Genomic DNA, 53531 nt, shown 5'->3' with positions numbered 1-53531 from the left:
GGCGATTTTGTATGGGACGTTTTCTGTGTGGGCTCTGATGGTTGCGGGCGCTCAGTACAATCTTGCGACTGATCCGGAATACAATAGCTTTGCGGCGGGCATTTCGATTTTGGTCGGCTGGCTTCCCGGATCAATGTATTCGGCACTGTGCGTCTCGATTGTTGCCATCGTATCTGCGATCTTGCGGCGAGACACCGACGAGAGGCATGAGCGATGACTTCATTCCAACTTTCTGGCTGTTGTTTCAGATGATCAATTTGTACTGCAGTCGATCAGTTGGTCGCACCCAGCTCAGGTCGGAATTGCTGTAACGATCGGTTGCAAAAGAGGCAGGCTTTCAGGGTTTGGCGCTCAGAAAAGTTGCTTGTCGTTTCTTGCTGGATGCCCGCGTTGTCTGTATGAAGTTGTTGGCGTCGCCCCCCAAGTTATCAAAAGTCTTTCATCGTGAGGCATCCTACGGTTTGAGTGATCGCAATCTAAATATGTCGCCGTCGACTCCAGCGGCCGTCTTGCGTCGTACTCGCTGGTATCGAATCTTGCGTGCAGCAGGCTTCTACGGCCTTTTCTGCACGATTTGGTACGTGTCAGCCGCCGTTCTGTACTTCGTTGTCTTTGGTGACAATTCCTCGACATTTGGTGCATATCCCATAGTCCCCTCTGCTGTGGTTGCTGCTGGAATTGTGTTCTGGCGACGCAACTGCCCCAGATCACTTGCTGTCATCGCTGTACTGAATGCTCCATTCTGCCTAAACTTCACATACCACACGCTGCGATACGGACTGTGGTGAACATCGCTGAGTTCGATCGACGCAGCGTGGGTAACAGTTTTGTGCACTCGGAGCACGGCTTGCGCGGTTTCACGAACGGAGAGTAGACTTCCGAGCTCGCCCATCGCGGTCGTTTGGCCACCAGCATATTGCCAATACCTGCTACCAGGTTCCGAATAGCCCGAAGCCACCTGCCGCCATCCGGTCGATGCAGAAGAATGGTTCAACCTAGAAACAGAGACGAGGGAGTGTGTGGCATGAAATTCAGGCGTGTCGTTTTGGTTGCGTTGGCGGCTTCAGCGGTTGTGCTGGCGTTCCTGGCAGCATTGACGCTTGGATCTCCTCGTCGCTACTTGTTCACTGCGTCGGTGAAGACCGCCGCGTCGCAATCGTCAGAAGAATCAGGTGCAACCGCGGTTGTCCGGACCACCCCGGAAACAGGCAGGAAGAATGTGATCTACACCGTGACGATCCCAATTCGAGAAAAACGTTCCAAGACAGTCTCGTACACCGTGATGACGGTCGTCCGCGAGAATCGAACAAGAATTGATCCTGTCACTGGTGATGAAATCACTTATACGGTCACCCGCCATGTCCCGGAGCAGCGGGAAAAGACGATTTCGTACGTCGTTACAAACATGGTTGCAACGCAGCGCCAGAAGACGGTGGAATTGCCGGCGGTAGGCTTTGAAGCCACACGTGTTCCGCGGTAATTCTAGGCAGAGCATGCGATGAACGGAGGTCGCCGAACGGTTGTGTAATAAGTTCTGTTTCAGCCGTGTGTAAGCATTCCAGATCGATGAGAGCATTGTTGAGGTGTCAAAGCGTTGGATCGAATCTTCCGGTATCGGTATCCGTTGCGTGGACGCTTGCACTTTTTCTGCTTCTGCCTGCAATCAATCGAATTGGACCTCCGCCAAATGGGTTCGTTTTTCTGGCGATGCAGCTTGCGGTTACGCTCTGTTCGCTAATCGCCGCTTCGGTCCTACTATTTCGCCCGCGGAAACGTTGGCTACTTCTCACGGTCCCGATGGTTGCTTTCCTTGGCGTCGTGACCGCCACGGTATGGACACAATTCCCATAGGTCCTTGGTCTACTGGGCGGTGCTTGTCTAAGGCGGGAAATTGCTATTGATTTCGCATGGAGTGAGTCTTGCAACCGAGATTTTATGAGCCAACTGTTCGCACTCCACCCGATGATTTAGTTTGTTATGTATCTCATGGAGCGTGCAAGGTCGGGCTTCAGCATTCAGTTCTTTTGGACGGGTTCTGATCCTGAATTGCTGACGCGGTTAGGCATTTGCACGCTGATGATCGCGACAGTTGCCATCGCGTTGGAATTCTGTGCTGCAACGGTTGGACCTGTTTCACTCTCCATACGACTTTTCGGGCTCGCGATTGGCTTCTACGGTTTCGCCACGCTCACTTTCCGCTTCTCGCGATTCACTGAAATCGCCTGGTGTGAAGCGGTGTTTTTCTTCGGTCTTCCCGCCTACTTGCTTTGTGTGTGTGGTGCTTTGGTGGGATGCTTTGCGCTGCTGTCCACGGTCTATTTCCTTGTTTTGCCGAGACCGGTTGATTAGCCGTCGGTTGAAACGATGCGATGGTGGGATCCGGTATATTGGTGGCCGAGTCGATCGCAACCGACCGCTTCGGTGGTGCGACTTCGCGTACCATCCGACACGTTGCCCAACGAAATGAACACACTCACAAATCTCATTGTTTTTCTCGCCGTGTTGAATGGCGCGCCTTCGCAGACCGCGTCGCCGGTTCAGCGAACGCTCACGAAGCCGCGTGTTGTCCAGGATGCGAAAGGCTACAATTCGTGGCCGATGATTCAGGCGATCGGAAAGAAGCTTGTCTGCGTCTACAGCCGCGGTTCGCGACACTCGATCGGGGAAGACGCCCGCGCTGTTTACTCGCGAACCTCTGCAGACGGCGGGAAAACGTGGACAGAGGAAACGGTCGTCGCCAACTCGCCGGGCTTTGGCGATGTTGAGGTGGGAAAGGGGCTGGATTCTGAAGGGGCGATGCTGCTTTGGGTGCGGCGGGTCGGAAAGGAGCGTCTGCACGATCTCTACCGTACGTCCGATGGCGTTACCTTTACTCTCGTGGCGACGCCGGATCTTGCCGTCCGCCCCGTGCAAATCACGGACATCTTCACCGTCCCAACCGTGGGTCTCATGGCGTTGTGGTTCGCTGGAGACTATGGAGGCAAGCCGACGAACGCTTGGGGCACGCTAACAAGCAGCGACAACGGCAAAACCTGGAAACAAACTACCGTCGAGTCAGGGTTGCCCAAGACTCAGTGGCCGACCGAGCCCGCCGCGGTTTACCTCGGCGAAGGCAGGATTCTTGCCATCGGCCGTACAGAGGTGGGCACGCCACAATTCCAGATGGTCTCTTCGGATTACGGAGCGACGTGGAAACGCGAACCAACCAATATCGGCGACGCGTTGGCTTCCACGCCTAGCTTGATCCTCGAAAAGGAGACAGGTCTTCTGAGCAATTACTACTACCATCGTGGTGCCGGCGTACTGCGACGACGCGTGGTCGATCCCGAGCAAGTGTTTGACCACCCACAGGATTGGCCGGATTCGGAGCCCATTGCTATGGGAAGCAAGGTTACGTTTGATGCCGGAAACGCCAACGCCACTGTGATCGGAAGCACCCACTACATCAGCTTTTACTCCGGCAAAGCGCCTGACACCGCAGTCCTCGTCTCCGTGGTCCCGGCACCGAGCGCCGGGAAGCAACAGGGATTGGAATAGGCAACTGTGATCAGTCTTCGGTCGTCGACTATCAGTGCCGTAAGCTGGGACATACGTTGGGGGCGATCCCTATTCATCGTCTTTCTTTTGGTCGACCAGTCGCGTTTGTCGATAGTCGGAATCAATGATCACATGGTTCGAAGTGCAAGCTAGATTTCCCAAACAGTCCTGGGATGATGTTCGGTTCAAACTCTATCTCGAAGGCACGAGGTTCCATTCGCGAGTCAACAACTGTTCTTTTGACGTGGGACCTTTCTCGAAACCACCGCTGGTATTCCTTCGACGCAATTCCGCATCCGGCGACGGCAACCACATTCGTGATGCGGAACTCATTGGCGACGTCCGTTCCCTAAACCGAGACGCCGCCAGCGCCAATGCGGTCGTTCAATTTGCCCGGCAATTCAACTGACTTGAATTGGTGGTGCCTTACGTTGTTCCGGAAGATAGCGATGGTATCTACCAAAACGACTAAACGCATGGTCCAGCCTGTTCGATCCGTGCTAACGCACGCACAATCTATTTAGCGCTCGTCGGCGTTGCCGTCGTTTTTTCGTGTCTAGCGTCGATCGCGGTTGCTGAGTCGTTCATGCCAAACAACGTTGCAGGGCGAAAGGGAGTTGTGATTTTTTACCGCACATTTACACCCATGATCGTTGTTTGGTCCTTGCTTGCTTCTTGGGCCTACTTCAGTATGCCACCGTGTTCTCGCAGTGGCGAACTGTCCAGCGACGAAGAAGCAAGCATCGCCAGCGAGAGCAATCGATGAGAGGCGTGTTTCTTCTGGTGTGCAGTCTCTCGCAGCGGAGACTCGGATGGCAATGAGGTCAGTTGGGGAGTTCGTTCACCCGGCAAATAATCTCAGATTTTCCGTTTGCGGCCCTTTGTGCAAGCAGCCCTGTCGAGACGATTCTATGATCGTATCCCGCGTCGAACGCCAACTGCCCGAAAGTCGATTTGCCCATGCCCAGTTCTGACAAAATTCAGATCGAGAATGTGAATTGTCCGGGGCAGACGAAGAACGTTGATGCTGAGAAGTACAACGCAATGAAGAATGTGCTTCTGGCAGTACTTCCCTCGAAAGCACCGGGCATGACTCAGGCGGAGATGCAGAAGGCGATCTTGCCTCATCTTCCGGATGAACTGTGGCCCGGCGGTGCGAAGTCTGGTTGGTGGGCTAAGACCGTACAGCTTGATCTCGAAGCAAAGGGCGTGATCGTCCGAACGGATTCCAAACCGCTAACATGGCATCGGGCATGATATCGCACCGCAATTCGATCTGTTTGTGTTCGGTTGCGACTGTCATCTACCCCCGAGAAGTTACTTTTACTCGGAACAACAACCGGAGTTGCTATGGCTCGTCTATTGATTGCCTGGGTTTCATTGTTTGCGTTGGCACCAACCGCAGGGCTCGCTGATGATTCGGTGCCATCTGGACATTCGACTCTCCACATCGTCTTCATCACGCCTCACTCGCAACAAGGGGTACGTGAATTCGACGGTGGTCAAAGGTCGATGGTGCGCGTTGGCAACGCCATTGTTCCCGCTGCGGATGTCCGCCCGATCCGAATCACGATCGATGGTGGTTTCGTTGGTCACGCAATGGCCGGAGTGTGGGACGTCAAACCGGTGTTTGTTCTGCCGGAAGGAAACCACAAACTGAAGTTCGAGCTCGATGGTTTTGATCCGGTATCGACTGATATCAGAGTGTTGGGGACGAAGTCAAAGCAGTATTTGCTCGTGAAGTTTCCGGCCGAGAGTCCGATATTGAAACAACCCGCTGCATCCGTGGATGCAGCGACGGGACATTCTCTGAACGACTGAATTGAGGCCCCACCGTAAGGACCGTTGTTGCAGAGGTTGTTGTCGTAGCTATGGAGAGTCAGTCATTGGTTTGGCGGGCCAGCGACTCTTGCGGAGGTTGTGTTCGTAGGAAAATGCCGATGCAGCACACGAAGACGGGGAAACCATTGATTGGTCCCCTTGCGAGGACCAGCAACCTGCATTTGCGCGTACGTAGAGCAGCAGTTTGGGGCTTCCGGTCTTCATTTCGATTAGCGACGCGGTGGGGGCTTCATGATCCAGGATGCGAAATGCTGGTCTCTGGAATGATTCAGCGAATGGGGCGCGAAGAAGATAAAGTGCCTACAATGCAACGCAATTCCGGCGTTTGGCTGGACGACAAGCAATTGGTTGCAACATCGGGTACAGACTCCCGCTCTTCCGCGTTATCGCTCGGATACGCACCATCGCTGTGACGGCCGTTCCCAACTAGAGTTCATTCTTCGGCACGCAATGTCCACCCCGAATCCATACTCGGCTCCTTCAGCGTCACTGGTCTCAAGTGAGCGTGATGCGGGAACGCGATGTCCCGTATGCAACGGCGCCCTGAACCGTCTTCGACTTGTTCTTCCGCTTTCTCGATGCCCGACCTGTCATCGGCGTATACGGCTTCGCAACTCCGCGCGTGCAAGTTTGCTGTCAACCCTTACAGCTATAGGCTGCTTTCTCTCATTGCTGCAATTCGAAGTGACGCCTGATACAAACGGATGGGTCTTTGGTATCCATGCATTGGTGTTCGTTTCGCTTGGTACCATTTGGTTCCATCTGTTCGGTGAGCCTGCACTTGCTGGATGGATTGGCAATGCGTCGCGAAAGAAGTTGGCGCAAGAACGCGACCGGTTTCGCGCGGGGCTACCGTGAAGATGCAAGCTTTCGACACACGGGTCGCATGCCGGACGCCGGCACTGGGCAACAGTTGAGAGTCCCGGTATTGGCCTTGGGTGCTTTGTTGCGGGCAAGTTAGGGTTGGTTTTTCGGTGGTTTCAGGATTCTGACGGCATTTGTGACAATGTGCAGTAGTTCGATTCCCAATGAACGTCGCACGGGTTTCAGTTCGTTGCTGCATTTCAACCTTCGCACGCTATTCCTCTTGGTGAACTTGAGTGCGGCCTATTTTTTCTTGGTCAATTGCGCTGGCGAATTTGCCGCCACGCTCTTTGTAGGTCCATTGGTATTGATGATTTCCGTCGTCATTCTCCAGGTCCAGAACATGGTCTACGGATTGCTATTCGGAGGCATGTTCGCAATCGTAGTGGTGATGATTGCTGCCGGCGCATTTGCGCCGGTTTCACCGGGGCAGTTGATGATTGCATCGCTGGTGTATCCACCTGTGAATAGTGCTTTGGGTTTGATCTTTGTCGCCCATCGACAAGTTTGGCGTGGGATGTGATGGGGTGGCTTGTGGACACAAGTGGTCCGACCAGCAAGTCAGGCACTGAGATCAAAGCAGGCACTGAGATCAGCGCACGCAGCTTGCTGTCAGGCGTCGGCGACACGGTACAATGAATTCCTTTCTCGAGCGTCGAGGAGTATGGCATGGACGCGTTTTTGAAAGAGGCAATCCGAGAGGCCGAGCAAGGTGCCCGTGAAGGCGGAATACCGATAGGTTCTGTTCTGGTGATCGACGGAGAGATTGTCGGACGTGGTCGCAATCGCAGGGTGCAAGATGGCAGCGCGATTCGTCACGCGGAGATGGATTGCTTGGAGAATGCGGGGCGGTTGACGGCGGATCAGTATGCCAAAGCGATCCTGTATTCAACGTTGTCGCCATGTGACATGTGCAGTGGCGCGGCTCTGTTGTATAGGATTCCGAAGATCGTGATCGGTGAAAATTTGACGTTTCAGGGGCCGGAGTCGTATGTTCGATCGCGAGGCGTCGATTTGACAATCGTTGATGATCCCGAGTGCGTCCGCATGATGCGTCAGTTCATTGCGAATCGTCCTGCTTTATGGAACGAAGACATCGGCGAAGTTGGTGATGGTTAGCTCATGCGGAGATAAGCCTGAACCTTTCACGCGATGGGAGGTCTTGTGTAGGGGGGGCGATAGATCATCGGTCCGCGTTTTCGCGGTCAAGGCCTTATTTTCTGGCGCAAGCTTTCCAGGTATTCCGCGAAACACCGAGGTCGATATTCGTGATGGGGTTTTGCGATTGGAGTCTGTTGTCGTGTATCGAGAAGGACCGCAAACGCCGCGATTAACGCATCGCGCTTTCGATTTGGGTGATGCAGAAGCCTTTTTTCGGTTGAACAGCGACCCGGAGGTGATGAAGTTCACGGGAGAGCCGTTGTTGTCGTCACTGAAACAGGCCGCTGAGGCGATTGAGTGCTACACGGACTTTGAGCGATATGGGTTTGGCCGCTGGGCTTGTGTGCAAAAGCAAAGTGGAAAGGTGATCGGCTTTTGCGGATTGAAATACTTGCCAGACCTTCACGAAGTGGATGTCGGCTATCGCTTGAAGCCTGAATTTTGGGGACGGGGATTCGCGACAGAAGCTTGCGCCGCGTGCTTGGATTTTGGTTTTCGTATCCTCCAACTGAACCAGATCATTGCGATGGTCATGCCGGCCAACGCATCCTCCATCGGTGTCGTTCGCAAGTGCGGAATGCGTTGCGAGGGAGAGGTGTTTTATGAGGGGATACCAGTGCTGCGGTTTGTGAAAACGAATGCTTCGGTATCAGGTAGCGTTGATCCCGTTTGACTGGGTTCGGTTTCATCGGGGTGACTGTATTGTCGTTTTCGCAGGCTGGTGCGTTTCTTAAGTCATGCTTGTGGCATCAGCTGGATTGATCCCGTAGGGCGTCCGGAAAGTCGCCGGGCGGTTTCGAAGGCATTGTTGCCCGGTGATAAACATCAGCCGCTTCGGGTGGTAGCCGAAAGGCAGCTGTAAGGCGGCAGGTGCAGGCGGCGCCAGTGGTGATCGGTGGATCCGGATCACCGTCGATCGTTCTGGCGAATCCGCTTGCGTTATTCCGAGGTCGACCTGACCGGCGACAGGAAACAAACGCTGGTTTCGATCGAATCATCTGATTGAGCAAGTCTGCGTGAAGAACGAGGGTGTTTGGTACTAAAGATGAGCCGTGGTGGATTGTCGCGGACGAGAGACGCATGAATCGGTGATGCGTTGAAACGATGCGCAAAACATTTGTCGGGCCATCTGGCCAGCGGTAAAACAAGAGATGGGTCGGAGTACTGTCTTGCTTTTCTGGTTGGTGTCGAGTTGCGCGGGCGAGGTGATTTGGCACTACTAAAAACGCGGGTCATTGGATCGGGGATTCGTCACAGCGTCGGTGGTGGTGCGTGTGGGACGCGATCTGGCAAGGGGGTGCGAGGCTTGGCAGGGTGTAACGTCCAATAACGGCTGGTGGGAGGATCGAGTGATGTCATTGAATCTTGAGACGAGGCTTGGCGGATTGGTTTTGCCAAGTCCGGTGATTGTGGGAGCTTGCCCGCTGACGGCGAAGGAAAATGTCCGCTTGGCGATTGAGTCGGCTGGAGCGGGTGCGATTGTCTTGCCGTCGCTGTTCGAGGAACAGGTCGCGTTATGGAATCAACGCAATCGACGTGAGCCGGTTGTGGGGGAACGACCGCTTCGCGAGCGTGCCGCCAAGCACGATTTTGATCTTCAATGGCACGATGCCGAGACGTACTTGTCATTCGTCAACCGTGCGAGTGTTCAGTCCACGATTCCAGTGATCGCCAGTTTGAACGGATCACGAAGTGAAGTCTGGGTCGATTTCGCCAGGGAATTGGAAGACACCGGGGCGCACGCGATCGAACTGAATTTGACAATTGCCGATTTCGATGGCTACGAGAGTGCCGCAGCGATTGAGGATGAAATTTGTCAGTCGGTCGCCGCGATTGATAGCGTCGTCGATATTCCGGTCTTTGCAAAGTTGCCGCCGCTATTCACCAGCGTGGGCCACCTGGCGCGACGAATCCAGTCGGGAGTTCAGGGTGTGGTGTTGTTTGGCCCCGAACCGGACATGGATTTGTGTCTGGATGATTTGCATTTTCAGTGTCGCTGGGGGCTGACGGAGAAAGGGTCGGTGGTGCATTCGTTGCGAAGGCTGACGCAAGTTCATGCGATGTGTCCGTCCATTCCCATGATCGCCAACGGAGGAATTGGATCGACTGAAGATGCGATCAAGGCACTGTTGTCTGGCGCGGACGCCGTGATGGTGACGTCCGCAATTTACCGTGAGGGACCCAGCGTGATCCGGACCATTCTGGATGGGCTGGTCCAGTTCATGAATTCGCATTCGGTGACCGGGATGAGGCAACTGGCGGCGATGCGTCCTGTCCCCGGCGACTGGGAAAAACGCCGGTTGGGATATATCGCGGCTTTAACCACGAAGGTCGAAGCGGAGCCAAAGTCGAAGGATTGCGGACGCGTCAGCGGCGATCGCTGGGGACATGTCGGTACGTTGGGCTCGGCGTAAGACCATTAAATCCTGCTGGCCGAGCGATGCGGGGCGTACACAAGACAGCCCCATCGCACGGTGGTAGTTCTGGGGTGGTGCGGGGTGCAGTGTTTTGCAGCGTCCCGATCCTTCGGGCTGAAATTGCCAGAGTGTCCTCTGGATCGGGAAAGTTCTGTTTTGGTCCCGATAGTTTCGCCGTTGCCGCCCTGTCAGAAAGCCTACCGTCGGCGTCCTGGGTTATTGCCTGACGTGGATTGACCGGGTGAGCCCTACTGTCTGTGGGTGCAGTTGTTTCATGTCCATGGGCGGTCTAAGAATGTCGCACAATCACCGTTGCCGCTATCAAGTTGGCGTATCGGTGAGGCACCACGTTCTGTCCGGTCATTGATCAACCGCAAAGGTTGATCGGTGATCAATTGACAGGCAGCGACCCAGGCGGAAAAGGAGTTGGTCAGTGCGAGTTATTGTTTTGTACGGGACAAGTTCAGAAGGCGAGCTTGCCGTTGCGCGGCACTTTTGTGCGGTGATGCAGCGAAAGGGGACGCCGGTCGACATGGTTGGCTTACGTCACGACATCGCCAACGAAGTGGCGATCAATGCGTATGACGCCGTGGTTTTTGTCGTATCGGATTGGGGCCGGCACGTCGATCCTGTGTTGGAGGAATGCGTTCGGCACTACCGCAGGTGGCTACAAAACGCTCCCCTGGCGGTGGTCGGTGTAGCGGATTGCCGTTGTCATGCTGTCGATGTCCGTGACCAACGCGGACGCTTGGTGGACTATCTGGGGTTTCAGCAATTGTCGACGGAGATGGTTCGAGTGGTGCGGTACGATGCCGGCGAATCGGACGAACGACAGCGATTCCGGTGGTTCCCACGACGACGGGTGACAGTAAAAGAAACGCCTAACGTTTCCGATCCCTGGCAAGTAGGCGAAACGACAGAGCAGGAAACCGAACAGTGCCTGCAAGAGGCTTTCGTCGACGAATTCGTACATCGAGTGGGCAATCATCAACGTCGAATGGCAAAACTGCGGCGACGCGGTGGATGCAAAATCGCATTTTGATTTGTGCGTCCTCGCAGACGAAAGCCGCTTACTTGTCGGCACCGAGGGTCGGCGTGGCGGGATCCACCACTTGGTTGTCATCACCGGGTGGTGGTGGATCCGACGGATCATTGACGAAAGCGGATTGTGTGGACCTGCACAGCCCCAGCAGTTTCTGTGTGGTCTCCAAGATTCGAAGCCAGCGGACTTGTGGTTCGGCGGCCATGTCCTGCAATCGTTCGGATGTCTGGACGATGTCGTCCAGGCTGTGATGCTGGGCCATCGCGATCAGCCGGCTAGCCAGTTGTTGCAATTCACCCAGATTTCGATTGTCGATCGCTTCGGCCAGGTGTTCGATTTGCAGGCCGATTTGGAGCGCGGTCTGGCGAGAGACCGCTTGTCGCGTGTTGCTTGATTCGGGGCAGGATTGCAACGTCGCGATAAAGTGTTCGACCAAAATTGGATCAAACTGTTTCCCGGCACACCGGCGCAGCTCTGCGACCGCTTCGTCGTGGGATCGGCCCTTGCGGTGTGGCCGGTCGGTGACGATCACGTCGTAGGTATCGGCAATCGTCAGCAGACGTGCCGCCAGCGGGATCTTCTTGCCGCTTGGCATGTCCGCGATCAGTGATCGACCGCCGTAGTAGGCCGGATGCGTGCGGACGATTTCGCAAAGTTCGGCGTTATGGAACGTTCCCGAGACGATCTCCACGCCGATGCGATGGTGTTTCGCGATCAAACGCCACTGATCGGGAGTAAGAGGCCCTGGTTTTTGCAGGATGTCATCGGGCAAGGCGATCTTGCCGATGTCGTGCAGCAACGCGGCCATCTCCAAAACATAAGTCGAACGTTGATCCAGCAAGCGTGCGGCTGCGGTCACGCAAAGGTTGGCCACCCGACGGCAATGCGAGGCGGTGGCGGTGTCCCGATAGGCCAACGCGCTGACCAGTCCCATGGCAGCGTGAAAGGGAATTTCTTGGGAAAGTTCCGGCAAGCTGGTGGGGGTGTGACGTGCCTTGAGGCTATCGATGCTCAGTCGATCGATCTCATCATCAAAGACGACGACTTGGTTTCGTCCTTGGCTTTTGGCGGCATACAGGCACTTGTCGGCTTGGTCGATCATCGCTTGCGGCGACGGCGCTTTGAACGTCAGATCGGTCACACCGATGCTGGCGGTCAGACGGAGTTCGGCGGGGTCATCCAGTCGAATGGCTTCGATGCTTTTTCGCGCCGCTTCGGCCTTCTGGCTCGCTTCTTCGAGTGCAATGCCCGGCAATGCAACGCAGAATTCTTCGCCACCGTATCGGCACACCAACCCTTCGTCATCGAAGGCGTCCTTGAGCGTTCTTGAAACGCGACGCAGGACTTCATCGCCGACACTGTGCCCATAGGTGTCATTCACATTTTTGAAGTGGTCATTGTCGAACATCAGGCAAGAAAGATTGCCAGAGCGACCAATGGCGGCATCAAAACTGTGATGCAATTGGGCCATGAAAGACCGACGATTGAAACAGTCGGTCAAAGCATCATGGCTGGCCAATTTCTCCAGTTCGCGATTTCGATCGCTGATTTCTTTTCGATTCGCGCGTAAGACCGCCAGCATGCGTTCCATGTCCGCGCGTTCTTCTTCGACATGCGTCACATCGCGAAACGTGGCCAAGACGCCACGAGATTGATCGCGGGCTGAGCGTACACGGGCGGCGGTCACTGCCATGAAACGCAGTTGTCCGTTTCGCATTTGATACCGTAGCAGTTGTTCGCTGCTGTGGTCGCCAAGTGGTTTGCCGGATTCGTGATGGTCCAGCACACGCATCCATGGAAAATCGTGGATTCCCGCATCATGGCTGCACACCCACCGCAGTCGGCTTGCGCGTTTGCCCAGCAAGCGGCTGGGTTGCTGTTCGATCATCTGAGCGAATGCGTCGTTGGCCAGCACGATACGTTCTTGTTCATCGATCAACAGCAGCCCTTCGGTGAAGGTATTCAGTGCATCGCGAACACGGTTGGGAACGACATCGACCGCTTCGAAACGAGGGGCGACAAAGCCGGTGAAGCATGCAAACGCCAGCCAAGCAAAACCGGCGAATGCCAAGAGAAAGGTCGGAGAAAGCGTTTGGTGTTCGCGATCAATTGGGACCGGGCCCCACTGCGCCAAGACAAGCAACAACGTGGTCGCTAGAGCGACGAAGGCGAGTGCAAGCCGGAGATTTGCGAAATTCAGTTTCATGGTGTTGGTGAACGTGTTCACGCATGTCGGTGAACGGGTTCACGGAAGTGATCGACCAGAGGCGTGTCAGTGCCGCCGAGCAGAAAAGTGAAGCTGATGGGTGGCGAGTTTGTCCGCTACTAAAACTTTCGTCATCCTTGGCAAAGTCTGGTCCATTGGAGCCCCAAAATCATGTTGGGATCCAACGAAGCTGGCGATCGTATCGAATGGATCGAATGATCCGTCTGTAGGGAACGGGGAAGGCCCGAAACAGGCTTGCTGGCAATCGAATGCACTGGAGAGTGACCTACGTTTTACCAGTGAACGTGCGCTCCGGGGTGGAGCGTCGGCATCGAATGGGTGCCTTGGTCCGATCATTCATTGCTAGGTCATTCCGTGTCGATTGTCAGAAACGCTGATCTGCTGTTGGTGCATTCCGATGCTCGGTTGGCGGAAATCACTTGCTTTCGTTTGGAACTGCTGGGGTATGGCATCCGTGTCTGCTGCAGCGGGACGGATGCATTGTCGGAGATTTCCAAGTCCGTTCCTGACTTGATCATCGTCGACACCACTTTGACGGATATGGACGGTTTGGAATGGCTGACGCGACTGCGAGCCGAATACGCGCCGGTCGATTTACCGGCGTTGGTCTTTTCACAAGACCCGTCGCTGGAAACTGTCGAGCGGGCGTTCATGTCCGGTGCACAGGATTATCTGTTGACGCCGTTCGATCCGACGGTGTTGGAACAGAAGGTGGAACGATTGTTGGATTCCAAGTTCAGCAAGAGCCCAGCCCAGTGACTTATCCAGTGAATCGGAAGACACGCACGAAGCCACACGGCGAGAACGCCGAAATGTTGAGGAAATCACGATGAGACGTTTGGGCGACATCCTGATCGAACAGCAGCGTTTGACACAAACGCAGTTGGAAGAGGCTTTCGCAAGCAAGCCCCGCGACATCATGCTGGGCGATTGGTTGGTTCAACGGAAACTGTTGAACACGCAGCAACTGGGCGAAGCGCTGGCCGAACAATTCATGGTCCCGTATCTGGACGTCGATCCGGCTTCGGTCGATCTGCAAGTGGCCCGTTTGTTGCCGGAAGATTTTGCACGCAGCCAGGCCGCCGGAGCGATTTCCGTCGAAGGTCGTGAGATGACTTTGGCGATGGTCGCACCGGACAATATCGAAACCATCGCCGAAGCGGAATTGATGACGGGGTATCGCATTCGACCCGTCGTCGCGCTCGGTGATGCGATCGAGGCATTGATCAGCCGCGTTTATGACGATCGTGCGTTCGCGCGACAAACGATTGTCGACATGAAGTTCGCCGAGTTGGAAGAAGCTCGGCTTTCGGGTGAAGCCAATCTGAACGCGGTGGTGGTGGCCGAACAAGAAGATGCACCCGTGGTGCGTCTGGTCCAGGCGATTCTGGCTGGGGCCGTGACCGCAGGTGCCAGCGATATCCACTTGGAGCCACACAAACCCGAAATGCGGGTGCGTTACCGGGTTGATGGTGAACTGCAGCAAGTGATGACCATTCCCAATCACATTGAAAGTCCGGTGATCAGCCGGATCAAGGTGATGGGTGATATGGACACCACTGAAAATAGACGACCCCAGGACGGACATTTGACCGTCTTTGAAAACGGCAAACGGGTCGGCTTTCGCGTCAGCTGTATCCCCACCGTGGATGGTCAAAAACTGGTGTTGCGATTGCTGGATGAAGGTGGCCAAACCTTTGATCTGGCGGGGATCGGGCTGCCCGATGCCGACTATCAAACACTTAGCCAAATCATCGACAAGCCGCACGGCATGTTGGTGGTGACTGGTCCGACAGGAAGCGGAAAAAGCACCACGCTGTATGCGGTGTTGGAATATCTAAACTGCGAAGATCGCAACATTGTGACGGTGGAAGACCCGGTTGAGTTTCGTATTCCCGGTATCAACCAGGTGCAAAGCGACAATGAGTTTGGAATGGGTTTCGCCAACGCATTGAAGTTCATCATGCGTCAGGACCCCGATGTGATCATGCTGGGAGAAATCCGCGACAGTGAAACGGCAACCACAGCAATCCAGGCGGCGTTGACCGGTCACCTGGTGATCAGCACGTTGCATACCAACGATGCCGTAGGGGCGGTACAGCGGTTGGCCGACCTGGGAGTCGATAACTTTAAAATCGCCGGGTCGTTGTTGGGAAGCGTCGCCCAGCGATTGCTGCGACGCATCTGTGACAACTGCAAGTGTGAGGTGCAAGCAAACGAGAATCTGTTACGGGCCCTTGATCTGGAGGGCACCATCGATCTGACGCGTCCGTTTTATCGTGGAAGAGGATGCAACAAGTGTTTGGGAACCGGGTTCTCCGGGCGACTGCCGATTTTTGAAATCATGCCCGTCAACCCGGAAATCATGTCGGCCGTCGAAGCCGGGGTTCCCCACAGTCGGCTTCGTGAACTGGCGGTTCGCCACGGCATGGTGGAACTGTATCGCGCCGGGTTGCAGCAAGCGATTGCCGGAACCACATCTCTTGAAGAAGTCTATTTCAAGACGGCGGGCGATCGCCGCAGTGAACAACAGGAATCGATGGAAGCGGGACGCCGTGAAACGGACCGGTTGGTCACGGTTTGACGAGCGTCGCAAAGCTTAGGGAATCATCAATGAGTAATTCAGTCTTTGCGGGTACACGCAGGCGGCAAACGGTCGGGTCGAACCGAGGTCGATCCGAAGGCGGTTTGATGGCGTTGCTGCGGAAGCTTCATTCGATCGAAATCGGTGGATCGAAGAAGCCCGGCGTGGATTCCACCAAAATTCGCCCGGCGGCGCTTTCGCAACTGTTGCGTCTGTTGTTGATGCTGCTGCAGAACGGCTTGACCCTGCCCCGTGCATTGCAATCGCTTGCCTCGGATCGATCGGCCCGTCGATACCGTCACGTCTTGGATCGAATGCGGAGGACCATCGAAGCGGGTGGTCGATTGAGCGAAGGCATGGCCTGTTTTCCGAAATCGTTTTCTTCGATGCAGGTTCAGCAGATCCGCATCGGCGAAAACAGCGGATCGCTGGAAACCACGCTGGAACAAGTTTGCGAGCAGCTAGAAAACCGAGTTGCATTGCGGAAGCGAATTGTCAAGAAAGTCAGCTATCCCATTTTGATCACCATCGCCGGGATCGGGCTGACCATTTTTATGTGTACTTTCGTCGTGCCGGAATTTGAAGGCGTCTACAGCACCAGTGGTGTCGATTTGCCTCCGGTGACACGAGTTGTTACGGGTGTCAGTCGTGCATTGATGGCATGGGGCTGGTTGGTTCTTCCGATTGGCGGATTGGCTGGTTTACTGTGGGCGATCGGCCGATCGCGGCCTCGTGTCAGTCGCCAAATGGATCGCACGTTGTTGCGGTTGCCGGTCGTCGGGCCCTGGCTGCGAGACGCCGCGGTGTTGCAGTTTGTCGATGCCACTTCCGCGATGATCCAGTGCGGTTACACCCCAGTCGAATCCGTTGAGATGGCTGCCGCATGCGTTCGCAATCGAGATGTGCGGAGTTCGGTGGAGGAGGTTTGTCGAAGCGTGAATCGCGGCGAAAAGCTGAGCGTCGAATTGTCACGTCACGAAAAGTATTTCCCACCCACCTTGTGCCAGTTGGTGGCCGTCGGTGAACAATCGGGAGAGTTCGGCAAAGCGTTGCGGGGAACGGCAAAGCATTTGAGGGAACGGCTGGAGAGTCGCATTGACGCTTCGGTTGGCCTGCTGGAGCCGACACTGACGATTGGCTTGGCCATCTTGATCGGGGGCATCGTGTTGTCGATCTATACCCCCATGTTCCATATGTTTGAGGTCTTGGAATGATGATGCAACGCAACGGTTTGACACTGATCGAGGTGATTTTTGCGGTGACGTTGTCGGCCGCCGCCGCAGCATTGACGATCAGCTATCTGCGACTGCCCGGCGATTCGGCGAAGGATCGCGCTTGCGAGTTGCGTCGTGAAGTATTGGCCGAGCAAGTGGCCCGGTATCAGGACATCACTGGTGCAACACCTGGTCGCGATCTGCGGGAATTGCAAACCAGTGAGTACGCGGGCAATGTGCTGCCGACGTGTCCTTCGACGGGGATGAGTTACCGGTACATTGGTGGTCAGGTTCAATGCCCGTCCCATCCATGACGCACGGGCCGATGGCTCGTACGAGATGAAAGTCGCAGGGGCCGTGTTGATCCAATCGGATCGACACGGCCTTTTTTTGATGGCGGCTTCACAGTGAGAGACGCATGGTTGATGACGCGTCCCATTCCGATGCGGCGATTCGATATTCTGTGAGCGAAGACTTTTGACCGGTTGATCCCTGCGGGCACTCCGACCCACAAGGTAGCTTGACCGATTGTGGCCGCTCTCCGAACCCTAGTGTTGAATTCGAATGTCAAATCGATTGTTCGTCTGGTCCATCACCTCGGCGCTGGCCGGCTTTTTGTTCGGATTTGACACGGTAGTCATCTCCGGAGCCGAGAAGACGATTCAATCGCTGTGGGAATTGGGTGACGCCCAGCATGGATTGGCGATGAGCATGGCGCTGTGGGGCACCGTCGTTGGATCGCTGGTCGGCGGATGGCCGACCGACCATCTGGGGCGTCGCAAGACTTTGATCTGGATTGGAATCCTGTATTTCGTTTCGGCCGTTTGGTCGGCGTTGGCCAGCGACGTATATTCCTTCATGCTTGCCCGGTTCATCGGCGGCTTGGGGGTTGGGATTTCAACCGTCGCCGCCCCGTTGTTCATTTCGGAGATCGCTCCTCCGGCGCAGCGAGGTCGGCTGGCCGGGATGTTCCAGTTCAACATTGTGTTTGGGATTTTGATCGCCTTCGCTTCCAATGCGATGCTGGGTGGCCTGGGTGATTCGGCCTGGCGATGGATGTTGGGAGTCGAAGCGGTTCCGGCGTTGATTTATTGGGTGATGTGTTTGTCGTTGCCGGAAAGCCCGCGTTGGCTGATCACAAAACGGGCAGACGTGGACGCGGCCAAGTCAGTTTTTCGACAGGCAATGCCTGATTCGGATGAAGCCGCCGTCGATTCGCTGGTCAAAGAAATCCAGAACGCGTCGGTCCCATCGGGATCGAAAGAATCGTTTTGGAATCGGTCCTTGAAGGTGCCCATTGCTTTGGCGTTTTTGGTGGCGTTCTTCAACCAATTGTCGGGGATCAATGCAATCCTGTACTTTTCGCCACGAATCTTTGAACTGACGGGTTTGGCCAAGCAAGCCGCTTTATTGCAGTCAGTGGGGATCGGGATCACCAACCTGATTTTCACCTTTGTGGGACTGTGGCTGATCGATCGATTGGGGCGTCGTACGCTTTTGTTGATCGGGTCGGTGGGTTACATCGTGTCGCTGGGGGCTTGCGCATGGGCGTTCGCTTCGGAGACCTTCCAAATCGTGCCGGCATGTATTTTTGCCTTCATTGCCGCCCATGCGGTCGGTCAGGGAGCCGTCATTTGGGTTCTGATTTCGGAGGTTTTTCCGAATCAGCATCGCGCCGCCGGACAGGCACTGGGCAGCTTCACCCACTGGATCTTTGCCGCCCTGTTGACGTTGTTGTTTCCGACGATGGTCGGGCTATTTCATCCAGCAGTCGTGTTTGGCTTTTTCTGTTTCATGATGGTGTTGCAACTGTTGTGGGTGATCGTTCTGGTGCCCGAGACGAAGGGGGTTCCTTTGGAAGAGATCCAGCGACGATTGGGTGTCAACGAGTCGAGCTAGCGCAGCAAGATTCAGTTCGCACATGGCAGGCCGTTGCGATCACGCCGAAGCGACCGGATATCGATAGCCGACGCCGTAAACGGTTTGGATAATGACCGGCTGTTTCGGGTCGCATTCAACGGCCTTGCGGAGTTGGCTGACCGTTTGATCGACGCTGCGGCTGTTGGGCGTTTTGTCGGTACCCCAACAACGGTGATACAGATCTTTTCGGCTGACGACATCGCCGTTGGCGTCGTAAAGCATGGTCAGAATCAAGATTTCGCGTCGTGTCAGGTCATAGGTTCGTTCACCACGCACGGCTTTCATTTGCGACGGTATGACGCGAAGGTCTGACATTTCAAAGGGCGGGTGCTGTGTGACATCACACTTATCGTGGGACGCCCCCGATGATTCGGGATAGCAGCGTCGCAGTACCGCTTTGACACGGGCAATGACTTCGTGCGAACCAAAGGGCTTGGCGATGTAGTCGTCGGCACCGATTTCAAAGCCGATCACTTTGTCGATTTGTTCTCCCTTTGCCGTGATAAAGATGACTGGCGTGCGCTGGTCATGTTGGCGAACTTGACGGCACAGGTCGAAACCACTCTTGATAGGCATCATGACGTCCAGGCACAGCAGATCAAATGCCTGTTGCTTGATTGCATCGGCTGCGCTCAGCCCGTCGCCAAACGCCGCAACCTGATAGCCTTCGGATTCCAGCAATTCCTGCAATGCGGACCGGGTGTGTCGATCGTCCTCGGCGATCAAAATGCGCGGCGTCATGATTGGCTCCGTTTGAACGTCGGAACATCGGCATTACTTTTCACTTGGTTTCCGTGCCGCAGTGTCAAACGAAAATGCGCACCTTGTCGTTCCGTGACGTAGACCAGATCACCACCGTGTCGGCGTGCGGCGTTTCGAGCAATCGCCAAACCGAGACCCGTGCCGGCGGGGGATTCCAATGAGTCGTCCAAGCGTTGAAAAGGGGCAAACACCTTCCTGATGGATGATCGCGGGATCCCCGGCCCGTCGTCGATGATATCGATGATCGTTTCGCTGGTCGTCTGGGTCGATCGGATTTCTAAACGACCGCCCTGCCCCGCATATTTTTCGACGTTGCTGATCAAGTTGACCAGGACGATGTCCAACAGGTCTTCGTCCAGTTGCACGGCACGCGATGCATTAAGTCGCAGGTCCGTTCGAATTTGTCGATGCTGTAATGAGGGCAGAAAGCTCTCGATCGTGGTACGAATGACTTCATCGGGGACTCGCTCGATCAAACGAAGCTTGTTCTTGCCCGATACCATTTCCAAGACACCGGAAACAATCCGCGATAGGCGGCGACTTTCCTCTTCGATGACGTCCAGCCGTTTGATGGCTGCAGATTCCATGGGGGATTCTTTTGATTTGGCCAAATCACGACGTGCCAGGTCGGTGTACAGGCGAATGTTTGTCAGCGGTGTCCGCAGTTCGTGTGAAACATGACTGGCAAAACTGACTTGTTGTTGTGCGAGTGCCATTTGACGTTGCATGGCGGTCATCAAGTAGATGCCCAGCAGCGACAGGCATGTGACGATCGAAATCAATAATGCCGCAAGCGGTAGCCATGGTGCGGTGGGCCATTGCACTTGGGACGATTCGGGCAAGGCATAGGACAGGCTCCAGGACGACCAGGGTGCCGACATGCGAACGCTTTCCCGAATGGCGTCGTCATCGGGCACTGGGTCACCCCAGCGATAAACGGTTTCGTTATCGCTGTTGTGAAGTGCAAAGGACTCGCCGTTTTTCCCGCTGTCTGGGACCGATTGAATCAAATCGGCCATCCATCGACCACGTTCCAAGACGACCCCTGTGGCGGATTGATCGTCGCGTGGCAGCCATAAGGCCAGTTGCAGTCCGTTGTCGTGATAACAGGTTTGCCAACGTGAATGACGCGGTGGTTGCTTGGCCGTGCTGCGGCCTCCGTTCGCCAACTTTCGTGAAAGTATGGAGGTCAATAACCGATCGTCAGCGGGATGGCTGTCATCATCAGCACCGATCGGCCGACGTCTGGCAAGTTCGCTTAGAACGGCATGCCAGAGAATGTCGTGGGAAGCATCGGTCGCGGGACGTTCGGGATAGATCAAACGTCCGTCACGGTCGACCAACATCGTGGCATGGACCAGTGGCGATTGGCGGCGTAAATCACGCAACGAATCCACATTGCGATCAGCCTGGGACAAGTCGGCGGTCAGTTGAGTTTGGTACAGCCTGGAAAGCGCGATGAAGCGTTGATCCAGTTCATCCAAACGCGACCGCATCAGCCGCTGCAATTGCGCACGTTGTTGTTCATTCTGTCGTGCGACGACTCTTGACCCCAGCCAGCCGATCACGACTAGGGGGACGACCGTCAACAGAAGTAACGCAATGGCATATCGCAGCGGCAAAGTGATAACCCAAATCGTTGGTGCGGCGATCTATTCGCCGTACGTTTGTTGCTGTTCGACGCGATTTTGCATCGCCCGCATTCCCTTTCGAAGCATGCCCCATTTTTTGACGTCAATGATTGATTCCGCTTGCACGGAATTCGATTTTTCGACTTGTGACAATTCTGGCAAAACCACGTCGACCCCGGCGTCGGCGCACTGCAACCGGACGACCGATAGTTCGTCGGCATTTTGCCGCAGCAACTTCTGGGCTTCTTGGACCTGTCCCGCATCGCGAAGTGCGGTCGCGCGGCGGTTGCGTTCGGTGGTCACCTGCAGTGTGCAGTAGGCCAGGATCTCCAGATCACGAGCCTTTTCGATTTCCGCATCTGAATCGCTAAAGCGGACTTCGACGTGGCTGGTCAGCTTGTCCATGGTTTCAGTTTTTAGGTTGCGGTACTTCACGGCCACGTCGGCGACCGGTCGCGTGGTGTCTGCTTCACCCGCGTCGATTTCGGTCTCCAAAATGAAGTATCGTTCTTGCTTGGCATACAGTTGCGCCAGCGGAATGTGAACCGATTGGCCGTCGATGTCACCTTCGCTGCCGATCAAGCGTACGGGACGAACCGACGGATCCAGATCGATATTGATTTCGAATTCGTTGGCCACGACGCTTAGCAACCCATCAAATTCTTGATTGAAGACCGCGACCAAGTCATCGGCCTGTTCGATGAAGGCGTGGTTCCCGCCGCCGACCGATGCCAATGCGACCATCAGGTCTTCGTTGTAGTTCAGCCCCAAACCCAACGTGCTGACGCTGATGCCTTCCTTGATCAGCGAACGCCCCAAGCTTTCGAGGTCTTGGGGGCTCTTGGGGCCGACGTTGGCCAGTCCGTCGGACAGCAGGATGACACGGTTGACTTGGTCATCGGCAAGAAACTTGCGGACTTCGGCGGCCCCTTTGCTGACGCCGGCGAACAGCGCGGTCGATCCGTTCGCTTGGACGCTGCGGATCGCCGCCTTGATGGATTCGCGGTCGCTGGCCTTGGTTGCGGGAACCAGGACTTCGACGTTGGAGTCGTACAGGATCACCGAAACGATGTCTTGATCGCTCAGGCGATTGATTGCGGTGATGGCAGCTTCTTTCGCACGAGCGATCTTTTCACCGCTCATCGATCCGCTGCGATCCAGCACCAGTGCGACGTTGACGGGCGGTCGGTCCTTGTCGCTGGGCATATCAAACCCGGTCAATGCGACGCGTAAGTAATTGATATGTTTTGCTCCCGACTTGATCGTCGGATTGACCAGTCGAACGTCCAATTGGACTTGTTCGGCGTGAAGATTTGAACCGAACAGAAGACCGAATATGAGCCATGATCCGGTGAGAATTCGGCAAGCCGATGTGGCAGGCTTCATTGTCGGATGAATCGATGTGACAGACATGCAATCACCATGCTTTCCTTGGAAGGTCGTTTACCCACCGGATGCGAATCCGGTCCCACATGCATTGAACGACTTTGTCGCGGCCGGAAAGTGGATTTGGTGTCAGGCAATTGTAAAAACAATGTCGGATGTGTCGGCGACGTGGAATGGTCACGCTGCCAGATGGCGAACGATGTCTGCGGGATTGCCGGATTGCTGCAGAATTTCTCGCTGACGAGTCGCCCAACTGGGGCCTGCGGCGATTTCGCGGACGAACCGGAGTTCGGATTCGCAACGCAGGTCTTGTGCAATGCCCATCAGCGAATCGACCAGGCCGGATGCGATGTCGCGGACCGACCGAACTCCGTAATCCGAAGCGTCCACCAGGTGTGCGTCCAGGCCGTGTCGTGCCGCACGCCATTTGTTTTGCCGAACCATCATAGGATGGCAATCAAACTGATAGGTGCCTTCGTCGATTTCATCGTTGAGTGCTTTGACAAGGCATTGCACCAGAGCGGTCAATCCGGCGACGTGATCCAGGCATCCTGGCATGTCGCACATGCGGACTTCCACCGTGCCGAAGTTGTGGTGTGGCCGCACATCCCACCAGATTTCACGAATCGAACGAATGAATCCGGTGTCTTCCATATGATTGACCAGCCAGACATATTCGCTCCAGTTTCGCATCAAGCTTGGCAGGCCCGCGGTGGGCAGACCTTCCATTAGTTTGGAGCGATACGAATGCAGTCCGGTGTCACGGTTTTGCCAATACGGGCTGCTGGCGGATAACGCCAGCAGGGTCGGCAAGTGCTGCATGATTCGGTCGCAGATCATGACCGCTTTGTCGCCCGAATCAACACCGACGTGGACGTGTAAGCCGAATGTGATCAGACGACGCGCCATTTCTTGAAGCATTTCGACCAGACTTTGATAGCGATCCTGGTCGGTGATCCGTTGGTTTTCCCACAAGCTGAACGGATGCGTCCCGCCCCACCAAAGTTTCAAGCCGCACGACTGGGCCGTCGACGCCAAGACATCGGTTTTGTGTCGCAAGTCGACGGTGGCGTCCGATACGGTTTCGCAAACGCCCGTGATGACTTCCACACACGATTGTGCCAATTCATGCTTGAAACAATCGGGTTCACTGGTTTCCAATTTTTTCAAGACATCGCTTGATCGACTTGCCAGGGCGTAGGTTTCGCAATCGACGATCCCGAGTTCCAATTCGACGCCGATGGAATGAGTCTCGTTTCCATTGAACGATAGCTTGGCCATAGGCGATGCCGTTTCGGTAAACGAATGCTTCGGCGGATCCGACGCAGTGGAGTTACCGGACGTCGCCGAGAGACAAGCGGGGTGAGAAGACCTTGGTATTGTAGACGCTATCGCCGATGCGTATTGGCCGGATGGATGAAGCTGCCGCGTTTCGGATGCCCTACCGAGGGCGGAAGTACTGAATGACGGCGGCTGCCATGATCTTTGCGCCGATTGCCAGACAGCGTTCGTCGACGTCGAACTGGGCGGTGTGCAATGGATGGTGCCCGCATGCATCGCCGGCGACTCCCAAGCGGAACATGGCACCGGGGATCTTTTGCAGGTAGTACGAAAAGTCCTCGCTGCCCATGCTGGGTTCAGCGATCGGCGTGGGGGCGTTGGGACCCGCGACCAAGACGGCGGCGTCACTGATCAATTGAATCAGCGATTGATCGTTGATCACCGCGGGCGCGCTGACGCCCAACCGACTGCGGACTTCACAACCGGTTTGTTGCTTGACCGAGCGGCTGACATCGTGCAACGCGTCCAAAGCGACGGATCTTGCTTCGGTGCTAAGCGTGCGAAGCGAGCCGCTGACGTCCGCCTGGTCGGGGATCACGTTGGCACTGTGGCCGGCGTTGATTTGTCCCACCGAGAAGACAACGGTTTGGTCTGCCGAAACGACGCGATGAATGCGTCGAAAGGCTGATTGAACCCATAAGGTGCAAGCGTCGATCGGGTCTTTGCAAAGATGGGGGCGTGCGCCGTGCCCTCCTTTGCCAAGGAAATCGACATGGATCATGTCGCAGGAAGCGGTCAACACGCCCGCCTTCAATCCGATTTCGCCGATCGGTCGCGTCGGGTCCACATGCAGGGCCAAGATCGCATCGACGCCATCGATCGCACCACTGCGGATCATGTGGCTGGCACCTTGGGCGATTTCTTCGGCGGGCTGCAAAACCGCACGCAGCGCGATGGGCCATGGCAATTGATTTCGTTCGGCCATGGCCGTCAAAATTTGCACCGCACCACAGACGACACTTGGATGAACGTCGTGGCCACAGGCATGCATCACGCCTGGGTTGTGGCTGTGATAGTCGACGATTTTTTGGTCGGCGATGGGTAACGCATCGATGTCGCCGCGAAGCGCAATGCGGCGGTCGGGCGTTTTGGCATCGGTCGTTGCCACATCCAAATCTGCAAATAGTCCGCGGTCGTCACCCGCCAGTTGTGGATGCAGACCCAGCTGTTCCAGAAAGCCCGCCAGGAACCGAGTGGTCTTGTGTTCTTGACCGGACAGTTCCGGGTTTCGGTGAAGATGACGGCGCATTTCCACCAAGCCGCTTTGGATCTGGTCGGCGTGTTGTTGAAGATCGACAACCCAGGTGGGCATGGCGGCATGAGGATGGATCGGTTCACCCTGAATCAGTCAAGGAAGTGCCGGTTTGTTGGCGATGCTTCCAGGATACTCCGATGCCGCGATGGGGACGAACGGTGCGACAAACGTCAGCGACGCCACTGTTCGGGCAATTCTTGCGAAACGGATGTCGCGTCCGGGGCGGCGATCAGCGGCGATGCGATGTCCGCCGATGCGGTGACGTCGACCGATGCCGTGGTGGAATCCATGGAAAGCGTTTGCTGTGCCGAAGCAGCGTTTATTTCGGCTTGTCGCTGCGAGATTTGCTTCACCAGTTCGGTGGGCGACTTCAGTGTCGCAGACGTTTTGATGCCCATCCGTTCGGCCTGTTCGATGACATCTTGCTGGTGTTTGTGGGCGACGCTGATTCGTTTTTTCGCGTCGTCACAGGAAGTGATCGTTGAGGCCAACATGCGGCTGATGTCGCGGTTGGCCGGGTCGAACTGGCGACGTGCCGGCGCGGTCGGGTTTGTCCCCGTGCCGGTGGATTGGCTTTGCTGGATCGACGACTGTAGAGCCAGCAATTCGCCGCGAATTTTCTCGATTTCGGTTTCCGCGGCTTCCAGTTCTGCCTGGGAGGTGACGACTTGTTCGAGTTCAAATTCGATGCCGGCCACACTGCTGATTCCGGCCGCCTTCAAAGTTTCCTTCACCCATCCCGGTGCGATCAGCAACAACAGGATCGCGGCGACGACCAAGAGTTCACGTGTGGCGGCAAACAATTCACGCCATTGAGTCCAACGGGTCACCGATTCGCTTGTCATCGCCGTCGTGTTTCCAGTGAGAATCTTGCTTCGTCAGCCCAGCGTCTTGAACGCTTTTCGATGACGGTCGGCTAACAAACCGCACGAGGCGACGTCAAGCCATGTTTTTTCCTTGGTTCCTCGTTCTTCATCGAGGCATTTCACTGCACGACGTCAATGATCACACGGCGATAGGCGACCAGCGGCGGTGTGCCGTCGTCTTCGATTTCCAAGATGATGTGGATGGTCTGTTTACCGCGTGCGTCTTTGGGCACCTGGATCGTGGCGGTTGGACGCTTGTCGTTCTTCAGTTGGACCGTGCCCGGATAGCTGCCCGCCTCGGGATAGACGTACCACCGGATCGACAGTTGGTCGTCATCAGGATCGCGGCTGCCGGAACTGGACAGTTCAATGGTCTGTTCGGGTTTGGCGGCAATTCGAACGACGCGTTTGGATTCGTCGCCGTTAACGACGGCGACAGGGTTGTGATTGACGTCTTCGAATCGACGTGACACACACCGATCCATTCGTGCCGCAAAGTCGTTTTGGAAATGGCGTCGCCAACGCCAGATGGTTGCCGGATCGCTGGTGACCGTGACCCCATCGCTTGTCGATACGGTGTCGCGACTGGTTCGGTTGTTGGTCCAAATCGGACGAGTTTCACCGTAGGTTTGAAACAGTTGATAGCGACCACCCCATCCGCCATAGCTGGGGCTGTAGTGCCAACCCAGTCCGTTGTCGATCAAGCCTAGGAACGACGGTGTGTCGCCTTCCATGATGTACTTGGCTTCGGGATACAGTTCGCCAAGCGGACCATGGTCTTCGATCACGTTTTCAATCAGCCAGGGATTGTCGACCAAGTCAAAGGATTCAAAGGGGCCATTCTTGTAGAAGCGATCACCACTGATTCCCGTCCACGTGGCTTGGTGATACAGCCCGCCGTCTTCGGTGCTGGGACTGACGATATAAAACAAGTCCGCAAATTCGCGTCGCAGCCAGGGGCCCGCGTCGTCTTGGTCGCTGATCGTGTAAACCCTGAGCCGGCGGACCATCTGGTGGAACTGGTTGTATCGCAGTTTGCGTCCTGCATCACGCAGGGCTTGCGCCAACGTGTTCGCGCCGCCCCAAATGCAAACCCATAACGGACGTTGGTCGGGCATCAATGCCGCGTCGATCAATAGTTCCGAACCCGGTGTCGATTTGCCTTCACCGACACCCGCCATGCCGTATTCGGTTTGTCCCGTCGCGGTGACGAGTCGCAATTGATCCGCCGTGGGGTATCCCGCGGCATGAGCCGACAGGTTGTCACGGACTTTCGCATAGGCGTCGATTTGCCGGCGAATCAAATCTTCGCGGGGATCGGATCGCAGCCAAGTGCTGGTGGTCGCCACCAAACCTTCGACGTCGAATTCGTTGCTGTAGACCAGAAAGCGGACCAGCGATTCTTCATCGTCCGGTTCGTTGGAGATGTCCGTCAGCACGAAAACGCGAGGACGCTCGGCCCGGCAAACCGAGGGGCCGACGTGTTGGGGCGTGGCGAAGGCGAAAAGCCCGATAACCAATGGGGTCCAATGCGTCCACCGAAACATGGCTGATTCTCCGGACCGATCCGACCCGAGGTGCTGGCGTCGGTCGTATCAAACGAAAAGCAAGTGATGAAGTCCTGCGGGCCGGCGTCGGCCACACCAGGTGTGTTCATCATTATGGTCCAACGAACGGGCAAGCGCCGGGAAAGAGCGCGGCGTGTTTATCAGGTCGGCGTGGTTATCGGTCGTCGGCGGGTTGTCCCATCGATGACGTTCGGCACGGTCAATCAGGCGTCCTGCGGGGCCGGCGGGGTCCAGTCGGCCAGGCAGCGATCGAGCAATGCAACAGCCGCATCGATGTGCTGGGGCGTCGTCGCTGCCGGTGGAGGCAGGAATCGCAAACGCGTTGGTGCGGAGCCGCAGACGAATCCCAACAGACCCGCCTGGTACATCTGATCCATCAACGATTTGGCTTCGTCAAAGCTGCCGCCGCCGGGGGTGAAAGCGATCATCATGCCTTCGCCGAATGGGCCGCTGATCTTGCCCGGATACTTGTCGGCCAAGCTTTGCAGTTGCCGGGCAAAGTAGTGGTGGCGTTTCATGTTTTCGCCATCTTGCCCGTAACAGCCAGCTTGTTCCAGCGCATCCAACGTCGCAATGCCCGTGGCGATCGACGCGGTGGATCCCGTGAACGTCTGGCTTAGGATCGGGGCGTCCGGTTTAAAGTCGGCCCGATACAAGGTCGCGCAGACTTGCGTGATCTTGCCGACGGTGACGATATCGGCGAACGATTCCAGCTGATAATGTTGGAATGCGAACGGGCAGGATGTTCGGCTGAAGGTTTGGATTTCATCGAAGATGATGGGGATGCCCGCATCACGCAGTGGCTGGCAAAGCGCGGCGAAGAATTCGTGGCTGCCGGGATAGTAGCCACCTTCACCGGCGATCGGTTCGGCCCAAAAGGCGGCGTAACGACCCGGGTGTCGCTTCAACAATCGTTGCAGTTCATCGACGGCCCATCGGGTGCTGCGCTCGGGGTGATCGGGGTCCAGGAACGGCAGGTAGTCCACGTCCAGCGTCAGCGGCAGTCCGCTGCGATAGTTGGGTCGATCGGTGACGGCCGCCAGGGCCAGGGACCGTCCCGCAAAGGCATTATCAAACGCGATGATTCGGTCGGCGGGGCTGCGGTCGTGAAGGGCCAGTTTCAGTGCATTTTCGTTCGCCATTGCACCGCTGGTCGACAGCATGCAGTGGGCCAACGGGGCGCCCGTCGCGCTGGCCAACTGGATCAGTTTTTCGGCCATCACAACGCTGGCGGGGTTCTGTTGCAAATTTCCCTGCATCACAGTGTCTTCGATGGCCGCATCGATGGCGGCGTCGACAATCGTCTCGTGGCTGTGGCCCATCCCGTGGACACCGATTCCCCCGATGAAATCCAGCTTGACGCTGCCGTCGGCTAATTCCACGTAGGGACCGTTGCCCAGCCCCGAGGACAGGTATGGCCAGATTGTCGGACCGCCACGTGGTGCGGCGGCGCGATCCAGCCACGCTTGATAGTCCGCCACCAAGGCATCGTCCGCCGGGCGGACATCGGTCAATTCGCCGGCGTGATCGGCCATCGCTTCAGCGATCAGTTGTTTGGCTTGCGCGATCCGCGGGTCATTCCGCATTCGCATGGCGGCCGTGGCGGTTTGGACGGGGTTGGAGGGCGTGTTCATAGCGTCAGAGCTTGCTTGGATGGTTGCGGCGGTCGACCGCCAATTCTAAATGGTTTGCAGATTCGCCCCAGCCCCAGCGTTCGATCTGGTTGTCACAGCGTGGCGGCTCGATTCTGACAGCGTGGCGGCTTGGGATCCGCTTTCCAGCACCGGCGGACCATTGGGGAATGCGGGGGGAGGCTTCGGTGCAAGGTGGACCCCCATTAACAGTTTCGGGTTCGGGGCCGATGATGCCGCGATGAACTGGATCCTGCTGTCACTGGTGTCCGCGGTTTTGCTGGGTTGTTACGACATCAGCAAAAAGAAAGCGGCTTCGGCCAACGCGGTGCCCGCGGTGTTGTTGATCAGCACGTCCATCGGTGCCGCGTTGTGGTTGCCGCTGGTCGTGTGGTACTTCGTCGATCCCACGTCACAGCCGGTCGCTTGGCTGGCCATTGAACCGCTGGACGTTCGTGGGCATTGGTTGGTGGTGGCCAAAAGTGTTCTGGTGGCTTCGTCATGGACGTTCGCGCTGTTTGCGCTGAAGCATTTGCCACTATCGATCGCTGCACCGATTCGATCGACCAGCCCGCTGTGGACGATTTTGATCGCAACGGTGGTGCTCGGCGAACGGCCGACGACGGTTCAGTGGGCCGGGATTGTGATCGTCTTGTTTTCGTTCTGGATGTTTTCGGTTGTGGGTCGTCGCGAAGGCATCCATTTCATCCGTGATCGGTGGGTCGCCTGCATGATGTTGGCGACGGTGACCGGGGCGGTCAGTTCGATCTATGACAAGTACTTGTTGCAGACCGTGGGCATCCCGGTGGCGACCCTGCAGGCTTGGTTCACGCTTTACTTGGTGCCCGCGATGGTGCCATGTTTTCTGTGGTGGTTTCGGATGGACCGACGCCGGATGCCGCTGCAGTGGCGACGCAGTATTTGCCTGATCAGCCCATTGTTGCTGGCCGCCGACCTGGTCTATTTCAACGCCGTGGCGGATAGCGACGCGTTGATTTCGGTGATTTCCACCTTGCGTCGCTGCAGCGTGGTTGTGGCGTTTATCTATGGAATCGGTGCGTTGAAAGAACGCCAAGTCGCGGCAAAGGCAATGTGCATCGCGGGCATCCTGTTGGGCGTGATTGTCTTGACGTGTTTCGGTTGATCGACTGGATTCCGGGGCAACCGATGTTGGGGACAAGACGCGATTCCGAGGATCGCCGGGGCGGGTGGTCGACGGTATTCACCGGCCATTGACGAGAGTATCCTGGGGAATCGGCCGGGGAACAAAATCTATGAGCGAATTGCTGCTGTATTATCGGCGACCAGAGCCGACGACATGGGTGTACCTGTCGTCGTTTTTGACCATCGGTCTGTACTTTGTCTTTCATCGATTCTGGAGTGTTCGGAATCTGGACATCGTCCTGTTGATCTTGCTGGCGCCGGGATTGTTGATGGTCCACGAAGGTCAGCGACGCGAAATCAAGCAGCGTCAAGCCGCGGTGATCGATACGTCCGGCGGCCAACCGGGGGATCAGCCCGCCGCTGATGGCAGCGAAGCCGAAAATGCGGATCTCGACGACGGTGGTCCCGAGACAGAAATCACGGGATCGGCATCCGTGGAATTGACCGATCCGCGGGCGGAAACCGCCTCTGTGGCCGGCACTGAAATGGCTGCCGACGAGACGACGGTTGATCCATCCGCCACCGAGTCTGGCGATGCCACCGCCACGGCAGCGACGCCCGATGCTTTGGTGGCGACCCAGGCGGAGACGATCGACATCGATCCGACCGACATCGATTCCGTTGCCACCGACGCGACAACGTTTTCCTGGATCACGCTGAAACGCTCGGGTTTCATTTGGTTGTTCGTGATCGAAGCCTGCATTCTGGTGCGATTGTTGTTGGACCCGTTGATGGTTCGGCGTCCCTTGTTGGATCCCAATTTGACCACCGGCGGATTGAACTTTATCGGGATATCGTTGTTCGTCTTCATGATGGCGAACGTCGTCACCAGCACGCCGCAGATTCAACAAGAACAGGGCCCCAAGCTTGGTCCCGGGTATGCGTTGATCAACATGTTGCCCGCGATCCCGACGCGACCTGTCAGCGAATCGGTCGGCGGTGACATGCCCCGGACCATTTCGGAATTAACGCCACGTCAGCAGCGTGTGGCGACCATCGCGAAGGTCTTGGCGATCCTGGCCCAGCTTTCGATCGTGGTGGCCATTGTCATGATCGGCAAACGCCATTTCGGAAACCTTTGTGCGGGGACCGGTTGTGCCCTGCTGTATCTGTTAGTGCCTTACACGGCGCAGATGACCGGGAGGGTCGATCATGCGGTTCCGGCCGCGTTGTTGTTGTGGGCCATTTTGACGTATCGCAAACCGATGATTGCAGGCATCTTTCTGGGCTTGGCCGCCGGATTGGTTTATTACCCGCTGTTCTTGTTGCCGCTTTGGTTCAGCTTTTATTGGCAACGCGGTGCGCGTCGCTTCGGTGCTGGGGTGGCATCCATGCTGGTCATGTTGATGTTGCTGTTGGCCTTGGGCGGATCAGACACGTTCGGCGGACGGTTGCAACAGATGTTTGGACTTTGGTTGCCGACACAGGCGGATCCACGGGGCGTTTGGGAATTGGGGTGGAACCCGGTGTGGCGATTGCCGGTGATCGTGGGCTTTGTGATTTTAAGTGTGTTCTTGGCGATCTGGCCCGCACAGAAAAACCTCGGCACCCTGATCAGTTGCACCGCCGCGGTGATGGTGGCATCACAGTTTTGGCATGGGTACGGTGGCGGCATGTACTTGGCTTGGTTCTTGCCCATGTTGCTGTTGACGATCTTTCGTCCGAATCTGCAAGACCGTGTCGCTTTGAAAGTCATCAGTCCGCGTTCACGTTTGGTCGACGCCGCATCCCGACTGACCGCCAGTGCGGCCTGACCAAGGCCGGCGGAAAGGAACCGAGATGGATCAGCAAAGCGATCGTGCGATCGATCGATATCAATCCCGATGGGATCAGTTACAAGCCACTCTGGCCGATTTGGATCGTCGCGACCGACGCATCGGCCATGTACGCGTCGGCTTGTTCTTGGTCGTCTTGACGTGTGGGTTTCTGGCGGCATTTGCCCAGTCTTCGACCGTCTTTGTAATCGCCGGCGCCTTGTTTTTTGCGATGTTTCTGGCCGCGGTGATCTACAACGAACCGATCCGTGACGCGATCGAGCACCATCGGCAACAACAACGAGTGCTGGATCGCGCGATGGCACGGGTGCGGCGTGATTGGGTCAAGCTGGAAAAGCTGTCCCCCAAGGTTACGACGGCTGATTTGGATCTGGACGACCACGCAATCAGCACCGCGACCGACCTGGATCTGTTCGGTCGTGCGTCGTTGTTTCGTTGGCTGTCGATGACCGAGACGGCGATGGGCAACCGTGCCTTGGCGTCGTGGCTGGTGGGGCGAGCGGATGCCGATGTGGCCAAGGCACGAACCGAGTGTGCGCAGGTATTGGCAAAGCAGCGAGATGAGCGGATCGAGTTTCACTGTTTGGCGCATCAGGTCAGTCAGATGTCGGGTGACCCGGAAGCATTTCAGCATTGGGCGACGGGACCGTCTTGGCTTTCATCCCGCCGATGGTTGTATGCCTATGCCAACGTTTCATTGCTCATCGCATTGTCGGGCGGTTTGTTGTTGCTGACCGGATGGGTGTTTGCCAGTTCGGGTGACTTGGCCAAGTATGGGGCGATCGTGTTGTTTGCACTGGCGGTGCTGAACACGTTGCTGGGCGCACTGTTGCTTGCACCGGTGCACCAGATTTTGTCGGTCGCTTTGACCAGTCGCCGCAGCGTTGCCAGTTACGCGGCGATGTTTGAACACGCCAAGTGGTTGCCCGGCGGCAACGATGCGTCGCCACTGGCCATGTCGATCCGGTCGCGCGTGTTGGACGGACCACGGTCCGCCAAACAAGGCATGCATGATTTGTCGTTGATCGCACGGGCGGGAGCGTTGAAACAATCGGCGGCCACGTTCTTGTTGTATTTGCCGCTGCAACTGTTCGGGCTTTGGGACGTCCGAGTGCTTCGTCGACTGGAACACTGGCAACAAAATTACGGTAACGCTTGTCGCGATTGGTTTGATGCCCTGGGTGACCTGGAGGCTTTGATGTCGGTGGCCGCCGTTTGCGACGAACAGTCCGATTGGACCTTTCCCCATTGGCAGTCATCCGCTGACAAACAAGTTTCCGCAACGCGTTTGGGACACCCGTTGTTGGATGATCAGCATCGGGTTTGCAACGATGTTACCGTCGGACCGGCGGGGACATTTTTGCTGGTTACCGGCAGCAACATGTCTGGCAAGAGCACTTTGCTGCGCAGCATCGGTTTGAATGTCGTCTTGGCGGCCACGGGTGCGCCCGTTTGCGCGACATACTTTGCGCTGCCCACACTGGAACTGGGGACCAGTATTCGCGTGACGGATAGTTTGGCCGAAGGTGTTTCGTTCTACATGGCTGAACTCTATCGACTGCGTTCGGTCGTCGAACAGGCCGAGCGGTTGGCCAAGTCGGGGGACTGCACGTTGTTGTTCTTATTGGACGAGATCTTGCAGGGAACTAACAGCCGTGAGCGGCAAATCGCCGTCGCGACCGTCTTGCAGCGACTGGTCGACTGTCAGTCGATCGGCGCGATCAGCACTCATGATCTGGAGTTGGCCGAAGATCCTGGTTTGACCGAAAAGGCCAGCACCGTGCATTTCCGTGAAACGATTCAAACCACCGATGACGGTCAGGAAGAAATGACTTTCGATTACAAGATGCGTCAGGGCGTTTCCCCGACCACCAATGCCCTGCGATTATTGGAAATCGTGGGTCTGGGACGCGGTGGAGCGGCGGAGAAATCGTAGAATCAACGGCAGGCGGTGGCCGATGGGGTTCCGCCCCGGATGCATTTTTCGTTTTTCAGGTACGTCATGCTGTCGAATGATTCGTGCCCCCACGCGGCAGTTTGTGCAGCCCACACGGTTGCTTTGGCGGTTCGCGCCGGTCTGTTGGGGTTGGCGATGCTGATTGCCGGATGCGGCGGATCACCGGACGAACAAACCGCATCGCAGGCAGATCCGGTCGGACACCAAGCGATGCTGCAATTGTTGCAGCAGATCAAAGAAGCGGTGGGGCCGGCCCACTCCCACCGTGAACAGGATCGTTTGAACGAACTGTTGCAGCAGGCCGAGCAGTTGCCGCCGGATAGTCTGGCGAGAATCGAACCCTTGGCTTTAGCCGGCGAGATCTACTTGCGTTTGGGTGAAACGAAACGATCCATCGTCACCTTGGATGAAGCATTGAAGTTGGCTCAATCGGCCGGCGGCAAAATTCCCGACGCCGTGGATACTTCGATTCGATTCAAGTTGGGAATGGCGTATCTGCGATTGGGAGAAAACGAAAACTGTCTGGCCAATCATACGATCGATAGTTGTTTGGCACCGATTCGTGATAGCGGCGTTCATACGATCACGACGGGATCGACCAGGGCCGCCGAGTTGTTTCGGCAAGTGTTGCGCAAACAGCCGGACGATATGACAACACGCTGGTTGTTGAATCTCGCGGTCATGACACTGGGAGAATATCCCGAAGGCGTTGAGCCTCAATGGCGGATCCCAATCCCCGATGGTGCCGACGTTGAATTTCCGCGGTTCTTTGATCGTGCCGGTGATTTGGGTTTGGACATCACAACGTTGGCCGGCGGTGCGATCGTTGACGATTTCAACGGCGATCAATTGCTGGACATTGTCGTTTCGGATTGGGATCCGGTTGGGCAAATTCGCTATTTCCGTAATAACGGGGCCGGTGGATTTGTGGATGAAACCGAAGCGGCAAATCTGATCGGCATCTTGGGTGGTCTGAATTTGATGCACGCCGATTACGACAACGACGGCGACCTGGATATTTTGGTTTTGCGTGGCGGTTGGCTGATGGATGTGGGCAATCATCCAAATTCGTTGTTGCAGAACGATGGACGCGGACGTTTTGTCGATGTGACGTTTCCCTCCGGCTTAGCCGAAAATGCTTTTCCAACGCAAACCGCATCCTGGTCCGACTATGACGGCGATGGTGATTTGGATTTGTACATCGGGAATGAACAGCATCCCAATCAACTGTTTCAAAACCAGAACGATGGTACGTTCATCGATGTAGCATCCGCCGCAGGGGTCGACGACGACGGCTATAGCAAAGCCGTGACCTGGGGCGATTTCGATGGCGATGATCTGCCCGATATCTATGTTTCCAATCTAAAGCAAGCCAATCGACTGTTCCAAAACCAGGGCGATGGGACATTCGTGGATGTCGCATTGGCGGCCGGTGTGACCGGGCCGCAAAAGGGATTTCCGGTCTGGTTCTGGGATTACAACAACGATGGTGCGCTGGACCTGTTTGCGACCAGTTATTGGCAGGACATCAGTCTGACTGCCGCCAGTTATCTGGGCAAAGACCACCAATCGGAACACGACCATCTGTACCGCAATGCGGGCGATGGCACATTCCAAGAAGTCAGCCAAGATGTCGGGCTGTCCGTTGTGACCCAGCCGATGGGATGCAATTTTGGCGATCTGAACAACGACGGCTTTTTGGATTTCTATTTGGGAACCGGTTATCCCGAATTCGAAGCCCTTTCACCCAACTTGATGTATCTGAATCAGCATGGTGATCGCTTCGTTGACGTTTCAGCGGCGGGCGGATTTGGGCATTTGCAAAAGGGACACGGCGTCGTTTTTGCCGACATCGACCAGGATGGCGACCAAGACGTCTTTCACGAGCTGGGTGGCTGGTTCAAAGGAGACCCATTTCGAAACGCACTGTTTGAAAACCCGGGTTTTGGCAACCATTGGCTTGCGGTTCAGTTGGTCGGGACGGAATCCAATCGTTGTGCGATCGGTGCCCGGATATCGTTGACGTTTAGCGAAAATGGGACTGAACGTCGTGTGTATCGTTGGGTCAGCAGCGGTGGTAGTTTCGGTTGCAATCCGCTTCGGCAACATATCGGTGTGGGGAAGGCCACAGAAATTGCGACCCTGGAGGTTCACTGGCCCACCAGTGGCCGGACACAGTCTTGGTCGAACATTCCGGTGGACCAGTTCATCCGCGTGACCGAAGACGCCACCGACTTCGAAACGCTGCCCTATCCGCACCATCCGTTTGTTTCGTCCCACGACGGTCATCATCACCACCACCATCATTGAACGAATCCCCGATCCACCCGCGTCACACGTTCATCCAATCGCACCGGAATGTCACAGCGTCGATCGAAACGCCCGCATCGCAAATCTGCCGGAACTGACGGCGTCGACCGAACCACAAGCGTCAACCGCCAGCAGGGTGAAACGCGGTCACGGCGGCCATGGATTGTTGTCGGGGTGGGCTTGCTGGCGTTGTTTGCCACACTGGGCTGGTGGTTCGGCTTGTTCGGTGTGTCGGACCGGCAAGTCATGCACTGGCAGGCGACGCTTTCGGTTCCGCCAGTCGACAGTGGATCGGCACCGACATTGGTCAAGCTGCAGGACAAACCACCGGGACATATCGGTATTGAAAATTGTCGTGGGTGTCATCAGGACAAGTACGACAGCTTTGTGAAGACGGCGCACTTCCAAAGCTTCACGATGGCGGACCGTCTGGCCAAGTTGCCCGAAGCGAGCGTGGTTCATCAGCCAACATCGAGAACCTATTCGGTGGAAAACGATGGCGATGCACAGTGGCATGTGGAAACACTGTTGGACCCCGAGGGGGAACCGATCAGTCAGACACGGCGTCGCATGGATTTTGCTTTTGGTTCTGGGATTCATGGGATCACGCCGGCCTATGAAGTCGACGGGTGGATGATGCAATCGCCGTTGACTTGGTACGCCGAGGGTGTCGGCTGGGCCATGTCACCCGGATATGAGGGAAACGCCCATCAAGCGTTTGAAAGGTTGATCGTCAAGGAATGCGTGTTCTGTCACGTGGGACAAGCACAACCAGATCCGCAGAACGAATTGCGTTTTCGTGTCAGCGAAATGCGGATCAGTTGCGAACGTTGCCACGGGGGAGGTCAGTCGCATGCCGAAGTGATGACGGCACTGGACGAAGGCCGGGATACGGACGTCGAAGACACCATCGTTAACCCCGCGAACCTAAGCCGTGATGCGGCCGAAGCAGTGTGCCAGCAATGCCACCTGCAAGCCGCCATGTACGTGAACGCGACCGGTCAAGACGTGTGGGATTATCGACCGGGTGAAACACTGGTTGCCAACCGCACTGATTTCGCCATTGCCGGGGACGGCAGTCACCGCATCGTCAACCATGTCGAACAATTGCACGACAGCCGTTGCTATATCGAATCGGAAACCATGACCTGTGTGACCTGCCATGACCCACATCATCGTGAATCACCGACCGAACGTGTGGCTTTGTATCGCGAAGCTTGCTTTCAATGTCACAGCAACGAATCTTGTGGTGTCGACTTGGCGGTGCGTCAGGACAGGAACCGGAACGATTGTTCGGAATGTCACATGCCCAGCTTGCCGACACGCGACGTGCACGCAGCGTTGCATCATCACACCATCGGGGTCTTCGACGATCAGGGGCGACCGCGTCAGAACAAGCAGTCTGGACCGGAGGGCGGACTGAATGCGATCTTGAACCAGGATACGCTTTCAAAAGCAGAGATCGATCGTCGCCGGGCGATCGCGACGATTGAATTGTCCGTGAATGATCCGGCGTTCCAACCAGCTCAGGACGTTTTGGTCGACGCGTCCACGACCTTGATGCAAGCCGTTGGTGAAGGCAAAGCCGATCGTCGAATGCGAAACGCACTGATGTTGCTGGCCGACCAAATGGAACAATCACCGGTGGCTCAGCAGATGGCGCGGACATTGATTGATGAACCCGACAATGATGCTTTACGATCCATTGCGTTGGAAATCTTGGGCACCGAAGCATTCAAGGCGGGAGACAACGCGACCGCATTGGATGCGTTTGAGCGATTGGTCAAGTTGCGTCAACGCAGCAACGACTACTACATTTTGGCACTCTGTCTTCGAAACGCCGGTGACGACGACGGCAGTATCCAGGCAGCCGAGACGGCGCTGCGGCTTTCCCCGGACTTCATCGCGGCCCACGAGTTGTTGGCGTTTTACTTCCAGGACAATGATCCGGAAAAGGCAGAGGCACACCTGAACGCTGCGGAAACACTGGGGCGAATTCAGACGACGTCGCACTAACACCGCCGGCGTTCAATGCGCCTAACCCAGCCAGCGTTCAATAAGCACCGCTATTACCGAGAGCCGGGGACTAGCGCGGACCGATTCGGGCAACACTGCCCTGTCCTTCGATCACCGTGAACGTGGAAGGTTTTCGTTCGGGGACGAACGAGTCCTGGATGCCCGAAGGCCAAGTGACCGCGATTTCTTGAATCGTTTCGTCATTGCCGATGATCATCCCAACGTTCGCGGTGTTGGTGCAGTAGTAACCGTACCCGGCGATGCGATGTCCCGTCACGGTCCGTTGATCGGTTTTGACTTCGATGCGCGCACCCGCTGCATCGCGATGCGAACGCGTGCCCACCAGTGATACTGAAACGACGCGTCCACGCTGGGGGCTGCGGTTCATCAACAGACGTGTGGGTTCACCCAAATGCCCCACCATCATGTCCAACCTGCCGTCGCGATCGAAGTCCGCGGTCGCGATGGTGCGACCCACGTGCTTGGCGGCAAAGTACCCGTTGGGTGATTCACCGTGTTCGATCTGTGCGTCGTCGGCCGCCGATTCGCTAATGGCGGATGTCTGGTGATCCAAGATCCATCGCGATTGGTCATAGCGAAAGAGCTGGGAATACTGGGCCATCGTGTCGTTGGGATCGATCGGCTGGTTGACGTGTCCGTTGGTGACGAACAAATCCATCCGGTTGTCGGCGTCGAAGTCCGACATCACCACACCGAATCCCAACACCGGTGTGGAGGGTCCGCTTAAGCCGCTGGCTTGGGTTTGATCGCCGAACAACCCCGGTGACTGCTGGACGAAAAAGTTGTTGCTTTCTTCACTGAAATTGGTCACCACCAGATCCAAGTCGGCATCGCCGTCGGGGTCGGCCACGGCAATGCCCATGCAGGCTTGGGCGCGACCGCCGACACCATAGCCCAGCCCACGCACCACGGCTTCTTCCGACCAAACGCCGTTGTTTTGCCGCCGCCAAAAGTGGTTCGCCGACATGTCGTTGGATACGAACACTTCCAAGCCAGGATTGGTGGCATCCAGATCGGCGACCACCAAACCCAGTCCGCGTCCCGCCTGGTCAATCGATGACCAGGATTCATCCAGGCGGAAGGTGCCGTCGCCGTTGCCAAGCCAAACCTTGTCGGGATCCCCGTCAAAATCGACCGGCGGGCATGCACCCAAGACACCGGTGTAGCTGTGGCAGGGACGGTTCAGCACGTCGTCCAAGACGCAGTAATTGATTTCAATCAGATCAGCGATCGCATCACCGTTGATGTCGGCAATGGCAACACTGGACGTCCAGTGGCTGCCACGAATTCCCGACGCAATGGTCACGTCGGTGAACTGTCCATCGCCGTTATTGATCAAGACGCGGTTGGGACCAATGTTTCCGACAAACAGATCGGGGAATCCGTCAGCGTTGATGTCGCCAGCGGCAACCCCCTGGCCATAGTCGTCCAGTTTGGTTGCTAGGGACGCGCGTTGAAAATTGCCGTCCCGGTTCAAGAACAGCTGGTCTGTAATGGGGCTGGATTTCAGCGGGTCGCTGCCGGCCTGGGACAAGTAAATATCGTCCCAACCGTCACGGTCAAAGTCGGCTGCGGCGATCCCACCGCCGTTGATCTGGTGCAGCCACACCGCCAGTTGACCGGTCGGTTCGCCCGTGTCGAACTGAAATTCCAAACCGCGGGATTGCGTTTCGTCGACGAGCAGGATTTCGCCAAAGTCATCGCCCGAATCCGAACTCGGCTTTGTCATCGATGTGGCCAGGGATGTGATTTCGTCCGGTGGAGAAACGGATTCGGCAAAGTCCGACAAGGCGGATGCCCATCGCTGGCGAGGCGGTGACTTGTCGATCGCAGCCTGTCGTTTGGTCAAATCGTCGGCCGGATCGTGCTGTAGATTCCCGGCGATCTTGGACCAGCCGACTGCTTCGTCATGACGTCCCAATTGCCACAGGATCTCGGCAATCCGAATGCTGTTGGCTTGTGATGGCAAGCCTTCTTCGAAATATGCCAAACAACGGTTGTACAATTCTTGCAGCATCTTGGCACGGTCGGCGACTTGTTGTGACAAGCTCTCGTGACCAGCGCGGCTGAGACTAATGGCCAGCTGCGTCGCCGGCAGATGGGAGTGATGTTCGGCGGCTAACAATGATTCGGCAAAACACTTCGCGGCCCAGTCGGATTGCCCACCGGCCAGCGCGGCAAGGCCCGCCCCGTACCAAAGATCTGGGTGATTGATTTGCGTCGGCGGGTGATCCGTGACGAATGCAGCCAGATCAGCCAGCCGTCCCGATTCCGCCAACAAGAACGCATGAAAGCCGATCGCCGGTACATAGTCGTCATGTTCTTGGACGATCGGATCGGTGACCTCCAAGGCCGCGTCGGGCTTTTTGCTCATCCATAACCCGACCGCCCGACTTAGCTGTGGACGCAGATCATTCGGCTGCAGAGTATCGGCCAATCGAAGCAGATTGGGGTCTTCCTTGTAACGCTGTTTCAACGATGCCAGAAAATACAATTCATCGCCACGAATCTGACGCTGGCGAACCAATTGATGCAGCTGAGCTTGACTGGCGTGGAGATCACCGACGATGGAATAAAGTTCGGCCAGCCGTCGGTGCAGATCCGCCGAGTGGGAAGTTTTCCCCGCGTGACCGGCCAAGACTTGGATGCCGTCGACCAGGCGTCCGCTGTTGCAGAACGCTTGGGACCACTGCAGTAATACCGGATCGGCGATGGTGCGTGACTGGTTTTCCGATGCGATCGCATAGTCGTTGAAGCGTTCGATCGCGGCATCCCAATCACGACGTTCCAGCGACACTTGGGCGGCGGCCAACAACAGATCCGGATCGTCGGGGCGGCGGATCAGTTCGGACAGCACCAGTTCGTCGGCGGCAGCCCAATTCTTTGCCCGTTTCAATGCGGAAAACTTCGTTCGAAAGCTCTCCGGGCGTCGTTGGCTGGTGGTCGATTCCGATTCGTCGGTACGGTTACAGCCGACGTTTGCGGACAGAAAAAACGAACACAGGGACACGAAACACAGCACGGCCACGCAGGACGATGTCGTGCGTGGCCGATGCGGTTTAGAAAGCTGGGGCTGGGCGATCGGACCGTTCATGCTGTGATCATAACGCGATCGGCAAGGCGGCAGTGCGGGGGGATCGCCCGATTCCCGGGGCGAGCCGCGTTAGGTGCGGGCGACTTCACGCGACTTACGGCTCAACAAAGCGTTGGCCTGTTCATCGCCGACGAAACGTTCCGCCTTGGGATCCCAAGTCAGGTCACGGCCCAGCATCAGGGCGATGTTGCACAGGTGGCATGACGTCATCGTGCGATGGTGCGTCCAGACATCGGAGATCGGCAGTCCGCCGTCGCTGATGCATTCAAAGAAGTTGCCCATGTGACCACCGGGCTTCTTGCCTTTGCAAAGCTCGGTGATCTTCTCATCCAGTTCGGCACGGTCGGCGTCGGTCAACGCGTCCACGGGGCGACCTTCCAGTTTCCCACGATTGACAAAGATGCGACCCTTTTCGCCTTCGAACAGGATGCCGTTGGGGAAGTTGACGTTGTCGTTTTCCCGCGTGTAGTGATCATTGACGCTCAACACCGAACCATTTTCATAGGTCAATTCGATATTGAACTTCATCGCGGTGTTGTAACCGTTGGGCAACGACGCTTCGCCGTTCAGGAACGATTCCCAGTTGTAATCGTCCGGAACAATTTTGGGGAACTGTCCTTTACCGCTGACTTTGACCGGTCCAGTTTCGCCGGGGGCCAATGCCCACTGGGCAATGTCGATGTGGTGGGCACCCCAGTCGGTCATCTTGCCGCCGGAGTATTCAAAGTACCAACGGAAGAAGCGACGACGTTCTTCGCAATAGCCCTTGTCGGGCGCCGGGCCCAGCCAAAGATTCCAATCGATGTCTTTCGGGGCGTCGGTGACGTCAAACGGTCCGCCTTCGGGGGCACCACCGATCGCGACATAGGCGTTGACGTTGTCGCCCAAGCGTCCGGTTTGGACCATGGCGATCGCGGTCAAGAACAAGTCTTTGGCACTGCGTTGTTGTGTGCCGACTTGGAACACCTTGCCGGTTTCTTCCACAACCTTCCGAATCTGTTTGCCTTCGTCGATGGTCAACGTCAACGGTTTTTCGCAATAGACGTGCGCGCCGCTGCGCAGGGCAGCAATGGCGATCGGAACGTGCCAGTGATCCGGGGTACCGATGGTGACGACGTCCGGCTTTTCTTGTTCCAGCAATTCGCGATAGTCGCGATAGGTGTTCAGCTTGCCGCCAAAGTGTTCTTCGTTGAACTCCTTGGCATGCAAGTCGTCGACGTCACAAACGGCAATCATGTTGGCGAATCCCGCGGCAGACAACGCGATGGATCGTCCCCGGTTGTATCGACCGCGACTGCCACCGACCCCGATCGCCGCCAAGCGAAGTTTGCCGTTGTCGTCGGCGGCACGCAAAGGACCGGACATTGCGACGGCGGAACCCGCAGCGGTGGTTTGCAGGAAGCGGCGACGAGACGTATTCATGGTTGGGTACCTTCCGAAGGGTGGGAATCAATTCAAAAAAGGGCAAGATGCAAGGTGGGGCCCAGGTTGCACCGGTGATCACGACGCGTCATGGACGATGCGATCACACCGCTTGTATCCTGTTGCACCGGCAGATCGATGACGACGGCGGACATCGGGCGATCCGGACATGTTAACAAGAGCCTGGGGCAATTGGGGGGCTGGGTGCGGAACTGTCGCAGAAGATCTTTGGCGGCCCGGAGCCGATGGTCCAAAATCGTCTGGCCGAAGCTGCCCCGCGAAAAATGATGGGCCTAGAAAACCAGCTTGACTGCCAGGCAACACGGTCGCCTGGGCATTTTCGGGTCGGACACACACACCGAAAGCCCGTCGTGCGAATCGAATGTTCGTGCGACGGGCCGTCTTGGGATTCGAACACCATGGAAACGACCGCACCGATGGATCGTCTGCCGATCGTTTCGTTGATCCGCGCGATCACCGTCGGGTTGCTGGTGGTCATCGCCGTTGTGGGGTTGTTGTTGATGCCGGTGCCGATGGACAGCCGCGCCTCGTCGGCCCTGGGCGATTTGGTTCACGCCCCGCTGTTCGGCGGTTTGGCACTGGGAACGCTGGTGTTTCTTGGGCGGTTGTGGCCGATCCATGATCGTTCCCAGCACGTCTGGATTCGCCTGCTGATCGTCGCGACGGCTTGGTTTCTGTTCGGCGCGACGATGGAAGTGGTTCAGCAGTGGGCCGGACGCACCGGGCGGCTGCACGATGCATTGGCCAACGGCTGGGGGATCGTGGCGGGGTGCAGTCTGTATGTGTTGCTGCGTCAATGGAATCATCCCAATCGTCGGCGCTGGATGGTCGGATGTTTGGGGCTTTCCGTGTTTGCGATGTTTCTGGCGTGGAAAGATCCCGTTGCCGAACTATTGGATTTTGCCCGCGTCAGGACACAGTTTCCGCTTCTGGCCTCGTTCGAATCGCCGCGAGGTTTGGCACGCTGGCACTGCGACGATTGTCGTGTCGAACACTCGACGCGTGGTGTGACCGACGGCCAACAGTCGATGAAGGTTGTGTTTTCGGTATCACCGCATCCGGCCGCGACGCTGATCGATGTCCCCACGGACTGGTCGGGCTTTGACACCTTGGAATTGGATGTTTTGGTAGATGACGAGTCCGCTTCGGAATCGTTCGACTTTGTATTGAAGGTGATTGATCAGCATCACGCCGACTATCATGCCGACACCTTTCGCCGGACTTGGCGACTGACGCGTGGCCAGCAAACGCACCTAGTGATCCATCGCGACGAAGTGATCGCCGGTCCGGATGATCGCGATTTGGATGCAAGCCGGATCAAGTTTCTAAGTCTGCAAGTGCTGCAACCGGATCAACCGACCGTTTTGTATGTCGACCGTATCGGCTTGCAGTTTGATTCCAATCCAACACCCAATTGAGTCTGTCATGAAATTGAATCACAAGCCGGCACCATTCGCGTTGTTCGGGTGCTGTTTGTTTGTCGCGGCATTGCACGGCTTCGATGTCGTGAGTGCGGAATCACCCTGGCAATGGGAAACCGTCCAGGCGGAAGGTCAGCCGACGGCGCGTCACGAAGCCGCATTGGCCGCCTATGACGGCAAAGTGTTTTTGATCGGTGGTCGGCGGATCAATCCGGTCGACGTTTTCGATCCTGCGATCCGTCGTTGGACGGCAATGTCACCCACGCCGATGGAATTGCATCACTTCCAAGCGGTCGTGGTCGGTGATGTGATCTACTTGATGGGGGCGATGACGGGGCGCTATCCCGGTGAAACGCCGCTGGAACGCGTGGTCGCCTATTACCCGAAAGAAGATGAGTTTCGGTTTCTGCATCCAATCCCTACCGCGCGACGACGCGGCGGTGCCGGAGCGGTCTATTACAACGGGAAAATCTATTTGGTCGGCGGGATCACCAACGGTCACATTGACGGTTTTCAGCCCTGGCTGGACAGCTACGATCCGGAAACGGGCGATTGGGAAACGCTGCCCGACGCACCCCACGCACGGGATCATTTTCAAGCAGTCGTCTGTAACGATCGGCTGTATGCGATCGGTGGCCGGACGACTCATCAACGGGAAAAGAACGTCTTCGGTTTGACCGTCGATCAAGCGGATGTGTTTGATTTCGAAACGATGTCTTGGCTGCCGCCGGATCAATGTCCCAATTTGCCGACACCGCGTGCGGGCAACATGGCGATGACTTGGGGCGATCAGGTCTTGGTCGGTGGTGGCGAGAGTGGTGACCAAAAATCGGCGCACGACGAAGTCGAAGCTTGGGATACCGACCAACAGAGATGGTCGGATTGGCCGTCGATGAACCGTGGGCGTCACGGCAGCGGCTTTGTCGAAGTCGACGGTTTCTTATACACCGCGTCGGGCAGCGGAAATCGTGGCGGCGGTCCGGAGTTAACGTCGATTGAACGGCTGCGCTTGCCCTGACGAAGGTCGGGCACGGGCGGATCGCTGGGAATCAAATGTGACCGCGGGTTAGCTTCGGCCGCGGGGGCCCAGTCGCCCGAACATGCGATCCAGTTCGTCCAGACTAAAGAACAACGCGGTGGGTCGTCCGTGGGGGCAATGATGGGTTTCGTGGTACAGGTCGCGTTGTTCCAGCAGGCTGGTGATTTCTTCGCTGGTCAATGGATCTCCGGCTTTCACCGCGGCTTTGCATGCGATGGTCGCCAACAGGTGGTTCAGCAGGTCTTTGGGGTCGGGTTGCTTTCCGGCACCCAGCAGTGATTCCAAGACGACGTGCAGCATTTCGCCCGGCGGGCGTTTGGGCAACATTGCCGGATAGGAATGGATTGCGATCGTGTCGCCGCCGAAGTCTTCGATTTCCAGACCGATCTGTGCTAGCGTTTCCTGAACTTCCAACGCCGCGGCATGTTCACCGGGAGTCAGGGCAATGGTTTCGGGGACCAGCAAACGTTGGGCTTCCAACCGTTGTCCGCTGTGCAAGACTTTCTGGCACACCCGTTCGTACAACACCCGTTCGTGAAGGGCGTGCTGATCGATGACGACCATGCCCTTTTCGTCTTGCGTGACCAAGTACCGATTGTGCACCTGGGAACCCAGATAGCTGACCGTTGGTGACGCGGCGCCCGCTTCGGTCGTATCGGGTGGCAATTGCACCGGAGTGCTGGGATCGTCACCATCCCACGGGGCAACGTCGTCCGTGGACGATTGTGTTTCCGTTGCTTCATCTTGCACCGGAGTTTCGATGGGGCCGTTGACGGTCGGACTGCTTGGCAATCCGGTCGACGCGCCGCCAGATGGAAACGGACGAAAGTCCGGGATCGGGCCCGGGGTGCTGGTGGAATCTTGGCCCGTTTGTGCCCAATTGATGACGGATTGACGTTGCTGGTCCACTGCTTTGACCGACATGCCCATCACGGATTCGCTGCCGCTGTTGGGCAGCGCCTGTGGTTCAACCGGTGCGGGTGGGCCCACGCGTTGGGTCAGATTGCTGGTCAAGAAATGGTGGCGAAGCGTTTGTAGCAGACGACTGTAAACGCGTCCGCCATCGGTGAACCTCACTTCCTGCTTGGTCGGGTGGACGTTGACATCGATCATCGACGGCGGCATGGTCAACCGCAGGAAGCAGATCGGCTGGCGTCCAACCATCAACATGCCTCGATAGGCTTCACCCAGGGCGTGTTGCAACGAACGGTCGCGGATGTGTCGACCGTTTAGAAACAGGTACTGCATCCGATTGTTGCCGCGGCTGACCGACGGATCACAAACGAACCCGTCGATACCGATGGCTGAATCGTCGCTGTGGACCGGAATCAGTGATTCGGCAATCTCGGCACCAAAGAATGCCGCAATCCGGTCTGCCCAGCGAACCGTCGGTGGCAGGTCGTGTAACAGTTTTTCGCCTTGCCGATAGACGAAATGGACGTTGGGGTTGGCAAGGGCCAACCGCGTGAACGCTTCGGTGATGTGTCCCCGTTCGGTTTGCGTCGTTTTTAAGAACTTGTGACGCACGGGGGTATTGAAGAACAGGTTTTTGACTTCGATCACCGTGCCGGTCGGGCAACCACAGGGGGCCGGGCCTTCGATCACGCCGCCGCGGACGTTCAATTCGCTGCCGATGTCGGCGTCGGCGGGACGGCTGCGGATCGTCATTTGCGACACGCTGGCAATCGACGCCAGTGCTTCGCCACGGAAACCCAGCGTGCCGACATGAAACAGCATTTCATCGTCCGGCAATTTGCTAGTCGCATGGCTGGTCACCGCCAGTGGCATTTGCGCATCGGCGATACCACATCCATCGTCGCTGATTCGGATCAGTTCACTGCCGCCGCCTTGGATGGTCAGTTCGACCCGTTTGGCGCCCGCATCGATGCTATTTTCCAGCAGTTCCTTGACGACCGATGCGGGGCGTTCGATCACCTCGCCCGCCGCGATTTGGTTGACCAAATTCGGTGGCAACTGACGGATGATCGGTGGCGTTGTGGCGATGGATGTCATGCCGCTGAATGTACCGCAAGGATGCCAAGTGGCAACCGATTTCGTGTGATTCGCTGGCCCCGAATCCGCGAAGCCCCCGGCGGTTGAAATATCGCTTATTTTTGATCTGTCACGATCAAGTTAGAACACTGCAAATGAACGAGAAGGCGATGGCCAGGCATCAAGCATTGACGACGGGAATTGGAATCGGGCCGCCGCGTCGTCATCTTTTGTGGTGCGGTCCCGTCGCGTTGCTGGTCGGGTTGGCTATTCCGGCGATATCGACCGTCGCGCAAGAGGTCGGCCCGAATCCATCGACGGTGTCCGGCGAATCGGTACGCCGGATCAACGGGTATCGTGGGATCTGGTTCACGCTGGGCCAGTTTTACGGACAGGGCGAAGATGGCGGTTACATTCCGATGCGACGCCAGCCGACCTTTCCCTACGGCGACAAGTACTCCGGCGGTCTGGCCACTTACACCGCCAAGCATGTTCCGCTGGCCGTTCACTGCCCCGAGGTCGACAAAACGTTTTTTGTTTACGGCGGTGCGCCCGAAGACGAACAGCGATATCTGTTGTGCATGGTGTCGTATTACGACCACCGAACCGGCCAAGTGCCCCGCCCCGTCGTCGTGCATGACAAAGGCGGCGTCGACGACCCGCATGACAACCCCAGTCTGTTGATTGACGACCAAGGCTATCTATGGATCTTTGTCAGCGGACGCGGTCGAACGCGGCCGGGATACAAGTACCGCAGTCGAAGTCCGTATTCGATCGACGGGTTCGAACAAATCCGCGAAGAAGAACTGACCTATCCTCAGCCTTGGTGGATCGATGGTTTGGAAACCCCCTTCGTGCATCTTTTCACCAAATACACCGGTGTGCGCGAGTTGTATATCGAACGCAGCATCGACGGGCGGAATTGGACCGAAGATCAAAAGCTGGCGGGCATTCTTCGTGACGGGGACCGTGCCGGCGGACACTATCAAACCAGTGCCGTATGGCGACAACGCATCGGGACATTTTTCAACAGACATCCCGGTGGCAACGTGGATAAGCGAACGGATTTGTACTACCTGCAGTCCGACGACGGCGGCGTCACCTGGACTGATGTCGAAGGCAACCCAGTGGAAACGCCCGTTGTCGACGTCGACCATTCGTGCCGAGTCCGTGATTACGAGTCGGACGGTCGCAATGTGTATCTGAAGAATATGGTCTTTGATGACCAAGGACGTCCGGCATGCTTGATCGTCACCAGCGGCGGACATGAACCGGGGCCGCCCAATGCGCCGCGTCGATTGAAGCTGGTTCGCTGGACAGACACCGCCTGGGTCGAAAACCAGATCACGCAGGTGGACCACAACTATGACATGGGATCACTGATCATTCACAATGATCAGTGGATCGTGATGGTTCCGTCCGACGCGGGACCGCAGGCGGACCACGGTGGTGGTGAAATCGTTCGCTGGATCAGTCGGGACGCCGGGGCGACGTGGCAACGACAAAATGCGGTGACCGAAAACAGTATCCGCAACCACAACTATGTACGGCATCCCGTCGACGCTGCGGATCCGTTCTTTGTGTTTTGGGCGGACGGAAACCCGACGGAATTGTCGCCCTCGCGATTGTACTTTGCCGATTCGACCGGCCGACGCGTCCATATGCTGCCCGATCAAATGGACGCGGACAAGGCTCCGGTGCAAGTAATTGATTTCGATGCGTCCGTGCCAACGAAGAACGCAGCGCCCTGAATGAAGCAGGCTGCGCACAAGAAACCGGCCGCATCGATGGACGATGCGGCCGGTGGCGATGAATTGAACCTGATTCGGCGGATTCGATCAGTCCAGCGGGACCGGAATCATCATCAGGCTGTTTTCGCGGCGAACGGTCAGCCGCAAGGACTGGCCCGATTGTCGCGCCGCTGCGGCGGCTTTTTCAAGGTCCTTGTCGCTGCGGACGTCTTCGCCGTTGGCCTTTTTGATGATGTCGCCCGGCTGGATGCCGTGTTCGGCGGCTGCACTGCCGTCTTCGACACCCGTCACCAGCAACCCTTCTTCATCGGCGTCGTAGCCGTAGCGTTTGGCGGTGTCCGACGTCAGCGGCTGGACGGTCACGCCCAGAGTTCCGCCGTCGCTGAACAGGGCGATCGCGTCTTCGTTCAGCTCGCCTAGCTTGACCGAGATGTCAACCTCGTTGCCGTTCCGATTGACGGTCATGTTGATCGTCGATCCCGGTTTGCGGCTGGCGACATAGTTTCGCAATTGCGTGCCACTGCGGATCGTCTTGCCATCGATGTCGGTGACCACATCGCCCGGTTGCAATCCCGCTTGGGCGGCCGGCTGGTCGTCCAAGACACTGCTGATCAACGCGCCCTGTTTGACCTTCAAGCCGAATTCTTCAGACGTCGCGCTGTTGACGTCACCGACCTGGGCACCCAAGAAGCCACGTTGGACTTTTCCGGTTTCGATGATCGACGACAGGATCGGCTTGGCCAGCGACACGGGGATGGCGAAACCAATCCCGTTGTTGCCGCCGCTGCGCGATGCGATGGCCGTATTGATGCCGACCAATTCGCCACGCAGGTTGACCAGTGGTCCGCCGGAATTGCCCGGGTTGATCGCGGCATCGGTTTGCAGGAAGTCTTCGTATCCGTTGCCGTTACCGACGATGCCTTGAACCCGGTTCTTTCCGCTGATGATGCCGGCGGTCACCGTTTGATCCAGTCCGAAGGGGCTGCCGATGGCCAGCACCCAATCACCGACTTGGATATTGTCGCTGCTGCCGATGGCGACCGGCATCAAGCCATCTTGGTCGACTTTCAACACGGCCAAGTCGGTCGGCGGATCGGTGCCGACGACTTCCGCGGTCAACTCGGTCCCGTCGCTTAGTTCGACGGTGACTTCGTCGGCGTTGGCGACGACGTGGTTATTGGTCAGGATGTAACCGTCGGCGCGAACGATCACACCGCTGCCCATGCCGGTTTGCATGCGGCGGCGCTCGGGAGACGAATTTCCGCGGTTGCCCCGGCGGCGATCGAAGTCAAAGAAGTCTTCGAATCCGGGCGGCAAACTGCGTCGAAACTCCGGCGGCAATTCGTTCATGCCGCCACCGCCACGCACCAGCATCGTTCGCGCCGTACTGATGCTGACCACCGATGGACGAATGGCGTCGGCCACGTTTCGAAACGCGGTCGAAAGATCTTGAGCCGTGCTGAGGTTTTGCTTGGCCAAATTTTGTTGGGCACTTCGGGCGCTGGCCTGTTGGTCCGCATACGCATCGCTGCGTAGGCCCGATGGCAGACTGGTCACAACGCCGGTTAGAAGGGCTCCGGTCAACATTGCGCCGAGCACCATACTGAGCTTGTGAAACTGCTTCTGCATTAGAAGGAAACTCCCTGGACAGAACGATGTTGGGTGATGGGGTGTGAAAACGAATCATCCGCCACGGGGCGGGCGTCAAAATCCAGCCGATGGTCATCCGTGTAGCGACACGGCCGGTCAAACTTTCAAAAGCGTGATCGTTTCTACAACGTGATAGGGGGATTCGGTTCACGTGTCGGCGGCCATTCGGCGCGGAAAATTTGCACAACCGCCGTAATCGACGATGCGAAAACGTGCCGGAAACCGCCGAATCGGCACAACGACTCCTGGAATGCCCCCAATTTGCAAACTCCATACCAATCCACTTCGTGCGTCTGTTTCAAGCGGGGGACGCATTTCGCGAATGAATCTTCCGCCGGCGATCGGTGGGCGTGATGTGGCGACGCGGCGATACGCTAGCAATTTGTTAGACTATCGGGACCTTCGATCGCGGGTTTTCGGATGCGGCGGTGCCCAAATGCCGATAACTCAAGTGCCGGAGTCGCGGACCGTTGATTTCGGCCGCCCGCGTCGACGGACAGATCAATCGGGACGATCGCTGGGTTCGCAGTATCAGTGGCAAGGACATCCAAACATGCGAGACACTCTGACGGTGATATTGGCGGGCGGTCGTGGATCGCGACTGGAACCGCTGACCCGAGACCGGGCAAAGCCGGCGGTGCCGTTCGGCGGTCTGTACCGAATCGTCGACTTTGTGCTTAGCAATTGTCTGAACAGTGGCATGCGTCGAATGCTGTTGTTGACGCAATACAAGGCCCAGTCGCTGGACCGTCACATTCACTTGGCATGGCGGAACTACTTTTGCCGTGAACTGGGTGAATTCATCGACGTCGTTCCGCCCCAACAGCGGATCGATGACAACTGGTACCAGGGAACGGCCGACGCCGTTTACCAGAACATCTATGCGATCGAACGCGAGCAACCCGAAGATGTGGTCGTGCTGGCGGGTGATCACATTTACAAGATGAATTACAAGACGATGGTGGATTTCCATCGTGATCGCGATGCCGACATCACGATCGGCGCGTTGCGAGTGCGGTGTGAAGACGCCAAGCAGTTTGGCGTCATGCAAGTCGATCCTGATGGCCAGCTGATGGGGTTTCAAGAGAAGCCCGATCAGCCGATCCCCACGCCGGAGGATCCCGACGTGTGTTTGGCGTCGATGGGGATCTATGTCTTCAAAGCGAGGTACTTGTACGAGCGATTGTGCGACGACGCGACCCAGCCCGACAGCGCGCACGATTTCGGCAAGAACATCATTCCGGATGCGATCAGCAACAGCCGCGTGTTTGCGTTTCCGTTTCTGGATGAAAATCGCAAAGACAGCGTCACGCCGCACGCCGGGGCCGACGCGTATTGGCGGGACGTCGGCACGATCGATGCCTACTACGAAGCGAACATGGATCTGATTGGTGTCGACCCGCAGTTGAATCTGTACGACCAGGCTTGGCCGATGCGTTCGTTCCAGCCGATGTTGCCACCGCCAAAGTTCGTCTTCGGCAGCGAAGGCCACAGTTCACGCAAAGGCGAAGCCCTGGATTCGATCGTCTGTCAGGGGGCGATCATCAGCGGTGGTCGCGTCGCACGCAGCATCATCGGGGCCGGATGCCGGGTGAATAGCTACGCCAGCGTCGAAGACAGCATTCTGTTTGATCACGTGGACGTCGGACGACACTGCAAGTTGCGACGCGTGATTGTCGATAAAGGGGTCAGTATCCCGCAGGGAACCGAAATCGGTTTCGATCCGGCCGCTGATGCCGCACGCGGGTTCACGGTGACCGAAAGCGGATTGGTGGTCATCGCCAGGGGCGAAGTGATTCCCGCAGAAACGATGGTCTGATATTGATGTTTCAGGTTCCCTGGCAATGGATGGCCGTCGCCGGCGGCGCGGCAGGATTGTTGATCGCAGCGGCCGGATGGTTCGGGTTTCGCGCCGCGAAAACCCGCTATGCGTCCGGAATGTTCAGCAGCGAGGACCGTGACCGGATCCGACACCTGTTGTTAAGTCTGGGCAGTTGGACCAGCGAGTATTCGGGGAACGTTTCCCAGTACCAAGACCAGTTGGGCCGACTGGAAAAAGCCGTGCGTGATCACAAGGCGTCCGACGGTTCGGACGACCGGATGCTGATCTTGCTAAGCCAAATCATGAACAGCAACGACGAGTTGCAGTCGCGGTTGGAAGCGGCCGAGCGACAACTGGATAAACAAACACGACAAATCGAAAGCTATCTGACCGAAGCGCGGACCGACGGGTTGACCGGGTTGGCCAATCGTCGTGCCTTTGATCAGAAAATCGACGAACTGCTGGCGACCTATCGTCGTGGCGGCCGCGCGTTTTCGCTGGCGTTGATTGATATCGATCGTTTCAAGTCGATCAATGACACCCACGGGCACCAAATCGGTGATCAGGTGCTGCAGCACTTGGCCAGCAGCCTGAATCACGGTTTGCCATCGGCCATCATGGTGGCGCGGTTCGGCGGCGAAGAGTTCGCGGTGCTGTTGGACGTGCCGCTGAAGATGGCATCGGAAAAGATGAACGAGTTCCGAAGGCATTTCGCGTCGGAACGAATCGAAGTGGGCAACGTTTCGCTGCAGGTGACCATGAGCATCGGTGTCAGCGAGCCACGCGACGACATGGTGGTCGCACCGTTGGTTCGCCGAGCCGACGAAG

The 53531-nt window shown here is 56.9% G+C and carries 39 protein-coding genes (1 of these 39 running past the window's edge); 26 read left to right on the top strand and 13 right to left on the bottom strand.

Features of this window, described 5'->3' with window-relative positions; genetic code table 11:
* The 11 genes from HFP54_RS25340 to HFP54_RS21975 form a co-directional block, all read left to right on the top strand.
* The coding region (locus HFP54_RS25340; RefSeq protein WP_206036339.1) for a hypothetical protein at positions 1 to 217 on the top strand (217 nt) is incomplete at its 5' end.
* A gap of 768 nt (positions 218 to 985) precedes the next feature.
* On the top strand, positions 986 to 1480 hold the full coding sequence (locus HFP54_RS22020; protein ID WP_146416063.1) for a hypothetical protein: 495 nt from the start codon (positions 986 to 988) through the stop codon (positions 1478 to 1480).
* A gap of 497 nt (positions 1481 to 1977) precedes the next feature.
* On the top strand, positions 1978 to 2349 hold the full coding sequence (locus HFP54_RS22015) for a hypothetical protein (RefSeq protein ID WP_168566802.1): 372 nt from the start codon (positions 1978 to 1980) through the stop codon (positions 2347 to 2349).
* Between the two features lie 114 nt (positions 2350 to 2463).
* Positions 2464 to 3537, top strand: coding sequence for a sialidase family protein (locus HFP54_RS22010; protein WP_235952169.1), 1074 nt, complete (start codon positions 2464 to 2466; stop codon positions 3535 to 3537).
* Between the two features lie 960 nt (positions 3538 to 4497).
* Positions 4498 to 4794 (top strand): DUF6958 family protein, encoded by a 297-nt coding sequence (locus tag HFP54_RS22005; RefSeq protein ID WP_168566801.1) that lies wholly within the window; start codon positions 4498 to 4500, stop codon positions 4792 to 4794.
* Between the two features lie 93 nt (positions 4795 to 4887).
* The gene (locus tag HFP54_RS22000; protein ID WP_168566800.1) at positions 4888 to 5358 is read left to right on the top strand and encodes a hypothetical protein; all 471 of its coding nucleotides are present in this window, start codon (positions 4888 to 4890) and stop codon (positions 5356 to 5358) included.
* A 1075-nt stretch (positions 5359 to 6433) separates the two neighbouring features.
* Positions 6434 to 6766 (top strand): hypothetical protein, encoded by a 333-nt coding sequence (locus HFP54_RS21995; RefSeq protein ID WP_168566799.1) that lies wholly within the window; start codon positions 6434 to 6436, stop codon positions 6764 to 6766.
* Between the two features lie 146 nt (positions 6767 to 6912).
* Complete coding sequence (locus tag HFP54_RS21990; protein WP_146416057.1) at positions 6913 to 7362, top strand: nucleoside deaminase; 450 nt, start codon at positions 6913 to 6915, stop codon at positions 7360 to 7362.
* The gene (locus HFP54_RS21985) at positions 7307 to 8077 is read left to right on the top strand and encodes a GNAT family N-acetyltransferase (RefSeq protein ID WP_235952168.1); all 771 of its coding nucleotides are present in this window, start codon (positions 7307 to 7309) and stop codon (positions 8075 to 8077) included. Before HFP54_RS21990 ends, HFP54_RS21985 begins: the two co-directional genes overlap by 56 nt.
* Positions 8078 to 8756: 679 nt before the next feature.
* On the top strand, positions 8757 to 9818 hold the full coding sequence (locus HFP54_RS21980; protein ID WP_168566798.1) for a tRNA-dihydrouridine synthase: 1062 nt from the start codon (positions 8757 to 8759) through the stop codon (positions 9816 to 9818).
* Between the two features lie 436 nt (positions 9819 to 10254).
* A complete protein-coding gene (locus tag HFP54_RS21975; protein WP_168566797.1) occupies positions 10255 to 10863 on the top strand; it encodes an NADPH-dependent FMN reductase family protein in 609 nt (202 codons plus the stop codon).
* Positions 10864 to 10891: 28 nt separating this feature from the next.
* Here HFP54_RS21975 and HFP54_RS21970 read toward each other — a convergent pair whose 3' ends face one another.
* Complete coding sequence (locus HFP54_RS21970) at positions 10892 to 13069, bottom strand: sensor domain-containing diguanylate cyclase/phosphohydrolase (RefSeq protein ID WP_168566796.1); 2178 nt, start codon at positions 13067 to 13069, stop codon at positions 10892 to 10894.
* A 375-nt stretch (positions 13070 to 13444) separates the two neighbouring features.
* On the opposite strand from HFP54_RS21970, the gene HFP54_RS21965 reads away from it, so the two are divergent.
* The 5 genes from HFP54_RS21965 (at position 13445) to HFP54_RS21945 (ending at position 18787) form a co-directional block, all read left to right on the top strand.
* Complete coding sequence (locus HFP54_RS21965; RefSeq protein ID WP_146416052.1) at positions 13445 to 13849, top strand: response regulator; 405 nt, start codon at positions 13445 to 13447, stop codon at positions 13847 to 13849.
* Between the two features lie 70 nt (positions 13850 to 13919).
* Positions 13920 to 15674 carry a GspE/PulE family protein gene (locus HFP54_RS21960; RefSeq protein WP_168566795.1) on the top strand — a complete coding sequence of 585 codons (1755 nt, stop codon included), beginning with the start codon at positions 13920 to 13922 and terminating at the stop codon, positions 15672 to 15674.
* A 29-nt stretch (positions 15675 to 15703) separates the two neighbouring features.
* Entirely contained in the window at positions 15704 to 16888 is a 1185-nt protein-coding gene (locus HFP54_RS21955; protein WP_168566794.1) for a type II secretion system F family protein, read from the top strand.
* On the top strand, positions 16885 to 17202 hold the full coding sequence (locus tag HFP54_RS21950; RefSeq protein WP_145292946.1) for a prepilin-type N-terminal cleavage/methylation domain-containing protein: 318 nt from the start codon (positions 16885 to 16887) through the stop codon (positions 17200 to 17202). The genes HFP54_RS21955 and HFP54_RS21950 overlap by 4 nt, the downstream gene beginning before the upstream one ends.
* Before the next feature lie 250 nt (positions 17203 to 17452).
* A complete protein-coding gene (locus HFP54_RS21945) occupies positions 17453 to 18787 on the top strand; it encodes a sugar porter family MFS transporter (protein ID WP_146416050.1) in 1335 nt (444 codons plus the stop codon).
* A gap of 39 nt (positions 18788 to 18826) precedes the next feature.
* Here the strand turns inward: HFP54_RS21945 and HFP54_RS21940 are convergent, their stop codons facing one another.
* The 8 genes from HFP54_RS21940 to HFP54_RS21905 all read right to left on the bottom strand — a co-directional run bounded on the left by HFP54_RS21940 (position 18827) and on the right by HFP54_RS21905 (position 29251).
* Complete coding sequence (locus HFP54_RS21940) at positions 18827 to 19549, bottom strand: response regulator transcription factor (RefSeq protein WP_168566793.1); 723 nt, start codon at positions 19547 to 19549, stop codon at positions 18827 to 18829.
* Positions 19546 to 21192 (bottom strand): sensor histidine kinase, encoded by a 1647-nt coding sequence (locus HFP54_RS21935; protein WP_168566792.1) that lies wholly within the window; start codon positions 21190 to 21192, stop codon positions 19546 to 19548. The genes HFP54_RS21940 and HFP54_RS21935 overlap by 4 nt, the downstream gene beginning before the upstream one ends.
* 30 nt (positions 21193 to 21222) lie before the next feature.
* On the bottom strand, positions 21223 to 22491 hold the full coding sequence (locus HFP54_RS21930) for a vWA domain-containing protein (protein WP_235952166.1): 1269 nt from the start codon (positions 22489 to 22491) through the stop codon (positions 21223 to 21225).
* 273 nt (positions 22492 to 22764) lie between these two features.
* Positions 22765 to 23868: a carboxylate-amine ligase gene (locus HFP54_RS21925; RefSeq protein WP_168566790.1), complete on the bottom strand. Its 1104-nt coding sequence runs from the start codon at positions 23866 to 23868 to the stop codon at positions 22765 to 22767.
* A gap of 160 nt (positions 23869 to 24028) precedes the next feature.
* Positions 24029 to 25240 carry a M20 metallopeptidase family protein gene (locus tag HFP54_RS21920; protein WP_168566789.1) on the bottom strand — a complete coding sequence of 404 codons (1212 nt, stop codon included), beginning with the start codon at positions 25238 to 25240 and terminating at the stop codon, positions 24029 to 24031.
* 113 nt (positions 25241 to 25353) lie between these two features.
* Positions 25354 to 26028 carry a hypothetical protein gene (locus HFP54_RS21915; RefSeq protein ID WP_168566788.1) on the bottom strand — a complete coding sequence of 225 codons (675 nt, stop codon included), beginning with the start codon at positions 26026 to 26028 and terminating at the stop codon, positions 25354 to 25356.
* A gap of 140 nt (positions 26029 to 26168) precedes the next feature.
* Positions 26169 to 27596, bottom strand: coding sequence for a nucleoside hydrolase-like domain-containing protein (locus HFP54_RS21910; RefSeq protein ID WP_168566787.1), 1428 nt, complete (start codon positions 27594 to 27596; stop codon positions 26169 to 26171).
* Between the two features lie 224 nt (positions 27597 to 27820).
* Entirely contained in the window at positions 27821 to 29251 is a 1431-nt protein-coding gene (locus HFP54_RS21905; RefSeq protein ID WP_235952165.1) for a class-III pyridoxal-phosphate-dependent aminotransferase, read from the bottom strand.
* Between the two features lie 238 nt (positions 29252 to 29489).
* Here HFP54_RS21905 and HFP54_RS21900 point away from each other — a divergent pair, with 238 nt between their 5' ends.
* From HFP54_RS21900 to HFP54_RS21880, 5 genes are all read left to right on the top strand, one after another.
* Positions 29490 to 30392 (top strand): EamA family transporter, encoded by a 903-nt coding sequence (locus tag HFP54_RS21900; RefSeq protein WP_168566786.1) that lies wholly within the window; start codon positions 29490 to 29492, stop codon positions 30390 to 30392.
* 130 nt (positions 30393 to 30522) lie between these two features.
* Entirely contained in the window at positions 30523 to 32166 is a 1644-nt protein-coding gene (locus tag HFP54_RS21895; RefSeq protein ID WP_168566785.1) for a hypothetical protein, read from the top strand.
* Positions 32167 to 32191: 25 nt separating this feature from the next.
* On the top strand, positions 32192 to 34123 hold the full coding sequence (locus HFP54_RS21890) for a MutS family DNA mismatch repair protein (RefSeq protein ID WP_168566784.1): 1932 nt from the start codon (positions 32192 to 32194) through the stop codon (positions 34121 to 34123).
* 66 nt (positions 34124 to 34189) lie between these two features.
* Positions 34190 to 36454, top strand: coding sequence for a CRTAC1 family protein (locus HFP54_RS21885; protein WP_168566783.1), 2265 nt, complete (start codon positions 34190 to 34192; stop codon positions 36452 to 36454).
* Positions 36455 to 36502: 48 nt separating this feature from the next.
* Positions 36503 to 38470 (top strand): cytochrome c3 family protein, encoded by a 1968-nt coding sequence (locus HFP54_RS21880; protein WP_168566782.1) that lies wholly within the window; start codon positions 36503 to 36505, stop codon positions 38468 to 38470.
* 70 nt (positions 38471 to 38540) lie between these two features.
* Here HFP54_RS21880 and HFP54_RS21875 read toward each other — a convergent pair whose 3' ends face one another.
* A complete protein-coding gene (locus tag HFP54_RS21875; RefSeq protein ID WP_168566781.1) occupies positions 38541 to 41585 on the bottom strand; it encodes a CRTAC1 family protein in 3045 nt (1014 codons plus the stop codon).
* Between the two features lie 69 nt (positions 41586 to 41654).
* Complete coding sequence (locus HFP54_RS21870; RefSeq protein WP_146416037.1) at positions 41655 to 43007, bottom strand: Gfo/Idh/MocA family protein; 1353 nt, start codon at positions 43005 to 43007, stop codon at positions 41655 to 41657.
* Positions 43008 to 43426: 419 nt separating this feature from the next.
* Between HFP54_RS21870 and HFP54_RS21865 the strand changes: the two genes are divergently transcribed.
* Both HFP54_RS21865 and HFP54_RS21860 read left to right on the top strand, forming a co-directional pair.
* Entirely contained in the window at positions 43427 to 44446 is a 1020-nt protein-coding gene (locus tag HFP54_RS21865; protein WP_168566780.1) for a VanZ family protein, read from the top strand.
* Between the two features lie 7 nt (positions 44447 to 44453).
* Positions 44454 to 45467: a Kelch repeat-containing protein gene (locus HFP54_RS21860; protein WP_168566779.1), complete on the top strand. Its 1014-nt coding sequence runs from the start codon at positions 44454 to 44456 to the stop codon at positions 45465 to 45467.
* A 48-nt stretch (positions 45468 to 45515) separates the two neighbouring features.
* Here HFP54_RS21860 and mutL read toward each other — a convergent pair whose 3' ends face one another.
* On the bottom strand, positions 45516 to 47501 hold the full coding sequence (gene mutL, locus HFP54_RS21855; RefSeq protein ID WP_168566778.1) for a DNA mismatch repair endonuclease MutL: 1986 nt from the start codon (positions 47499 to 47501) through the stop codon (positions 45516 to 45518).
* Between the two features lie 134 nt (positions 47502 to 47635).
* Here mutL and HFP54_RS21850 point away from each other — a divergent pair, with 134 nt between their 5' ends.
* The gene (locus HFP54_RS21850; RefSeq protein WP_235952164.1) at positions 47636 to 49231 is read left to right on the top strand and encodes a BNR-4 repeat-containing protein; all 1596 of its coding nucleotides are present in this window, start codon (positions 47636 to 47638) and stop codon (positions 49229 to 49231) included.
* An 87-nt stretch (positions 49232 to 49318) separates the two neighbouring features.
* Here HFP54_RS21850 and HFP54_RS21845 read toward each other — a convergent pair whose 3' ends face one another.
* Positions 49319 to 50860 carry a DegQ family serine endoprotease gene (locus tag HFP54_RS21845; RefSeq protein WP_168566777.1) on the bottom strand — a complete coding sequence of 514 codons (1542 nt, stop codon included), beginning with the start codon at positions 50858 to 50860 and terminating at the stop codon, positions 49319 to 49321.
* A 574-nt stretch (positions 50861 to 51434) separates the two neighbouring features.
* On the opposite strand from HFP54_RS21845, the gene glgC reads away from it, so the two are divergent.
* Complete coding sequence (gene glgC / locus HFP54_RS21840; RefSeq protein WP_168566776.1) at positions 51435 to 52700, top strand: glucose-1-phosphate adenylyltransferase; 1266 nt, start codon at positions 51435 to 51437, stop codon at positions 52698 to 52700.
* Between the two features lie 5 nt (positions 52701 to 52705).
* A protein-coding gene (locus tag HFP54_RS21835) for a GGDEF domain-containing protein (RefSeq protein WP_145292988.1) crosses the window boundary here: on the top strand, positions 52706 to 53531 show its 5' portion. It continues 95 nt past the right edge of the window; the window shows 826 of its 921 coding nt (coding positions 1-826); it begins with the start codon at positions 52706 to 52708; its stop codon lies off the right edge, out of view.

Source organism: Crateriforma spongiae, assembly GCF_012290005.1.
In the GTDB taxonomy this organism is placed as follows: Bacteria; Planctomycetota; Planctomycetia; order Pirellulales; family Pirellulaceae; genus Crateriforma; species Crateriforma spongiae.
Note: the sequence above shows the minus strand (reverse complement) of the source record. Positions and strands in the feature narration are given on the sequence as shown.

Bases quoted from the DNA above. Each gene is read 5' to 3' on its own strand.
- HFP54_RS22020 (WP_146416063.1), top strand. From the start codon at position 986: ATGGTTCAACCTAGAAACAGAGACGAGGGAGTGTGTGGCATGAAATTC.
- HFP54_RS22015 (WP_168566802.1), top strand. From the start codon at position 1,978: ATGTATCTCATGGAGCGTGCAAGGTCGGGCTTCAGCATTCAGTTCTTT.
- HFP54_RS22010 (WP_235952169.1), top strand. From the start codon at position 2,464: ATGAACACACTCACAAATCTCATTGTTTTTCTCGCCGTGTTGAATGGC.
- HFP54_RS22005 (WP_168566801.1), top strand. From the start codon at position 4,498: ATGCCCAGTTCTGACAAAATTCAGATCGAGAATGTGAATTGTCCGGGG.
- HFP54_RS22000 (WP_168566800.1), top strand. From the start codon at position 4,888: ATGGCTCGTCTATTGATTGCCTGGGTTTCATTGTTTGCGTTGGCACCA.
- HFP54_RS21990 (WP_146416057.1), top strand. From the start codon at position 6,913: ATGGACGCGTTTTTGAAAGAGGCAATCCGAGAGGCCGAGCAAGGTGCC.
- HFP54_RS21980 (WP_168566798.1), top strand. From the start codon at position 8,757: ATGTCATTGAATCTTGAGACGAGGCTTGGCGGATTGGTTTTGCCAAGT.
- HFP54_RS21970 (WP_168566796.1), bottom strand. From the start codon at position 13,069: ATGAAACTGAATTTCGCAAATCTCCGGCTTGCACTCGCCTTCGTCGCT.
- HFP54_RS21960 (WP_168566795.1), top strand. From the start codon at position 13,920: ATGAGACGTTTGGGCGACATCCTGATCGAACAGCAGCGTTTGACACAA.
- HFP54_RS21955 (WP_168566794.1), top strand. From the start codon at position 15,704: ATGAGTAATTCAGTCTTTGCGGGTACACGCAGGCGGCAAACGGTCGGG.
- HFP54_RS21950 (WP_145292946.1), top strand. From the start codon at position 16,885: ATGATGATGCAACGCAACGGTTTGACACTGATCGAGGTGATTTTTGCG.
- HFP54_RS21945 (WP_146416050.1), top strand. From the start codon at position 17,453: ATGTCAAATCGATTGTTCGTCTGGTCCATCACCTCGGCGCTGGCCGGC.
- HFP54_RS21940 (WP_168566793.1), bottom strand. From the start codon at position 19,549: ATGACGCCGCGCATTTTGATCGCCGAGGACGATCGACACACCCGGTCC.
- HFP54_RS21925 (WP_168566790.1), bottom strand. From the start codon at position 23,868: ATGGCCAAGCTATCGTTCAATGGAAACGAGACTCATTCCATCGGCGTC.
- HFP54_RS21920 (WP_168566789.1), bottom strand. From the start codon at position 25,240: ATGCCCACCTGGGTTGTCGATCTTCAACAACACGCCGACCAGATCCAA.
- HFP54_RS21915 (WP_168566788.1), bottom strand. From the start codon at position 26,028: ATGACAAGCGAATCGGTGACCCGTTGGACTCAATGGCGTGAATTGTTT.
- HFP54_RS21910 (WP_168566787.1), bottom strand. From the start codon at position 27,596: ATGTTTCGGTGGACGCATTGGACCCCATTGGTTATCGGGCTTTTCGCC.
- HFP54_RS21905 (WP_235952165.1), bottom strand. From the start codon at position 29,251: ATGAACACGCCCTCCAACCCCGTCCAAACCGCCACGGCCGCCATGCGA.
- HFP54_RS21900 (WP_168566786.1), top strand. From the start codon at position 29,490: ATGAACTGGATCCTGCTGTCACTGGTGTCCGCGGTTTTGCTGGGTTGT.
- HFP54_RS21895 (WP_168566785.1), top strand. From the start codon at position 30,523: ATGAGCGAATTGCTGCTGTATTATCGGCGACCAGAGCCGACGACATGG.
- HFP54_RS21890 (WP_168566784.1), top strand. From the start codon at position 32,192: ATGGATCAGCAAAGCGATCGTGCGATCGATCGATATCAATCCCGATGG.
- HFP54_RS21885 (WP_168566783.1), top strand. From the start codon at position 34,190: ATGCTGTCGAATGATTCGTGCCCCCACGCGGCAGTTTGTGCAGCCCAC.
- HFP54_RS21880 (WP_168566782.1), top strand. From the start codon at position 36,503: ATGTCACAGCGTCGATCGAAACGCCCGCATCGCAAATCTGCCGGAACT.
- HFP54_RS21875 (WP_168566781.1), bottom strand. From the start codon at position 41,585: ATGAACGGTCCGATCGCCCAGCCCCAGCTTTCTAAACCGCATCGGCCA.
- HFP54_RS21870 (WP_146416037.1), bottom strand. From the start codon at position 43,007: ATGAATACGTCTCGTCGCCGCTTCCTGCAAACCACCGCTGCGGGTTCC.
- HFP54_RS21865 (WP_168566780.1), top strand. From the start codon at position 43,427: ATGGAAACGACCGCACCGATGGATCGTCTGCCGATCGTTTCGTTGATC.
- HFP54_RS21860 (WP_168566779.1), top strand. From the start codon at position 44,454: ATGAAATTGAATCACAAGCCGGCACCATTCGCGTTGTTCGGGTGCTGT.
- mutL (WP_168566778.1), bottom strand. From the start codon at position 47,501: ATGACATCCATCGCCACAACGCCACCGATCATCCGTCAGTTGCCACCG.
- HFP54_RS21850 (WP_235952164.1), top strand. From the start codon at position 47,636: ATGAACGAGAAGGCGATGGCCAGGCATCAAGCATTGACGACGGGAATT.
- HFP54_RS21845 (WP_168566777.1), bottom strand. From the start codon at position 50,860: ATGCAGAAGCAGTTTCACAAGCTCAGTATGGTGCTCGGCGCAATGTTG.
- glgC (WP_168566776.1), top strand. From the start codon at position 51,435: ATGCGAGACACTCTGACGGTGATATTGGCGGGCGGTCGTGGATCGCGA.